The organism is uncultured Ilumatobacter sp., from assembly GCF_963980585.1.
Classification (GTDB): Bacteria; Actinomycetota; Acidimicrobiia; order Acidimicrobiales; family Ilumatobacteraceae; genus Ilumatobacter_A.
The window spans coordinates 1-54,229 of the sequence record NZ_CAXCAM010000020.1 but is presented as its reverse complement, the minus strand read 5'-3'; the positions used below and the strand labels follow the sequence as shown (position 1 = coordinate 54,229).

Below are 54,229 nucleotides of genomic sequence, written 5' to 3'. Positions count from 1 at the left end.
TGAGGACCGTGTCGACGACTTCACGTACTGGGTGCGTGCCGTCCTCGAACTCGGCCTCCAAGAGCCCGAGTTGCGCGTGAAGTACCGCGACGTGATCCGCAACTTCTTCCGCGCGACGGTCGCTGATCGCCGCGCCAATCCCGGTGGCGACGACCTCATTTCCGCGCTGCTCACCGCCACAGATCCCGATGGCAACCCGGTCGACCCCGAGATTGTGGTCGGCATGGCAAACCTTCAGCTGGTGGCCGGCATCGACACCACCTGGAGTTCGATCGGTTCCGCGCTGTTCCATCTCGGCACCAACCCTGAGGACCTCGAACGGCTGCGGGCCGAACCCGAACTATGGCCCGGCGCGATCGAAGAGTTCCTCCGTTTCTATTCACCCGTGACCATGGCTCGCGTGGTCGACTCTCCTGTGACGTACGGCGGCATCGACTTCGTGCCCGGCGACAAAGTGCTGATGAATTTCCCCGGCGCCAACCACGACCCGGACGTCTTCGAAGATCCGGACACCTTCATCATCGACCGAGCCGAGAACCGTCATGTCGCGTTCGGGGCCGGAATCCACCGGTGCGCCGGATCAAATCTGGCCCGCCTCGAGATGGATGTTGCGTTGCGTACGTTCGTCGATCGAATCGGCGATTTCAGCGTGCAGACACCAATCGAAGTGTCATGGGCCAGCGGCCAAGTGCGCGGTCCGCGCATCCTTCCCATCACGTTCTGAGCGAGGTTGCGCGCACCAGACAAGCACGCCACCCACTAATTCCGACTTATCTAGTCGGGTTTATCGGCTATCGTTGCTTCACAACGACGAGCAATTCGTTCACACACCCGCGAACACCCACGAAAGAGAGCTCATCATGGCCATCCGCCTCGGCGACACTGCACCCGACTTCACCGCCGCAACCACTCACGGCGACATCAGTTTCCACGAGTGGCTCGGTAACTCGTGGGGCGTGCTGTTCAGCCACCCGAAAGACTTCACGCCCGTCTGCACCACCGAACTCGGAACTGTCGCTGCCCTCAAACCAGAGTTCGACAAGCGCAATACCAAAGTGATCGGACTGTCCGTCGACCCCGTCGACAGCCACGTCGAGTGGGAGAAAGACATTGAGGAAGTCGTTGGCACCGCCGTGAACTTCCCGATGATCGGTGACCCTGACCGCGCCGTGGCAGATGCCTACGACATGATCCACGAAAACGCGAACGACACACTCACGGTTCGGTCCGTGTTCATCATTGGACCCGACAAGAAGGTCAAGCTCACTCTCACCTACCCGGCATCGACCGGCCGCAACTTCAACGAGATCCTGCGCGTGATCGACAGCCTGCAGCTCACGGCTGACCACAAGGTCGCCACACCCGCCAACTGGAACGACGGCGACGACGTCATCATCGTCCCCGCATTGTCTGACGACGAGGCCAGAGAACTTTTCCCCGCTGGATGGGAACCCGTGAAGCCCTACCTTCGCGTGACCAAACAGCCGAACCGCTGATCAGACCCAGTTCGCCTCGACCCAGGCGCGAACCGGTGGAGCGAGTCGGTCGAGATGATCCGCCGGCGACTCTCGAATTTGTGTCGCGCTGATCGGCACCGTGACGCGGTCGGCATCAACGACGACGGACTGAGCGTCGAACCGGCGAGCGATCTCACTGACATACGCATCAGAGGAGAACACGACGTGGGGCCCAGCTGCAAGTGGCCACTCCGCGCGGAAGAGGGCCATCCATCGAGCCCAGAGTTCCTCATCGTCCCAGTCGTTCCAGAGCTGATGACGAACCTCACGGACGTGCACGGCAGGATGCAATTCGGCGAGCCAGCCGGCGCGAAGTTCACCCGGGGCAGTGTCAGCAGATGTCGAGCTGTTCACGAACACCACCAGCTGCTCACAACGTTGTGACGCCCAATCGATCATGAACGAGTGGCCCAGGTGGGGCGGGTCAAATCGGCCCACGATCAAGCCCGTTGCATGACCGCCCGCATTCGACGTCGACACCGCGTTCGAATCACTCATCGCCGGCCCTTCAGTCAACTCACCGGGTGAGCAGTGCGACCGGCCAGGCCAGTGACGACCCGGCGCCAACCGACTCGCAATTCACTCTCGGGAAATCGATCGCTCCCGTCATCCGACGACAACAGGGCGGCACGGACTTGCGCGACCAAATTCATCGCCACCTGATCGCCCACCTCAGTGACCAGCGTCGCCGTGCGCGAGAGGCGGTGATCTGCCCCCAGCACATCGCCGGTGCGCACTTCGACCGCGGCCGCGGCCACATCAGCGATCGCTCGATCAAGATAAGACGAGCCTGTGATCGACCAGACCTCAGCCGCGTCGATCAACGGCGATACGTCGTCTCCAGAGATCGCCGCCGCCAACGCCCGGACGGCGTGGGCGTACGGGAAATCGACTTCGATCGTTTCGAACAGTGCCAGCGCTTCTTCCTCTCGGCCGACCTGACACAGTGCCAACGCATAGGTCGTGCTGATCTCGGCTGCGTTGGCACCCATCACCGACATCCGCTCAACTGCGAGTTCGCTCATCACCACGGCTCGGTCGGCAAGGCCCAGGTGTACCGCTGCACCGGCAGCGGCGCTGACCGAGAAGGCCAGGTCCCCAAACGCATCACCAAGCGACAACACTTCTTCGATGCCCCGCTCGGCTTCCTCGTCACGACCGAGCGCAACCAGGGCTCGGTTGCGGGGGGCGAGTGCTTGAACGAGGCCGAACTTGTCATCGAGTGAGCGAAACTCGACCAACGCTCGACGTGACAACCGCTCGGCTTCGACGAAGTTCCCGGTCCACAGGCGAATCGAAGCGAGCAATGAGTCCATCATCGCCGGGCTCCAGCGCTCGCCCAGCTCAAGTCCCTCACCTCGCACGGCGTGCGCCAGCGCCTCGGCTTCGTCGAAGTGCATCGTGAAGAATCGGATGTACGCGAGGAGGCCCGTGGCCCAGTTGCTCCCTGAGCGATCACCGAGCTCGGAGAACTCGCCCGAGGCGAGCAGCAAGCGCTTCTCGGCGAGCTCGAGATCGCCGGACAGGAACGCGACCCATGCCTGATGCTGACGGACCCACGCGCGCCCACGCCGATCGTTGAGTTGTTCGCTGAGGGCTTCGGCCTCGCCAAGCAACCAGTCCGCATCCGCGAGCGAACCGCCAAACACTTCGGAGAAGCCACGTTCGCGTAAAGACGCTGCAAGTTCGATGTCATCGCCGAGTTCGCGGAAGATATCGACGCTGCGGCTCAGCTCCCGACGCGCCTCGGTGAGGTTGCCCGACATCTGAGCGATCTGTCCAAGGAAGCGGCGCGCTTTGCCTTCGTGGTGTTCATCGCCGGCGGCCACCGACGCTTCGAGCGATTGTTCCGCGTCGGCGCGCCCGGCGTTGGGCTCGCGTCGACCGACTGCTGACTCAGCACGGAACAACAGCAGCTCGCGTCCGACCGCATCACTGTCGGGGCCGAGCTCAAGAGCACGCGTGGCATGTCGGCTCGCCTGGCTGAACGCTCCGACATCGAGTGACCTCCGGACTGCTTTCAGCAGCAACTGCACGGCGTGATCCTTGATGTTCGGCATCACGCCTTCGACGGGACCGATTTCACCCACAAGTTCCGCTGACGTCGCGGCGTGATGTGCCACGAGTTCGATCGGCGCCATGGGTTGGCCAATCATCACTGACGCAACCCCGGCGTGCCGCCGGGCCCGCACCAGTTTGGTCAGCATCCCGTACGCGACCTCGCGGACCACATCGCTGCGAAAATGCCAGCGATCGTCATCGAGTTCGAGCAGTCCGTCATCCTCGAGTCCGTGAAGAAATGCCGGGTCGTAGCTCTGGCCGAGTGCGTCGGCGAATTCATGCAGCGACGCGATCGGTCCGCTCGCACCCAACACCGCAGCGTTATCGAGCACGGCGCGCGGACCGTGGTCGAGACGGTCGAGGCGTGCAGCAATCAACGCACGCAACGAGCCCGGTAGTTCGGTGCTGTCCGGCTGCTCACGCGAAAGCACCGCGAGCTCCGTCAGGAACAGCGCGTTGCCGCCACTTCGTTCGTACAACTGCTCGCCCAAACCCAGTCCGAGCTCACCATCGAAGACCTCTGCCAACAGTTCATCGGCCTCAGCGCGGGTCAGCGGATCGATCGGCATCCGAATCGTGATCGGGTGGTCCGAGGTTGGTGGCCAATCGGCCGAGGCGTCGTCGCGCTGCGCGGTGATCAACAAGAACGGCCGGTCGACGAGCGATCGCGTCAACCGGTGCAACAGTTCGATCAGCAGCGGGTCAGCCCACTGCAGGTCGTCGAGCCACAGCACGACCGGGCCCTGCCGCGATCGTCGACGGAGACCTTCGACGATCAGCCGAAAGAGCGTTTCGCGCGACTCGATCGGGCTCATGTCGTCCAGCACTGACGGATAGCCAGAGAGATGCAACACCGCCTCGACAAAGTGATCGAGGGATGGGTCATCGGTGAAGAAGCCGTACCTGCTGACCGCTCGTTCGCGCGTCACTTCGCGTAGCCGCGCCTGTGACATGGTGGCGTCGAGGTCGAGGCGGCGGAACAACGCCGAGGCAATCGGCGTCCACACGTTGCTTTCGCCATACGGGGCACACACCCCAGCGAAGATCGTGACCTCGCGGCTCGGGAAGTCGTCGAGGAGTTCGCTGACCAAGCGCGTCTTGCCAGCACCTGCCTCACCGGTGACCGACACCGTTGCTGAGCGGCCATTGGCCACCATCGTCATCACCGACTGCAGCAGCTCGCGCTGCGTCGCACGGCCGACGAACGGCACCTGATGCCGGTTACCCGAACGAATCGCCGGACGGCGCCGACCGAGGACGTTCCACACTCGCTCGGTCTGCTCGCGCCCGCGCACGACCACGCCTTCGATCGCCTCGCGCACGATGTCGTCCGAGGCCAGCATTGCGGTCGCATCGCCGATGTAGATGCCGCCGGGCGGCGCAAGCGACTGCAACCGCGAGGCCACATTGACGACGTCGCCCATCGCCGTGTAGCCGTCGGTACCGACGATCGAGCCGACGAGCACTTCGCCGGTGTTGACACCGATACGCAGGTGCAATGCACCGTCGAGGTCCGCATGGGTCCGTGAGAATCGCTCGAGGGAATGGTGCATCTGCAGGGCCGTGCGGATTGCTCGGTCGGGATCGTCCTCGTGAGCGACCGGAGCACCGAACATCGCCAGGATGCCATCGCCGAGAATCTTGTCGACGCGGCCACCGAACGCGTTGATGTCAGCCTGCAGCGCCTCGAACGCACCGTCGATCATGCGTTTGACCTGCTCGGGGTCGAGCCGCTCGGTGAGGGCGGCGTAGCCGACAAGGTCGGCGAAAAGCACCGTCACCACCCGCCGCTCTTCCGTTGACGCTCCAAGCACTTCATGCCCGCAGAATGGACAGAAACGAGCGCCGTCAGGAAGCGGCCGTGAGCAAGAGATGCAGGCCATCAACATCTGATCGTACGGCAATCAACCGCGAGGGGGATGAGCGGAGCGGCACGTATCGCTAGCGTCGACGCCGTGACCCGTCCGCATCCCATCGTCTGGCTGCGCGCCAATCCACGGTCGGCGGACATGATTCTCGCGGCCTGCATCACCGCTGCCGCTGTGACTGTTCATCTGCTCGAACTCGACCAGACCGAGGACTTCCGCGAGCCATCATGGTGGACCGTCCCCTTCATCGTTGCGTCGGTCTTTCCCATCGCGTGGCGCCGATCATTCCCCATCCGTTCGGGACTCTTCGTTGCCGCGGCCCAGGTCATCACCGCACTCCTCGACATCGACGGCACCGGTTTCGTTGGCGTTCTGATTGCGGTCTATTCCCTCGGCGCACACAGTTCGGGTCCCCGCCGGACCAACGCGGTGTGGGTCATCGGCGTCGGGATCCTGTTGCTGTTCATCGCGGGACTCTCGGTGGGCGAGGTGTACATCGGCGACTTCATCAGCAGCACCGTCATGCTCGTGACCGCCTACGTCGTCGGCGACAACCTGCGGCGCCGGCGCGACAAGGCCGAAAGTTTGGCCGAGCGAGCTGAACGGACCGAACGCGAGCAGGCGCTCATCGCGCAGCAGCAGGTCCACGCCGAACGAAGTCGCATCGCACGAGAGCTGCACGATGTGGTTGCTCACTCGGTCAGCGTGATGGTCATCCAGGCCGCGGCGGCGCGACGCAACCTGGATGACGCCCCCGACGTGGCACGCACCGCACTCACCAACATCGAAGACACCGGCCGGCAGACGATGAATGAGCTGCGCGGAATTCTCGGCGTGCTTCGGAGCGACACCGACGCTGCCCCCAACGGCGGCGACAGTTCCCGACGTGGCGGGTCGCCACTTGCCCCGCAGCCGTCGATGACCGACCTCGACGCGCTGGTTCACGCAAGCGACGACCTACCGATCCAGCTCACTGTGATGGGACCGCTGGATGGACTCTCGCCTTCGATCAACCTGCACGGCTATCGCATCGTGCAGGAGGCCATTACCAACGTCCGGCGACACGCCGGCCCAGTCAGCGCAGTCACCATCGACGTCACACGCGACGCTGACTCGTTGAGGATCACCATTGCCGACGACGGTCGAGGTGCAGCTGCTGACGACATCGGTCCGGGCTACGGCGTGGTCGGCATGCGCGAGCGCGTGGCTGCCGTCAACGGGTCGCTCACTGTCGGCCCCCGCGGCGGCGGCGGCTGGCGCGTCCACATGACGTTGCCGACCAACTCTGTTCTCCCTGCATCGCCAAGCGATGACTCAGCAGCAGGCAGCGAGCCAAGCTCGGCCGGAGTCGCATCGTGATCCGCGTGATGCTGGTCGATGATCAAGGGATGGTCCGCGCCGGGTTCCGCATGATCCTCGACGCCGAACCAGGGATCACCGTCGTCGGCGAAGCCGCGGACGGCATCGAGGCCGTTGAGATGATTGATCGTGCCCGTCCCGATGTCGTGCTCATGGACGTGCGCATGCCACGCATGGACGGCATCGAAGCATGCGCGCGCATCTGTGCGTCCGACGAGGTCACGGCACGCGTGATGATGCTCACCACTTTCGATCTCGACGACTACGTCCACGCCGCGCTGCGTGCAGGGGCGAGTGGGTTCATGCTGAAAGATTCACCGGCCGAACAACTCATTGAGGGCATCAGGGTGATTGCCAACGGCGACGCATTGCTCGCGCCATCGGTCACCCAAGCCCTGATCGATGAGATCACTCGGCGACCGGTCGGCCAGCCAGATGCGTTCCCAGGCATCGACAAGTTGACCGAACGCGAACTCGACGTCGTCAAGCTGATGACCCGCGGGATGAGCAACAGCGAAATCGCGGCCGAGCTCTACCTCGGGGAGGCAACGATCAAGACGCACGTCGGCCGGATCCTTGCCAAGCTCGGCGCACGCGACCGCGTCCAAGCCGTCGTCGCTGCCTACGAGTCCGGCCTCGTCTCCCCCGGCGACCACTGACGCACCGTCTGCGGCGAAACGGACAGCGCCGGGTCATCCGAAAGGTGGAGAGGAGAACCGACTTGTGGTGGACCCGTTGGCGGACCGGAGCGAGCAGACTGGAACCCATGAATACGCCTCTGCCTTCCCCCGCGCCCACCGGCGTGGATTCCCCCACTGCTGCGTCCGGTGCCGTCGACGCCAGCAAGATCTACGGAATCGGCGATGCCCAGGTCAAAGCGCTCGACAACGTGACCGTGTCGTTCGAGGCGGGTCAGTTCACCGCAATCATGGGGCCCTCTGGATCGGGCAAATCGACCCTGCTCCACTGCCTCGCAGGTCTCGACACACTGACATCCGGTGCCACTTTCATCGGCGGCACCTACCTCGCGTCACTCAATGACAAGGAACTCACCGAACTTCGTCGCACCGACGTCGGGTTCATCTTCCAGGCGTTCAACCTCATCCCGACGCTCACCGCAGAGGAGAACATCAAGCTCCCGATGATGCTCGGTGGCGAGACCGGGGATGCGGCCTGGATCGATCAGGTGGTGTCAGCGGTGAAGCTTGATGGCCGACTCAAGCATCGCCCCAGCGAGCTGTCCGGTGGCCAACAGCAGCGCGTCGCGGTTGCTCGCGCGCTTGCCTCGCGCCCGAAGATCATCTTTGCCGACGAGCCGACCGGCAACCTCGACTCCGAGACTGGCGCAGAGATTCTTGACTTTATGCGCCGCGCAGTACGGGAATTCGGCCAGACCATCGTCATGGTCACGCATGACCCTGGCGCTGCGTCATACGCCGACCGGGTGGTGTTCGTCGGCGACGGCAAGATCGTCGGGGACCTCCCGGATCCGACCGCAGACCAGATCATCGATCACATGAAGCACGCAGACAGCTGACATGAGCTTCCGATCCACAGCGCTGCTCGCGCGCAAGAGCATCAGGGCCCGAATCGGGCGCACCATCGCCATCGCCTTCACTGTCACCGCGGGCGTGTCATTCGTCGTTGGCTCATTCGTGCTCGCCGACAGCATGCGGGCCACGTTCGGCGGACTCTTCAACGAGCTCGTCAGCGACGTCGACCTCGAGGTGCGCAGCGCCGAGGCGTTCGAAGGAGACAGTGAACGCGACCCGATCGACGCGTCGATCGCCGACGAGCTGGCCGACATCGAGGGCGTCGCGGTGGTCGAGCCCTCGTTGATTCGATTCGCCCAGATCCTTGACGAGGACGGCGAGCTCGTTGCCACCACTGGTGGCCCCGCGCTCGGCTACTCCTACATCGGCGACGCCGGCCTCCAAGGTGTCACGCTCAAGGACGGGCGCGCCCCGATGGGCGAAGACGAACTTGTCGTGGACAAGGCAACCGCCGACCGTGTCGGATACGAGGTCGGCGACATCGTCTCCTACTTGACCGACGCCGGCACCCATGAGGGCGAGTTGGTCGGCACCATCGGTGCGGTCGACTCCGACGGGTTTCTCGGTGCCTCAGTTGTGGCACTCGACATCCCGACCGCGATCGAGAAGTTCGGCTCAGACGGCAAAGTCGACGCCATCGACATTGGGTTGGCCGACGGCGCCGACGCCGTCGCTGTCCAGGCCGCGATCGAAGACATCCTTCCTGAGCGCACCGAAGTCATCACCGGCGAACAGCTCGCCGAGGAAAGTCAGAGCGATGTCGATGGCTTCATCAGCGTGTTCGGCACCGGACTGCTGATCTTCGCCTTCATCACCGCCTTCATCAGTGCCTTCATCATCAACAACATCTTCCAGATCACCATCGGTCAGCGCCTCCGCGAGCTCGCACTGTTGCGTGCCGTCGGCGCTTCCGGCAAGCAGGTCCGTCGAATGATCGTTTCCGAGGCATTCGTCCTCGGCCTCGTGGCGACCGTGCTCGGAATTTTCGGCGGCATCGGTGTGTCCCGGCTCATTCTCTTCCTCTTCAACCAAGCGGGCGCCGGCTTCCCGGACACCGAGACGATTCTCAAGCCGCGCACGTTCATCGCTGCCGCGGTGGTCGGCCTCGGTGTCACGCTGCTCTCGGTCTTCGTCCCGGCCCGTCGGGCGTCCACGATTCCACCGGTCGCAGCAATGCGCCCGGAACTCGGATTCGAAGCGCTCAAGAAGAAGCAGCTGATCATCGGCGCCATCGTCACGGCCGTCGGAGTCGTGATGCTCATCATCGGACTCTTCGTTCAGCCGGGCCCAGCCCTCTCGTGGGCAGCGCTGGCAGGCATCGGCGCACTGGCACTCTTCCTCGGTGTCGCCAGCGTGTCGTCGACCATCGCTGCACCGGTGACGAAAGCGATCGGCTGGCCGATCGCCAAGCTGTTCAAGGTGCCCGGTGTACTGGCTCGCGACAACGTCGCTCGTGCGCCGCGTCGCACATCTTCGAGCGCCTCGGCGCTGATGATTGGGGTCGCCCTCGTCAGCGCGGCAGCAGTGTTTGCATCGTCGCTGCGGGCGACGTTCACCGACATCCTCGACAATGCCATCACCGCCGACTACATCGTCACTGACCCGAACTTTTTCGGACTCTCTCCGGCGGTTGCCGAGAGCCTGGCAGCGCTTCCTGAGCTCGAAGCGGTCACTCCCGTGCGCGGTATCGGGGCCCAAGTCGAGGGCGATACAAAAGGCTTCGGGGCCATCAACCCGGACGCCTTCGAGATACTGGTCAATCCCGATCTGCAGTCCGGTGAGATCGCCGGGCTCGGACCGAACGAGGTCCTCATTCATACTGACCCGGCCGGCGACCTCGACAAGGGTGTCGGTGACACCATCGAGGTGCTCTGGCAGAACGGCATCGAGGGAACCCTCACCGTTGCGGGTGTCTATGGCGATGCCACATTCGGCAACTGGCTGATCAGCCTCGACACACTCGAGTCGGTCAGCGATGCACCCGCACGCGACTTCTTCATCATCGGCAAGCTCGCTGAGGGCGTCACGGCTGAAGCAGGCGATCTCGCGGTCGCCGCCGCCACCGCAGACTTCCCGCAGGCCGACGTGCAGACCAACGCCGAGTTCCGCAAGAGCCAGGAGGATCAGATCAACCAGCTCTTGCTCACGATCACGATCTTGCTGATGCTGTCGATCGTGATCGCCGTCCTCGGCATCGCGATCACGCTGGCGTTGGGCGTCTTCGAGCGCACACGGGAGATCGGGCTGCTCCGGGCCGTCGGCATGAACCGCCGCCAACTCCGTCGATCGGTGCGCTGGGAAGCGGTCATCGTGTCGACATTCGGCGCGCTCGTCGGGATCGTGCTCGGTACGTTCCTCGGCATCATCGCCTCGTTGGCAGTCCCCGACGACATCGTCAGCAAGCTGGCCTTCAGCCCGATGATCATCGTCGTCGTCATGGTGTTCGCAGTCCTCGCTGGGCTCGTTGCCGCCCTGTACCCGTCGTTCAAGGCAAGCAACATGGACGTGCTGAAAGCAATCGCCACGGAGTGAACCGGAGCGTGGGCGTCATCTCCCCCGAATGACGCCGACGAGCGGGCACAATTGCTCCCATGGCTCTCGACGTTCACCATCTCGACGATTCGGTCCTCACCTTCCTCCGCGAGCGACACCTTGCAACGTTGACGACGTTGCGGACCGATGGGTCGCCACACGTGGTTGCCGTGGGCTTCAGCTACGACGTCGAGGCCAAGGTCGCCAGGGTCATCACGTGGGGCGCATCCCAAAAGTCACTGAATGCGAAGCGGATGCAGGCGGCCGGGCAGCGTGGCGCAGTGTGCCAGGTCGACGGCGGACGGTGGCTCAGCCTCGAAGGCCCGGTTCGACTCGTCGCTGATCCGGCAGGTATCCAGCCCGGCATCGACGGGTACGCCGCCCGATATCAGCAGCCCAAGGACCGTGACGATCGCACCGTCATCGAGATCGACGTCGACCGGATCCTCGGCCGAGGTTGACCCTGGCCTCCATCTTCGTGTGAAGAGTCAGCTGGCGTCGCGATTCCATGGCAGGCCGGCGAGGTACGCCTGCGCCGCGGGATGCGGATCCATGGGCGTGTCATCGGTCTGCACTTCCTGATGCGGATCAAGATGCTGCTGGCAGCCGCGGCACCAATAGAGCATTCGGCCGTGCTGGCCGAGCGGCCGACAGTCGATCGTTTCGCCACACCGCCGACAACGCTGGCCATTGCGGCCGTACACGGCGAGTCCGCCTTTCTCAGCGACGCTGGCCGCGCGTTCTGCCTGCTGCATGTTGGCCCGGAGCATCGTGGCGGCAGCGTTGACCAGACGAATCGCATCGTGTTCCGTGAGGGAGTCAATGCGAGCGAACGGACTCAACTCGGTCGCCCAGAGCACTTCACATCGGTACAGATTGCCAAGACCACGGACGACCCGCTGATCGAGCAAGACTTCACCCAGCCGAGCCGCCCCGTCCTTGTGCGACAGCAGGAGGTTCACGACCACGCTCGGATCGGTGTTGGATTCACACAGGTCGGGTCCGAGTCGGCCCATGCCGGGATGGCGACGCTTGTCGGGAATGCGATAGGTCTCGGTGACCGCAGCGTTGAAGCACACCGCCACCCAGTCGGCCACTTCGATCGCCACGCGCATCTGCTGATACGGCTTGCGCCAGGGCTCGGCCTGGCGATACACGTGCCATGAGCCGTTCAGTCGAAGGTTGGTGTGCAAGACCATGTTGTCGTCCCACACGATCTCGATGTGCTTGCCGTGGTTTTCGACCCGCTCGACGACGCGGCCCGCGCGCGGTGTCGGGCCCACGAGGCAGGAAGCATCGAATCGCACCATGGGCTTTCCAGCGAGCGCAGTACGCAGCGCGCTGGCAGCCCGGTGGACTCCATCTCCATCCGACATACCAAGTTGCAGATTACGTCAGTGTGACTTGCGCGTCACTTGATTCGTGCAGAAATTGCGGAAATCGCCCGAGTTGCGCTCACGGCAGTTTGCCGGTGTGCGCGAGTGCGAGCCGAATGAGGCGGTCGTGACCGCTCATCATCTCGAGGACGACGTCATCACTGACGGCCTCTTCGGGAGTGAACCACCGCAGGTCAAGCGCCTCCTGGGTGGGTTCGCACTCACCCTCGACCGGGACAACATAGGCGAGACTGACCGCATGGTGGCGCGGATCGTGGAACCCTGACTTCGACGGGTCGGGGAAGTATTCCGCGACCGTGAAGGGCGTGGGGTTTGCCGGCACGCGCGGGAATGCCATCGGGCCGAGGTCCTTCTCACAGTGCCGCATGAGCGCCTCGCGGACGCGTTCGCCGTAGAGGACGCGGCCGGTGACGACCATCCGACTGATCGACCCGTTGGCGTTCTGACGCAGCAACATGCCGACTTCTTCGACATTGCCGTGGCCGTCGACGCGGACTGGGACGGCATCGACGTACACAATCGGCATTCGCCCGCGAACGAGTTCGAGTTCGTCGTCGGTCAACCATTTGTCGTCGGTCTGGGTCTCGATCTCACTCACACCCATGATGATCCCACGCCACGCGCGCGCACCGGAGGACCATCGCCCCAATGTCCGTGACCGTCGCTGTTTGACGGTCCGAGTGACTCCCGGCCCCGACCCCCAGGTCACTCCCGAGTCATTCGAGTGACACCTGGCCCCAACCCGGTCGTCGCTGCTCCGCGCAGCGCAACCGTGCCACGATGGGCCGATGGAAGCCGACCGAGACCGTTGGGATGAACGTTGGAGTGCGGCGGGTGTCGAACCCGACCGGGCGGTGCCCGCCGCACCCGACATCGTCGATGCCCATCCTGAGCTCCTCGAGCAGCTGCCAACCGACGGGACCGCTCTCGACCTTGCGTGTGGCATCGGCGCGCAGTCACTGTGGATGGCCACTCGGGGCCTCACCGTCAGAGCCCTCGATGTCTCGCCGGTCGCTGTCGATCTCACGGCTCGGTCTGCTGCACAACACGGATTGACCGTCAAGGCTTCAGTGTGGGACACCGACGAGGGACTCCCGCCCGATCTCCGTGGACTTGCGATGATCGTCTGCCAGCGGTACCGAGCGAGTGACCTGTACCTCGACTTCGTGCAGCGACTGCGGCCCGATGGCGTGTTGGTTCTCACGGTGCTCTCCGCCGTCGGTCTCGACGGGACAGCTGGACCATTCCACGCTCCTCCCGGCGAGTTGAGCGACGCGTATCGTTCAGCGGCTACGGCAGGAATGATCGACGTGCTCGTCGACGAAGAGGGCGACGGGCAGGCGTCAATCGTCGTGCGTCGCACTCACGACTGAACGCGACGTCGTCAGAGCGGCGTTTCAGTCGACGTTACCGAGAATCACATCGCGCAACGGCTCGGGACCGATGGGCCCCGCCGTGGTCGTGTCGAGGAAGTCCGCAAGCACTCTCGTGAACCGCTCGGGATCTTCGACATGCGGGAAGTGCCCCATGCCCTCCATGATTTCAAGCCGGCTCCCCTCGATGGCATCGTGCGCAGCATGAGCGTGAGACACCGGAATGATCGCGTCATGGTCGCCCCAGACGAGCATCGTCGGGACGCGGGCGGCGAGGTAGAGCCGATCGCTGGCGTTGACGGTTTGACCGCCGGGTTCAATAACGCCACGCATCGTGCGCACGAAGGCGGTGCGGTTCGGCGCACCTGCCAACGACGCATAGGCGCGCCACATCTCGCCGAGGCGCTCGCTCCGGATCCCTCTCCGGCCGAGCACACGACCAACGTTGGTGCCGACTTCGACCGCCGGCCTCGGAAAGCCCAACGGCATCACGTACTCGAAGCCTGGCAGCGTCAACAGGCGCAGCAGCCAGCTCACTTCTCGACCCAGCCCGCCACTGCCGACGAGCACAAGCCGATCGAGCAACTCGGGGTGTTGGTACGCCAGCTGCATCGCCACACCCCCGCCGAACGAGTGCCCGACGATCGTCACCCGCGGTACGTCGAGCACCGCCAGAAAGTCGCGGAGTCCACTGGCGAAGGCACCGAGCGAATAGTCGCCACTCGGCTTTGCCGATTCGCCATGACCGAGCAGATCGGGGGCGATGACGTCGTATCGCTCAGCAAGCAGCGGCATGACCGCATCCCAGGTCTTCGAGCTGCCCGCCAGCCCATGGATCAGCAGCACGGTCTCGATCGGCTGCGCAGATGATGTGCCCTGCGCGGCCGGACCCAGCCGTCGGTACCTCACGTCGTGGCCGTGGATCGACACATGACGGAGCGGCAAACGTTTCATCACCATCAGTATCGCCGAATCCGTTCAGAGAAACCCGGGTCGTCTGACCCAAACCTGGCCCGACGCAACCCCGACGCAACCCCGACTCGACTCCGGCTGGTCCCCTGCCGGTCCACATTGTGGAACCGTCCCACAGAGTGGAATCGGCGAGGTTGAATTTTTGTTAACTTGGCCGCCGGACATCGGGCGTGGGCCCGTCGAACACCTTGTCCGACAACGAAACAATGGGGATCGGCAATGGCGCTGGCAGCACGTTTGGACAACCTCGGCACGGAAACGGCGTTTGCCGTTTCCCAGGCAGCGGCGGAGTGGGGAGCGCAGGGCAACCGGATCTATCCGTTCCACCTCGGCGATATCAATCTGCCGACGCCAGCGAACATCGTCGAGGCGATGAACGCCGCGATCAGCGATGGCAAAACCGGCTACTGCCCGGCCGCCGGAATCGCTCCGCTCCGCGAGGCGTTGGCCGCAAACATCGGCGCCGATCGCGAGATGGAACTGACCGCGGCAAACATTGTCGTCCAACCAGGCGGCAAGCCGGTGATCACCAAGTTCATCCAAACGCTGATGAACCCCGGCGACGGCGTGTTGTACCCCAACCCGGGCTACCCCATCTACGAGAGCCAGGTCGAGTACTTCGGCGGACGTCCGCTCCCCTACCGATATCACGAGACCGCTACAGGATTCGGCATCGACCTCGATCAACTCCGTGCGCTGGCAGCGTCAGGCGCCACCGCCATCATCTACAACAACCTGCAGAACCCGCTGGGTTGTGAGAGTTCGCTCGCGGAGATGCAAGCAATCGCTGACATCGCCATTGAGCACGACCTCTGGGTCCTATCCGATGAGGCCTACTTCGAAATGCGGTACTCGGGCACATCGACGTCGATCGCCTCGTTGCCCGGCATGGCCGAGCGCACGGTCATTCTGTACACGTTCTCGAAGAAGTTCGCGATGACCGGATGGCGACTCGGCTGTGCCGTCGCACCGGTCCCCGTGGCAGAGATGATCGCCAAGTTGAATACCAACGACGAGAGCTGCACAACGCACTTCGTCCAGGCCGCCGGAGTTGAGGCCATTGCCCATCCAGAGGGTGCCGCGCCAATGCTCGCCGAACTCCAGCGCCGCCGAGACGCTGCGGTCGACGGACTCGCCGCCATTGACGGCATCACCTGCGCGACGCCCGATGCGACCTTCTATCTCTTCCCCAATGTCACTGCCGTGATGTCTCGAATGGGCTTCGCTGCTGTGGGTGACTTTGCCACGGCTGCCTTGCAGAACACGGGCGTGTCATTCTGCACCCGTCAACACTTCGGCCGCCCGCAAGCCGACGAAACTGAGCAGTACATCAGACTGGCGTACTCCGGAATCTCGGTCGACGACATCGCCGAAGGCCTCGACAGACTCGCTGCTTGGACGACCACGGGAGGCGCGGCATGAGCGGCCTCAACAACCCCAAGATCCCGCAGCCGAAGATCACGGTCACCGGACGCATCCCCGATGCTGGCCTTGATCTCTTGCGATCGATCGACGGCTCCGACGTCTGGGCATGGATGGACGACGCCGTGATCCCGACCGAGGTACGCAACGAGCAGCTCGCCGATGCCGACGCTGCCGTCACCCTCCTCACCGATCGGGTCGACGATGATTTCCTGGCCGCTGCACCAAAGCTGCAAATCGTGGCCAACGTCGCCGTTGGCTACAACAACATCGATGTCGACGCCTGCACCCGGCGCGGTGTCATCGTCACCAACACGCCGGGCGTGTTGATCGACGCCACCGCCGATCTGGCGATGGGGCTCGTTCTCATGTCCACGCGCCGACTCGGTGAGGGAGAACGGCTCATCCGGTCGGGCACCGCCTGGCAGTGGAGCATGTTCATGATGCTCGGCACGGGGCTCCAGGGCCGAACACTCGGGATCGTCGGGATGGGCGGCATTGGAGAAGCCCTCGCAACGCGGGCGAGGGCGTTTGGGATGCGCATCGTGTACCACAACCGTCGCAACGTCGACACCGAGGTCGAGCAGCGTCTCGACGCACAGCGAGTCGACTTCGACGAACTGCTTGCAACCAGCGACATCGTGTCTCTCAACTGCCCGTACAGCGAGGCCACCCACCATCTGATCGATGCCAGCGCACTCGCTGCCATGAAGTCCACAGCATTCCTCGTCAACACGGCGCGTGGACCAATCGTCGACGAGGCAGCACTGGTCGAAGCACTCGTCAATGGCGTGATTGCCGGCGCCGCGCTTGACGTGTTCGAAAACGAGCCGACCGTGCATCCGGGGCTGCTCAGTCTTGACAACGTCGTGCTGGTGCCGCACCTGGGGTCAGCAACGGTGGAAACGCGTGCCGCAATGGCCACCGCCGCAGCATCCAACGTGGTCGAGGTCCTTGCCGGACGGACGCCGCACAACCCGGTATCCGGCTGAACCAACACACCATCACGCACGCCAGCGCTGGGCTGACGGGCGCATGACGGTGCAACCGCCCGAGTCGTTGGCATGATTGGGTTGTGAGTTTGAACGGGCCGGCGGCCGCGCGCCTCTACGACGAGCATGTCGATGCGATCTACGCGTATGCGGCTCGGCGTGTCGGCCCACAAGCTGGCGTCGAGGTCGTCGAGAACGTCTTCGAGCACGCATTGCGCCAAGACGCACAACGACCAGCTCACACCGGCACGGACCTGGGCTGGCTCCTCGCAATGGCGACCGCTTTTCTGCGTCGTCACAGCGAAACCGAATGCCGACGTCTCCGTGACTGGCAACCGCCGACACGATCCACCTCACGGGCGATCCCGCGAGTCACCGATCCGCTGCTGGCCGAAACGGTCGAGGATGGCGGCACGATCACGACGGCCCGCGTGATGGCCGCCGTTGCCGAACTCGAACCCCCCGAACGCGACTTGCTCTTCCTCATTGCTTGGGAGGGCTGCTCATCGTCGCTCGCCGCCGTCGCGACCGGTATCCCACAAAGCGAAGTCCGGTCCCGCCTGAACGCCATTCGCAAGGAGATCCGTCGTCGCGTCGCGGCCAACGACAACCAGATCACCGACTCCTCCCGCGACGACGCTCCCGACGCTGGCACGCCGAGAGATGGAGCATCCTCGTGAACCCGGTGCAGATCGTCGAGGCTGCTCGCCCCGAAGTCGGAACGATGCCACCCATCGACCGACGGCACCTCCGTGAGCGGATCTTCGATGCGGCGATGCGGGCACAATCCGAGCTCTCGCCCGTGGACTTGGCCAGCCCGAACACCCGAGCGTCAAATGCGGCGCGGTTGGCAGCGTTGGCCCTGCTCGGTCTTGCCGCGGTCGGTGGGCTTGCCTACTCCGCGTCGCGCGAGACACCGGGTTCTCGAGCCACGGCGCCGTCAGCGACGGACGTCGCACCCTCGCCGACGCTTGAGCCGACGGTCAACACCGTCGCCCAGGCGCCACTCCTCACGACCGCCACCACGACGACCACACCCCCAATTCCCGGGTCCGGCGACACGCCCTTGCTCCTGCCACCGGAGCGCAATCGCCTCGATGAATTGGCGGTCGTTCGAGCACCACTCGGCGGCTCAGCACTCTTGCTCCGTGCCCCGGATCTGAGCACGATCTCGCTCATCGAAGTCGACGGCCTTGCTCCGGCCGAGGAACCCGAGCCGGATCCCAGTGCGTCAAGCACGACCACCACCGTTCCGCCCCGGCAGTATGCAGCGGTGTCGGTGATCCCTCCCGACGAAGACACCCCCGGCCAGTACAGCGTCGAAGTCGCATGCGGCTCCGTCTCCGTGCTCGACACGGCGGGCCGCCCGGCGTTCCGCCCGGAGATCGACGCGCTGTTCAACTCGATGCGGATCACCGATGGTGTGATCAACATCGACCTGCCGGATGGCTGGGCCGCCATCAGTGGCGGGCGCAGTACCGACGAGTTCGTCTTCGGGCTCCCGGTCGAGATCGGCAACCAACAGGTCACCATCATGGTCGCGCAGTACCCGGATGGGAGCCTCGCCGTCGCGGGCAACGATCAACGGCAATACGAGCCCGCCACATTCAACGGGCAACAGGCGTGGGTCAATCGTGATCCAGAAGATCCCGCTGCCTTCACGCTCCTCGCAACAGTCGGCACGACTGCGATTCGGGTCAGCGCCCGCGACATCTCCCTGGCCGAGACCGAAGAAGTGATCAACGGCCTGACGCCGGGCGACGTCGATGAGTGGATCAATCGGTTCGGATCACTCCCCGTCGATCTCGACCCTGACATCCGGAGTTGTACCGATCAGCCCGAGTTCAACATCGTCTGACGATGACCACCCGCTGCCACCTCTGCACGAATTGACCGTGCGCCGGCATCACCGTGCGCCTGAATCACCGAGCGGTCACGAATCGACGAGGCGATAATCCGTGATCTGCGTGTCGTCGGCGCCCAGGTCGGCGTAGTTGTCGTCCGTGCGAGCCTGCATGTACGAGCGCCACGTGAAGGGCCGGTAGCGCGGCGTCGACGCCAGCGCGGCGATCGGCTTGATCAGGGCATCGCGCTGCGGGTTGAGGAAGTACGGAATGCTCAAGCGATCCGTCGCAGTCATCGGAATCACGCGGTGGACTGCAGCGCGATACCGATCGTTGCTCCAGACCTGCATCGCATCAGCGAGGTTGACCACGATCGTGCCGGGCGTCGGCACGATGTCAACCCATGTGCCGTCCGCTGCTTGGGCCTGCAACCCGCCGGTCCCGTCTTGCAGCAGCAGCGTGAGCACGCCGGGGTCGGTGTGGTAGCCAAGTGCTGTTTCGCCCAGTTCGCGAAGTCCATCACGCTCGTCGACAGGGACCGGATCGCCCACCGGATAGTGGTTCAATCGCACAGAACTGTTGGTTCGGTCGCCGCGAAACTCAGCAACGTCATCGGCGCCAAGACCGAGCGCCGCGTGCACGAGCGCCGTGGTCCGCTCGGCAAGTTCGCTGAATGCATCGAAGAACTCGACCATCCCGCGCTGAAATCCCGCTGTCGCGTCGACTTCAGCCGGCCAGCGATTGTGCACCGCCGAACGTTCAGCGACCGGATCGACGAAGTCGAACACTTCCTTGCTGTCGCGCTTGCGCTTGGTCAACTCCCGGTCGTAATACCCAAGCGGATTGTCAGCGTCGCGCATCACCGCCACCTTGCGATCCCGGGGCGATTCGAAGAACGCTCGTGCTCGGTCCCATGTCGCCCCGATCAAGTCGTCGAGCCCGTGACCGCTCAGTAGGAAGAACCCGTGGTCACGACAAGCGAGGTCGAGCGCAGCGAGCATCGCATCGTCAGGCTGAGCAATATCGATCGTCGGCACCAGGTGCGAAGCATCCATTCCAAAGTCTCGCAGATGTGGGGCGAGGCAAGACGAGGCGGTGAGGCCAGGGCCAGCCGTCTCGCCGGTGTGGTCCCCCGAGCGTGAGCGAGCTCGGCCGAGAGGCCGAGGACTCTGAGGCAGCGACGGAGTCGCTGGTCGGCCGTCAGGCCGACGCCGTCGACGCAGTCGACGTCACCCCAGACATCAGCAGGCCGATGTCGTTCACGTTGAAGTCGGCACGAGCCACCTCGCCCATGATCTCGCCTTCGAGCAGGACGATGATGCGGTCGGACAGTTCCATCACTTCGTCGAGATCTTCGGAGATCAGCAGGATGGCGGCACCGTCGGCTCGTTGCTCAAGCAGCCGCTCGTGGATGTACTCCGCCGCGCCGATGTCGACACCGCGAGTCGGCTGGGCGACCACGAGCGCTGTTGCTCCGCAGCTGAACTCGCGGGCGATGACAACCTTCTGGATGTTGCCGCCTGAGAGGTTCTTGGTCGGCGTGTCGATCGTGGGCGTCTTGACCCGGTACTCAGCCGTGAGCCGCTCGCAGCGCTCGTCGATGGCCGACTGATTGAGGAGTCCGTTCTTGGTGTACGGATCGGTCTTGTAGTCGACGAGCATCAGGTTTTCGGCGACCGTGAACTCGCCGATCGCACCGTCGCGCATGCGTTCCTCGGGCACATAGGACAACCCCATGGAGCGCACCGCATCAGGTGCGGGTGATGCAACCGGGGCGCCGGCGATGGTGACTTCACCTCGGGCGACGGGACGCAGTCCAAAGATCGCTTCTGCAAGCTCGCGCTGTCCGTTGCCGGAAACGCCGGCGACGCCGACAATTTCGCCCGAACGAACCTGGATCGAAAGGTCTTTGACCGCAAGATTCCCACGGTCGCCGACGACATCAAGATCGTCGACAGCAAGTTGTATGTCCCCAGCATCTTGGGGCAGGACTGTTCGGGTGAGCTCGACAGGGCGCCCGACCATCAGCTCAGCCAGGTGCTCGCGCGACGACTCGCTTGGCCGGGTATGGCCCGACACCTTGCCGTTCCGCAACACCGTGATCTCGTCGGACAAGTCCATCACTTCGTGCAGCTTGTGCGAGATAAAGATCAAGCCCTTGCCGTCGGCCTGCATCTGGCGCAGCGTGACAAACAGATCGTCCACTTCGGGTGGCGTGAGCACCGCAGTCGGCTCATCGAGCACGAGCAGTTCGGCATCGCGATACAGCGCTTTGAGGATTTCGGCGCGCTGTCGCTCGCCAACAGCAAGCTGCCAGATGTAGGCATCAGGGTCGACATGTAGCCCGTAGTGCTCAGACACTTCCAGGATCCGCGCCTTGATGGGGCGCATGTCCGCCAGGCCACGGCGCCCTCCAAGTCCGAGCGCCACGTTCTCGGCGACGGTGAGCGTGGGCACCAACATGAAGTGCTGGTGAATCATGCCGATGCCCTGGCGAATCGCATCGGTCGGCGAGGTGATATCGACTCGCTCGCCGTTCAGTTCGATCGTTCCCTCATCGGGCAGGTACAGCCCGTAGAGGATCTTCATCAGCGTGCTCTTGCCCGCCCCATTCTCGCCGAGAAGGGTGTGCACCTGCCCAGGCAGCACCGTGAGATCCACGCTGTCGTTCGCGACAACGCCAGGGAATCGTTTGGTGATCCCCGTCATCTTCAACATCGGTGTCGTACTCATCGTCATGCTCCCTGGATGGAAACCGTGGTGTGACACCTGGTGCATGGCACCAGGTGTCACACCCAGTCGGTCACTCGCCTGCGGGGACCTCGATGGTTCCCTCTGAAATCCCGGCGACGGTGGCGTCGGCGCTCGCACGAACACTCGCGTCGAGACCGAAGCCGTCGTTGTACTCCATCTCGAGTCCCATGTTCTCGAACGAGATCACGAAGGCCTCGCCACCGAGCGTGCCAGCAGTGATCTTGTCGAGCATCTGCTCAAGCACGATCTCCCAGTGGTACACCTGCGACGACACGACAATGTCAGCACCGAGGTCGGTCTGGTTGGACTGCGTGCCAAACCACGGGATGCCCTCTTCGGCGGCGACGCCGGTGGCACCGACGACCATCTGAGCTGTACCGGTCAGCACGTCGGCACCGTTGGCCACGTGGGCCTTGGCCGCCTCCGAGGCGAGCTGCACATCACCGAAGGAATCGATGTAGTTGACGTTGACTTCAGCGTCGGGATTCTGTGCTTCCGCGCCAGCGACAAAGCCGTCGATGTAGAGCTTGGCGTCGCCTGCCGGTACCGGACCGACCACGCCGATGACGTTCGACGCTGTGAGCTGAGCGGCCATCACGCCGTTCACGTAGCCACCCTGGCCGGCATCGACGGAGTAGGCGAAGATGTTGTCCTTGCCGAAGAAGTCGGTTGACGTGCCCAGCGCGAAGGCAACCTCAGGGAAATCGTCAGCGATCTCCTGCAGAGGACCACCGAACTGAGTGCCGTGCGCGATGACGAGGTCGAAGCCGTCCTCTGCGTACCCACGAAGGGCTGCGGCGGCATCTTCGACGACGAAGAGGCCACCAGAAATGGCGACTTCGATGTCACGGCCCTCGCCAACACGATTGACCGAATCGAACATCGACTGGGACCATGCGAGGTCGTTCTCGGCGCTCGGTGCGACGATGCCGATCTTCATCGGCTCCGCAGCAGGCTCGGCAGCAGGTTCGTCGGCGGCTGCTTCAGTTTCTGCCGGCGGTTCGGCGGCAGGCTCATCAGCTGCGTCATCGCTGCCGCAGGCTGAGGTGACAAGTGCAAAGGCGGCTGCCGCTGATGCGATGGCTCTGGTCTTGCTGGCTTTCATGTTGCTCCCCTTATTGGTGTGGTGTGGTGTGTTGCAGTGATCTGTTTGTTCAGCCCGAACGGTCGAACGGACGCGTGAGGGCGGACGGTGCGGCGACACGGCGGCTGACGATGACGAGCACCACGATGGTGAGCAGCGCCGGCGCCATGGCCGTGAGACTTGCGGTGGCCCCTTCGACAATGCCGAGGGTCTTCCATTGCAGCACCGTTGCCTGGACGATGCCGAAGAGCAGTGCGCCGAGCATCACGCCATAGGAGCGCCAGGCTCCGAAGTAGACGAGGGCGATCGCGATGAATCCCTGGCCCGCTGTGAGGTTCTGCTGGAAGATGCCGACTTCGAGGGCCAGTGCCGCGCCTGCGAGGCACGCCATCGTGTTGGCGATGAGGATCGTGATGAGGCGCGTGCCGTTGACGCTCACACCGAGGGTGTCAGCAGCCTCGGGCGTTTCGCCGACAGCGCGAATATTCAGACCGAACGTCGTCTTGTTGATCATGAACCAGACGACCGGCACCAGAGCGAACGCAACGTAGACCGGCAGGCTGTGTTGGAAAAAGATCTCACCGATCTTCGGGATATCACTGAGCAGCGGGATGTGGATGTCGCCAAGTCCGGAAATTGGGATCGGCGTCCCGACGTTCTTCTGGAACAGCAGGTCGGTGAACCCGAGCCCGAAAAGGTAGATGCCAATACCGCTGATGCCTTGCTCCGCCTGCATCACCAGCGTGATGAACGCATAGACCAGCCCCATCATCAGTCCCACCATGATGGCGGCGAGAATCCCGAGCGTCGGGCTATCGGTCTCGAGCGTCACGTAGTAGGCGGTGAAAGCGCCAAGCAGCATGACGCCTTCGACGCCAAGGTTGAGCACGCCACTGCGTTGGCCAATGGTCTCCCCGAGGCCCGCCAGGAGAAAGGGCGTGGCCAATCTGATACCAGATGCGAGCGTGGCCACGAGGACCGACACGGTGAAGAAGTCGCCCATCAGGCATCACCCTCGTGGGGAGCCGACGGGGCGGAGGAGCCGGGCGGCCGAGCCGTTGATGCCAGCAAGGAGTCCTCGGTGCGCGGCACCGTTGGGTCGTGGTCGGTTTCGACCTGCGTGAACCCCGTGCCCGGCGATTCGGCCCACGCAGTCAGCCGTGAGCGCAGCTTCAGGCTGCTGACAACGAACAGCACGACGATGCCGTTCAGCGCCACGATGAGCGCAGCAGGAACTTGCAGTTCCTGCTGGAGTGCGATGCCGCCGGTGAGCATGCCTCCGAAGAAGAACGAGGCCGGAATCGTCGCCAGCGGATGCAGGCTGCCGAACAGTGCTGCGACGATGCCGTTGAAGCCTGCGCTTTGCGTGAAGCCGGACGCCCCGCCTTCGGCGATGAGTCGATGCGATTCCGATCCGAAGACGAGCACCGCGCCGGCAATGCCAGCACACGCACCCGAGAAGGCAAGCGCTTGGACGATGCTCCGCTTCACGGGCATGCCGGCGTACCGCGACGCATTGGCGTTGTGTCCGACCGCTCGAAGACGCACCCCGAGCGCACTGCGGAAGAGCAGCACGTACCCGAGCACGGCGACGAGGACGGCGATGACCACACCGAGATGCAGCCGGGTGTCCCCGGGCAGCAGCGGAAGATCCGCATTCTCGGACAGCCGTTCGGTCTGCTGAATCTTGATCGCCCCCGACGCCTTGTCGGTCAGCAGGTCTTGCAGCAGAAAGCTGAGGAACTGCGCGGCGATGATGTTCATCATGATGGTGCTGAGAATCTCGTTGACCCCCGCGTAGGCCTTCAGTGCGCCGGGAATCGCACCCCAGATGCCACCGCCGATGGCGCCACCGATCAAGACCAACGGGACCAGGAAAACCCGCGGCAGTTCAGGCAATGCGAGTGCCACCACCGTGGAGAAGATCGCGCCGACAATGATCTGTCCTTCACCGCCGATGTTGATGACCCCGGCTCTGAAGGCAATACAGATGCCCACGCCGACGAGCAGCAACGGCGCAGACTTGATCGCGGTGTCTGCCAGCTCATTCCATCCACCGAAGGCACCGTCGAGCAACGCTGCGTAGCCCGTGATCGGGTTGGCCCCAAGGGCCAACAGCATGATCGCTCCGATGGTGAACGCAACCGCCACCGCCGCGAGCGGAACAGCAAGCGCAACGAACGGACGGACGAGCGCGGAGGACCTGATGCTCCCGACATCTGCGCGCATCTTCGGCTTGGCTATCAAACGTCCCCCAGTGAACGGCTCAAATCGTTTCGGTGAGGTTAACGATTCGTAAAGGGTGCACTGAAATAGTCGGCTAGTCGAGCCGAAGCGGCAGCCCCTCGGCAGCGTTCAGCAACGCGACCAACGTCGGCACTGCTGCCTCCGCGCCACCTCCCGCGGTGGCTTCAACCTGCCCGGACGACGTCAGTAAGAAGCGTTCCCCGCTCGCCGCGTCAAAGCGTTCGGCGTCGAGGTACAGCCGTGGTTTGATGACTGCTGGATCTCCGTTTTCAGGGCAGAACGTCAGGCAGTTGCCGCATTCGTTGCACAGCTCACTGAACACGAGGTACTGCTGTCGGCCCTCGACCTCGGCGAACAGGCCAGCGGGATCCGCCTCCGGTTTCGGCGTCGGCAGCTTGAAGAATGCGTCGTTGGGACACACCGTGACACAAAAGTTGCAGGCCACACACCCCCACATCTCAAGGTCGTGGTCGACCGAGCGCGGCAACTTTTCGTTTCCGGCGAGTTCGTACTTTGCTTTCCCCTCACCGAGAACGAAGGCAAAGTGTTCGGCAGCAGTGTCACGATGGCCCGCCGCCCGAGCGGCGACGAGGCGCTCGGCGCGGAACCCGTCGAGGTCGGTTGCTCCGGCGTCGCTGACCGCTGCGGTGAGCGCCTTGAGCATCGGTGCGAGCCTGCCGTAGCCGCCAGGCTTGAGCAGATCGGAGCACACACTGGCCGGGCGCACCCCCATCGCAATTGCCGCAGCCAGGTTCTCCTTGTCGATGCCCGCCGAGAAGCTGACCATGATGTCACCGGCGCCCCCATGTGCCCCGTCATCGTGGCCGGGAATCTGCAACTGGCCCGGCAATGCGTCGGCGAGCAAGTCGAGCACCGCAGTGGCAAGGACATGCAACGGCGGACCGGACAGGTACATCGTCTGATCCGGCATCCACTGCTTGTGGTTGTCGACAACCAACGTGTTGGTCAGCTTGATACCGAAACGATGGCCGCGATCCTTGGCGTATTGATTGAGTTCTTGAATGAGCGAGATCGCGCGTTCGAGATGCAGGTCGTCCTCGAAGGCTTTCGGGACGAGTCGCACGTCGTTGTAGCCGAGGTGACCGTGCACGATTCCGGCCACGCCTGCCGGGCCAAGCAGCGTCGGGTTGAGCTTGACGATCATGTCAAGGTCGTGCGCGTCGATCAGATGCTTGGTGATCTGCTCAATTTCGTCAGGTGGGCATCCGTGGAACGTGGACAGTGTGACGGTGTCGGAGATGACCGGCGAGAACTCGATGTCGGCAAACTCGGCGAACACGCCGCTCGGGTCTGCGGCAATCTCGGGTCGCAATCGTTCGATCTCCGCGCTCGCGTTGCGCATCGCGTCGATGAAGCCCGCCACCTTCGGCGTCTGGATCCCCGCGAGGTCGTAGCCGACCGACATGTCGAACACGTGCGGCCCAGGGTCGCCGTCGGAGTCCCGGCCGACGTACTCACGCAGCGGTTCCCATTGCCGGAGGATCTCGATGATCATCCAGGCCTTGGTGTACTCCTCGACACTTTGCGCCACCAGCAATTCCTGGCTCCACTCGATGTTGTAGCCAATGGTTTCCATGTCGATGCACGGACGGGCGATCTCGAGATCATCCAGCACCTGCACCGTCTTCAGTTCAAAAAGGCGCGACCCACCGAGCCACGCCAACACGATGTTTTGGGCCATCTGACTATGTGGTCCTGCAGCGGGACCGAGCGGTGACGCTGCGCGCCGACCGAGGAACTCGAAAGAGAGATCGATGTTGTCGTCAGGCTTCCAGAACCGCGCCGTCGGCAAGTCGAAGATCCGCTTGCGGGTCTCCCACTCGTGTCCGATCCGTCCGAGCAACGTGCTCAACGACATCGGAGTGAGCGGCGGAGCCTCGTGCGTCATCCCCGCACTTTACAAACTGTAAAACAGCGAGCGCAATGATCTCAGACGGTGAATTCCGGCAACAACCACCTCACCAGCGCCCGCATTCTCAGCGATGGAGTGCGTTCAAGTAGCTGTACACGGTGATCCGGCTCATGCCCATTGCCTCGGCGACGTCTTCGACGGCGCGACGCAGCACGAACGCGCCCAGCTCGTCGAGTCGGCGGATCGCCTGTTGCTTGCCGGGTCGCGAGAGCGTCGGAAGCGGCGCTCCAAGCTCGGTTTCCACCACGGCGATGATGCGGTCGAGCGAACCGTGGATCGGAGGCAGTCGGACACCTGCCACGATGTCACCGTTCCAGATCAGGGCCACGTCTGATCCGGTCACGTCCGAGGCCCCGACGGTCTCTGCGCCGGCAGCGTCAACCAGTGGCCGCAACGCCACAGCGAGCGGATGCATTTCGGACACGCTCGAATCGTAGGCGCGATGCAGTCACTTGGTGCCAGGCACGAGTGAGTCGCTACGACTCGAGTGCACGGTGGAGGCGGACGGCTTGCTCGGCCGCCTTGGCGCGAACTTCGTCAGCGTCAACACGCGTCGCAACTCCGTCACGCAACGCCGGCTCGCCGTTGATATCGACATCAATCGCACGAATCGTGGGCGTGAACGCGACGTGCCACGGCTCAATTGTGGAATACGACCAGGTGACGCTGTCCGCCAATGCCTCGGGAAACAGTTCCCACCCGCTTGCCATCCACGACCAAGCAGCGTCGGGCGTCGCACTCACATCCTGGTCACGCTGTTTGACGTAGGCGAGCTGGAACTCAGCGAGCATGTCAGCGCCAATGCCATCGGTGCCGAGCGCAACGCGATTCGAAAAGCGCGCGGGATCGGCGTACCCGACCGAGTTGTTCATGTTCGACCGCGGGTTGTGCACGATGGTCCCGCGCAGACCGTGATCGGTCGGCAGGTGGACGCCATGGATCAGGAGCCACTCATCGCGAGTGAGATCGCGGATCCGATCTTCGACACCGATGTCGTCCGGTCCCTCGGCCACGTGGATGTGCACGCCGACCCCGTGCCGTGCAGCGAGGTCAGCGGCAGCTGCAAGCGAGTCATCGCTGCACGTGAACGCCGCATGCACACCGACCATGCCGGTGCGCAGTCCCGATTGAGAGGCACCGGCGGCGGCGAGCTCAGTCAGGTATCGATCGTTCTCGGCCAGTCCCCGCGCCGCGCCATCGACGCCATGACGGTCGGTGATCCCATAGTTCGTGTTGATTCTCACGCCGACCTCGTTGACCGCGTCGGCGATGACCGACAGCGACCCCTCGATCGCACGGGGCGACTCGTGGTGATCGATGATCGCGGTCGTTCCCGCTTCGAGCGCGTCGAGCGCACCAAGCTTTGCCGACCACTCGATCATGTCGAGGTCGAGCGCTGTGTCGAGCCGCCACCACACGTTCTCGAGGATCTCAAGAAAGTTGGCCGGAACCTTCGGCGGCGGCGGCATGCCACGAGCGAGCGACGAGTACAGGTGGTGATGTGCACACACCAATCCCGCGGTCACCGCGGTCACGTCTTCGTCCATTTCACCACGGGATGAAGACGGACCGGTTCGGCCGCAGAGCGATGGCTCTCAGGTCCAAGCAGTAGCGCGTTCACGGTTGCTCTCGTTGATCATGGGGAGTTCGTTGTGCCAATCGCCGGAGTGCTGGCGAAGAGCCGCAGCAACGGCACCGGCCGTGGGCACCAGGCCGATTTCGCCGACGCCCTTGATGCCGTACGGCGAGTCAGGCTGAGGCGACTCGACCAAGATCACGTCCACCGACGGCATGTCCTTCGGTCGGATGATGTCGAGACTCTTCAGCGTGGCATTCGTCGGTCGTCCGCTCTCGTCGCACGGGAACCCTTCGCTCAACGCATAGCCCAACCCCATGTGCACCGCCCCTTCGATCTGGCCTTCGCACAACATCGGGTTGACCGCTCTACCGACGTCGTGCGCAGCAACCACGTTCTCCACAGTGCCGTCCTCAGCGAGCACGACCACCTGCGCCGCGTAGCCGAACGTCGAGTGAATGATCGGGTTCTCGATGGCTTCGCCGGCCGCCTTCGCAGCCTCGATTTCGCCAAGCGAATTGGTCCAGTCGACGCGATATTCACCTTCGTAATCGATGCCGATTTCGCGACCTCCCGCAATGGCCGCCTCACAGGCGGCCTTCACCGATCCGGCACCCATCAGGGTGCCGCGACTTCCGGTGGTCTGCCCGGCCCCGAGTTCACGCGTCGAGTCAACGATGACTTCGATCCGCTCAGCGTCGATACCGAGCTCTTCGACTGCAACTTGGAGCGCCACGGTATGCACCCCCTGGCCCATTTCGGTCCAGCAGTGCCGCACCTCAACCTTGCCCGGCTCGCCGTCAACGGGCGCACGGAAGTGCACGACCGCCTTGGCAATCTCCTTGAAGCCATTGCCCAAGCCCGAGTTCTTCAATCCGAGACCGAGACCCACGGACTTGCCTGCCGCCATCGCAGCGTCGTAGGCCGGCTTGACGGCATCAAGGCATTCGCGGGCGCCCTTGCAACCGTCGTCCATGACCTGTCCGGGGCCCCACGTGACGCCGGGCGTGACCACGTTGCGGTCGCGGATCTCCCAACCAGTGATCCCGAGTTGCTCGGCGAGCCGATCGAGCACGCCTTCCATAGCGAACTGCGCCTGGTTGGCTCCGAAGCCCCGAAAGGCACCGCACACGGAGTTGTTCGTCCGTGCAGCAATGGCCTCGACGGCCACGTTGCCCACGACGTAGGGCCCCGTCGCGTGGCCGGCCGCCCGTTCGAGCACCTTCATGCCGACCGATGCGTACGGTCCCGAGTCACCGATCATCCGCGCCTTGATTGCCGTGAGCTTGCCATCAGCGTCACAGCCGGCTTGGTACTCCATCCGAATCGGATGACGCTTCGGATGCATCAGCAGCGATTCTTCGCGTGACAGCGTGATCTTCACCGGACTCCCGGTGTGCCATGCCGCCAGAGCAGTGTGGGCCTGATTCGACATGTCCTCTTTACCGCCGAACGCCCCTCCGTTCGACACCAGTTCAGTCGTGATGCGTTGTTCGGAGATCCCCAGCATCGCCGCGATGTCGTTGCGGTCATCCCAGATGCCCTGGCCGCCGGAATACACGTACAACGACCGGTCGTCACCGTCGCCCGACGGGACGGCGAGCGTCGATTCGGGCTCCAGGAACGCGTGCTCGATGCGTTGGGTCTGGAACGTCTCGGTCACCGTGAATGCGGACTCGGCGAGCGCTGCATCGACGTCGCCACGGCTGTACGCGGACGTGGACAGCACGTTGCCATCGAGTTCCCACACGGCCGGCTCGTCGGAGTGAATCACGCGCACCGGATCAACCATCGGCTCGTGAATCTCGTACTCGATCACAACGAGTTCGGCGGCAGCCCGCGCGATTTGGCGCGTCTCGGCAACGACCACGGCGAGCACGTCACCGAGATACGAGGTACGTCCACCCTCGGGGATCATGACGGGCCAGTCCTTGTGGATGATCCCGACGCGGCGCGCCGCTGGAATATCAGCAGCAGTGAACACACCGCGCACACCATCGACAGCGTTGGCAGCTGTCGCATCGATCGACCGAATGTCAGCACGCGCATGATCAGTCAACCGCAGGGCGCCATGCAGGCAGCCCTCGGGGTTCATGTCATCGATGAAGTCCCGGATACCGATCGACAGTTCGCGACCCTCGTACTTTGCGCCGCGCGTGCCGACGCCCTTCGGCTGCACGACGACGGGCACGTTGTCCTGAGCGAGCGCCTCGACGGCATCGAGCACCTTGATGTAGCCGGTGCAACGACACAGGTGTGCACCGAGGTGGCGCGACGCCTGTTCGCGGGTCAGGTTGGTCCCGTTCTTGTCGATCAATGCCTTGGTCCGCACGACAATGCCGGGCGTGCAGAACCCGCACTGCAACGCACCGCACGCCGCGAATGCGTCGGCCATACGGTCGACCTCGGCTGGATCCATTCCCTCGAGGCTGACGACCTCGGAACCGGCGACCTTCTCCATCGATGTCTGGCACGACACACGTGCCTTGCCGTCAATGAGCACGGTGCAACAACCGCACTGACCCGTCGGTGAACAGCCATCTTTGGCCGACGTGATGCCAAGCTCCTCGCGTAGCGCGGCGAGTAGATGCGGATGATCGTCGCGAGCCGTGACCGTCTCGCCGTTCAGAATGAATTCGCTCATGTTGCTCCCGGAGTGGGGTTCAAGTTGGTGATCAGGCTGTACGTCTCGGGCCGCCGATAACGGTCGAAGTCAAACAAGGTCTTCTTGTAGCGCTCGCACATGTCAAGGTCGCAGCGCGCCGTGACCAACTCGTCGCCGATCGTCGTCGCCTGCGCCACAACTTGGCCGGATGGCGCGATGATCGCGGTCTGGGCCAAGGACTCGACGCCTTCTTCGATCCCGCCTTTGGCGACGCCGACGACCCATGTGCCGTTCTGGTATGCACCCGCCTGCATGACGAGGTGGTTGTGGAACGCCTGCAATGGATTCTGCGACGGGTCCGGCGCGTAGTTGAGCGGCGTGTTGTATCCGATCAACACCATCTCGACGCCTTGCAGCCCCATGACGCGATACGTCTCGGGCCAGCGACGGTCGTTGCAGATCGCCATGCCGAAGACGCCGCCGAACGCCTCATGCACGTCGAAGCCCTCCGGTGACTCTTCGAAGTAGCGCCGCTCGAGGTGCTGGAAATTCCGCCACGGCTCGTGGTTCTCGTGGCCCGGGATGTGGACCTTGCGATACCGGCCGACGATCTCGCCCTCCCGGTCGACGAGGATGGCCGTGTTGTAGCGGTGCTGCGTGCCATCGCCCTGCGGGTCGTTCGGGTCAGTGAGCTCGGCGTACCCGAGATGGAAACCGACCTTCAGGCGCTTCGCCTCATCGAAGAGCGGTTGCACCACAGGGTTGGGCATCGCCGTTTCGTAGTAGCTGTCGAGTTCGGTGGTGTCGCCAGCAATGCCCGCCTCATCGCCCTCGTCGAGGAACCAACGGGGGAAGAATGTGGTGAGTGCGAGTTCGGGAAACACGACGAGTTCGCAGCCATGCTCCGCACCTCGACGGAGCAACGTCAACAGTCGCTCCACAACTTCGGCGCGCGTGTCATCGCGAGAGATGGGGCCCAGTTGGGCCGCACCAACGACAATTTCTCGGGTCATCCGAACTCTGTTTCTGCAAGTGTGAGCATGGTCTGGAGCAGCACGTTGGTGCCTGCCTCAAGATCTTCCGGCTCGGTGTACTCGGTCACGTTGTGGCTGATGCCGTTGACGCTCTTGGTGAAAATCATTGCCGTTGGGCAGACACGAGCGAACATCTGAGCGTCGTGACCAGCCCCCGATGGCATACGACGCGAAGACATGCCGAGTGCCCCCGCCGAACGCTCGACGATGTCGATGACCTGCTCGTCGAATTCGACCGGCTCGAATCGCGCCAGCATTCGCGTCTCGACGCCAACACCTTCGGCTTCAGCCGTCGTGGCGACGAAACCTCGAAACTTGGTTTCAGCTCGCTGCAGCGTGTCTTCATCGGTATTGCGCAAGTCCACGGTCAGCGTGGCAATGGACGGCACCACGTTGACCAGGTTCGGCACCAACGTGATGGCACCCACGGTGCCGACCTGAGGTTCACCGAACTCGCTGGTGAGCTCGCGCACCTGAGCTGAGATGCGGGCCGCGACGTACCCGGGGTCATGACGGAGACGCATCGGAGTGGTCCCCGCGTGGCATGACTCTCCGTTGAGCGTCAGTTCAGTCCATGAGATGCCCTGGACACCTTCAACGACCCCGATCGTGACGTCTTCATCTTCCAACACCGGACCCTGCTCGATATGCAGCTCAACGAAAGCGTGCGGTGCGGGACCCGGCAGGGGTGCCGGGCCGGCGTAGCCAATCCGTTCGAGCTCGGTGCCGAACACAGCGCCGTTGGCATCTTCGATCAGGAGTGCGTCCTCGACGGCCATACCGCCGACGTAGACCAAGCTGCCGAGCATGTCGGGCGGAAAACGAGCCCCTTCTTCATCACTGAAGAAGCCAACAGCGAGTGGCCGGGTGAGCTCAAGTTCGCCGCGTTCACGGGCAGCAATGACGGTCTCGATCACTTCAAGCCCGCCGAGCACACCCAGATTTCCGTCATATCGGCCGCCGGTACCGACCGTGTCGATGTGCGAACCGGTCATGACCGGCGCGACCCCATCGAAGCCCGGCATGGTGGCAATGACGTTGCCGATGCCGTCGATCGAGATCTCGAGGCCTAGGTCGCGCATCCAGGTAACAACGAGATCGCGACCCGCACGATCTTCGTCCGTGAGCGCGAGCCGAGCACAGCCGGTCGTGCCGTCGATCGCTCCGATCTCGCCGAGCGCCATCAATCGCGAGACCAGCCGGTCACTGTCAATCCGCAGACCGGTGGTCGCGCCAGCCGCACTGGGTTCGGGGTCAGCATCGATCACGGTGCCGACAGTACCAAACGAGCTTTACAAAACGTCAAGCACCGGACTCTCGGGCGCTGCCATGTACGGCGGTGTCACACCCGCTCGGACACCGTGGGTACCCTGCGTCCATGGCCGACGCACATCTCGAAATCCTGGTGGAGCCGTTCCGCGAGAACGACCCGGGCCCGCACGTCGCTGCAGTCCTCGACGCTGCGGCCGCAGCCGGTCTCACCGCCGACATGGGGCCGTTCGCAACGACAATCGATGGCGACGTCGATCAACTCGCCGGCGCCATCGCCGACATGATCCGGGCCGGTTTTCGCAACGGTGCCACGGCGCTGCAGATGCGCATCGACGCCACCTGAAAATCCCTGTCAGTTGACGCGGGTGAGGATGCGGAGCGAGCCGGTCGCGGCGCGCTCGACAAATCGACCGGACTCAAGAGCCGGTAGGTAGATCTGCTCGTACGGCGGCCGCCCACCATCGGCAGGGTCGGGGAACACGTCATGAATGGCCAGCGTGCCGCCGACAGCGACATGCGGAGTCCATCGTTCGTAATCGCGGCGAGCCGGTTCTTCACCGTGACCGCCATCGATGAAAAGAAAACACAGCGGCGTGGCCCACGATGCGCCGATGCGCGGCGCCCGGCCAATGAGGCCGATCACCGCGTCTTCGAGACCAGCGTCGTGGATCGTTGCGCGAAAGAAGGGCAGGGTGTCCATCTTGCCGACGCGCTCGTCCACCACTTCGGCATCGTGATGTTCCCATCCGGACTGGTTCTCTTCTGACCCACGGTGATGATCGAGGGCGTACAGCACCGTTCCCGCCCGCTCGGCGACGTCGCCCAGCCACACGGTTGAGCGCCCGCAATACGAACCGAGTTCGAGCATTGCCAGATCGGGGACAGCCGTTACGGCCTCCATCGCGGCAACCCACAACGCGTCACCCTCATCTTCCGGCATGAATCCTTTGGTCGACAGCGCAAGCGAACGACGTGGCTCGGTCAACTTCACCAAGTGTCCCAATGAATGATCGTGTCAGGGTCAGCGCGGCCAGCGGGCTTGAAATCGGTGCCCTTCGTGTAGGCGATCGGCGTCAGGCATGCCTGCTGCACTTCGTCGTACGGAATGCCGACCACGTCAGCAATCTGTTGCTCCATCATCAGACCGACCGTCGTCCAACACGTCCCGAGGCCACGGGCCCGCGCTGCGAGCATGAAGCTCCACATGGCGGGCAGCACATTGCCCATCGACGAAGCTGCCCGCATCGCGGGCACGTTGTCGAGTCGGCCAGCTTTCGAGCACGCAATCACCAGCACCGGCGCATCACCCATGTGTTCAGCGAGGTACTCCGCTGAGTCGGTGACGCGCATCTGCTGCGCCTGTGCCTCCTCCGTCTCTTTCTTGATCGAGCCGGCGTACACGCCATCCATCGATCGGTAGACGTCGAAACACTGCCGGTAGATGTCGCCGATCGCCTGCCGCTTCGCTTCATCGCGCACCACGACGAACTGCATGGTCATGTTGTTCGAACCCGACGGGCTCTGCATCGCCATCGCGACACATTCACGGATGGCGTCATCGGGCACGGGCCGATCCATGTCGAGCCGCTTGCGGACGGCACGCGTGGTCGACAGCAGTTGGTCGGAAGTGAGATCGAGTTGCTCCATTGACCAAATGTAGGCCCGCCACTCCCCCTCCAGCTTGGTCGGCCATTTGATCCCGCGAATGGCCAACGGGTGGGCGAGCGAACCGACTGTAGGAACAACGTCCGCTTCTGGGCCGCGGCATGGCAACCTGGGAGCGCAATGAGCGACGACGCGGCGACTGACCCACATCCTGACGACCACCAGGCAGCGCTTGACGACCTGGTGAGGTTGCTTGATCTCGAAGTGATTGAGGTCAACATGTTCCGCGGGGTGTCAACCGATGAGAATCGGCAGCGCGTCTTCGGCGGCCAGGTCGCTGGCCAAGCCCTGGTTGCCGCTGCTCGCACGATCGAGGAACCGGGGCGGATGGTGCACTCGCTCCACGCCTACTTTTTGCGTCCCGGCGATCCGAAGACGCCGATTCTGTACGAGGTTGATCGCATTCGGGACGGGCGCAGCTTCACCACACGCCGCGTCGTGGCGATCCAACATGGCAAGGCGATCTTCAACCTGCAGGCCAGCTTCCACAACGAAGAGCCCGGGCCCGACCACCAGGTCGACATGCCGACGGGCCTCGCCAGTCCTGATTCGCTCCCCGACTTCAGGACACGCATGGCTCCGTACGCCGACCAAATCGGCGACTGGTACGACCAGCCGCGTCCAATCGATGTCCGTTACGTCAACGGCGACCCGATGTCGCGAAAAGGGAATCCTTCCTCGACGCAGCAAGTCTGGCTCCGCGCCAACGGTGAGCTTCCCAACGACCCGGTGCTGCATGCCTGCATCGTGACCTACGCGAGCGACATGACGTTGCTCGACACCACGGTGCTGCCATTCGGATTGGCGTGGGACAGCCCCGGGATGCAGATGGCGAGCCTCGACCACGCGATGTGGTTCCACCGGCCGTTCCGCGCCGACGAGTGGATGCTGTACGACCAGGTCGCACAGAGCACCACCTCAGCGCGCGGCTTGGCGCGCGGCTCGATCTTCACCTCCGACGGTCAACTCGCCATCAGTGTCGTCCAGGAGGGACTCACGCGAGTAGGTCGATCGTGAGCCGACGGACTGTCGCCGGCGCCGCACTCGGCGTCGCGCTGCTCCTCGCTGGATGCGGAGACGGCAGTGGCGATGGCGATGGCGAAAACTCCGGAGCGAACCCTCCGAACGACCCGGCGGCAACCTTTGCCACGGTGCCCGACACTGTGCTTGACACGACGACCCAGACAGCCTCGACCGACGCTGGGCCGGTGCCGACCACGACGATTCCGCTCGAGCCCGCAGCGAACGTCGACCTTCCCACCGCGTCACCCGAGGAATTAGCAAACGGTCCCTCGACCACGGTGGCGACCGGGCCACTGCCGGTTCCATCCGTCGAGCTCGTCGAGGTCGCCGAATTCGACACGCCCGTTGAACTCACGACTCGTCCCGGCGATGTCCGGAGTTTTGTTGTCGAACAGGGAGGCCGGGTGTTGGCCTTTGACGATCTGTCGACCGAGGTCGTACTCGACATCACCGACCGGACGGCTGCGAACGGAGAACGAGGGTTGCTCGGTGCGGCATTCGATCCTGCTGCAGATCGCGCCTACGTCCACTACAGCAACGAATCCGGCAACACCGTGGTGGCCGAGTACGCAATCGACCCGGTCACTGCCATCTTCGATGTCGAGTCCCGCCGGGAGGTCTTGACCGTCGAGCAGCCATTCGGCAATCACAACGGTGGCGAGTTGGCGTTCGGACCTGACGGCTATCTCTACCTCGCACTGGGCGACGGCGGGTCTGCCGACGACCCGGAGCGCAACTCGTTGGCGCTGTCGAGCCGTCTCGGCAAGATCCTCCGCATCGATCCGCAGCCGACGGCCGACGCGCCATTTGCCACGCCGCCCGACAATCCGTTCGTCGACGCCGAGGGCGCCGACCCCACGATCTGGTCGCTTGGCCTCCGCAATCCGTGGAAGTTCTCCTTTGACTCGCTCACCGGCGACTTGTGGATTGCTGATGTTGGCCAAGGCGACATCGAAGAGATCAACCTCGCGCCGGCAATCAGCGGCCAGGGAGCTGGCAAGGGACTGTCGTTCGGATGGAGCGCCTTCGAGGGGTCAGAACGATTCAACACCGACCAGGACGATGCTGGACACACTGGGCCGGTCGTTGAATACCGCCACGACGATGGCAACTGTTCCGTCAGCGGCGGCGCGGTCTACCGCGGCGACGTCATCGAGGATCTCTTCGGCTGGTACGTCTATGGCGACTTCTGCTCGGGACGAATTTGGGGGTACGACCCCACGTCTGAACCGGGCGCACCGATCGTTGTTGACCTCGCTGAACTCGCCAACCTCACAGCCATTGCCGTTGGCGGCGAAGGTGACCTGTTCGCCGTGAGCAATACCGGCACCGTCAGCCGCTTCTCCCCGGCCTGATCCCATTTCCAGCCCGCTCCCAGCCGTTTGTGTGCGAATTTTCGCGGAACGGTCCGCAAAAATCCCCACGCAAACGGGAAAATGAGAAAGGGAAAAGGGAGTGCGAGGGAAGGGAGCTTCAGCCGACGCGTTCGAAGTCGACGCGGCGCTCGGCGGGGTCGGCGCTGACCAACTTCACCTTGATGTCGTCACCGGGGTCGACGCGGCGGGCAGCGACCCGCGTCACGATTGCGGGGTCGCGGACTTGGATCCGAGCACCGCGATCATCTTCGTCGGTGACGACAGCTTCGAACACTTCGCCTTCGCGCCCGTGGAGCACAACGGCCTCGGCAAGATCGATCGCAGCGCGGTCAACGCGATTCGCGCGACTGTCGCCTTGGCGCATCGCCTGCGGCAAGTCGATGAACGCCTGCTCGGTCTCCGCTGACACTCGGTCGCCGTTCGCGACGGCAAGTGCCGCATCGATGACGTACCGGTCAGCCAGTCGACGCAGAGGCGCCGTCACGTGACTGTAGGTCGCAGCAACAGCGGCATGCCAGGGCTTCACGTTGGGATCGAACGGCTCGTACGCGGCACCACCGCTTGCTCGCCGAACCGCCAACTGGAAGGCCGAGGTCTTCGGGTCGCCCGCAGGAAGCGACTGCTCGAAGTCGGATAGCGCCTGGGCTTTCGGCCACTCGAGTCCGAATGCCCGAGCGGTGTGGCGGAGCCGACCAACCCTGCGTTCGTCGACCGCTGGCATCGTCCGAAAGAGGCCGGTACCAGCCGCATGCAGAGCGTCGGCGACCGCCATGTTGGTGGCAAGCGACATGGCGGCGTTCTGATTCTCGGCATCGTTGCGCGGCCGAAATCTCAAGTCGAATCCCCCGTCGTCGCGTCGAACGACCTCTTGTTCGGGCATCTGGATCCGATCGGCCCCGCGATTTCGCTCGCCAATCTCGAAGCGGCGCGCCAGTTCGGGAAAGGCAGGAGGAAGGTCTCCGGGAGAAACCGTCGAGTACGCGAGCTTTGCACGGTTGCGGATCATCGCTCGTTCGACGCCGTCAAGGGTGACCGACCCGTCTGGCGCAATGCGAACAACGAACACGACTGCCGGCTTGGGTGCACCGGGGAGCAGCGACCCAGCGTCTTCGGCAAGGCGCGGAGGATGCAGTCCGACTCGATCATGCGGCATGTACACGGTGACTCCACGCTTCCATGCCTCACGGTCGATCAGGTCGCCGTGTCGAACAAACCAACCGACATCGGCGATGGCATAGCGGAGGATGACGTCGGCATCGCTGTGGCTCCCCGCCAGTTCGATCGCGAAGGCCTGATCAAGGTCAGTGCTGCTTGCCGGGTCGAGCGTTAGGAACTCGACGCCGGTCCGATCGACGTGCGGCGAGTCCGACCCACCGAGCGGTCGCCGCGCTGCGACTTCCGCAGCATCCAACACCTCGGGTGGGAAGCTCTTCGGTACGTCGAACTCATCGATGAGCTGCGCAAACCCGTCGCGATAATCATCGAGCATCTCCGAAGCCAACCGCATCGCCAGACCATACGCCCATGTTCACGTGGGCGACATGGCGCGCGCCTGGAGCCTCTGCCATTGCTCGGCGAGGAGTTCACGCCACACCGCGAGCAGCGAAGCTGCCTCGCGTCAGCGCCGAGCGCCCATGAACATGCCCTTGAGCGCTTCGTAGTGCTCGATGACATGTCCAGCGCCGAGCACAACTGCCTCCAGCGGCACGTTTGACATCTTCACGGGCACCTTCGTCTCGCGCTCAATGCGCTCGGCGAGGCCGCGCAGCAGCCCACCGCCACCCACGAGATACATGCCGCGCACCAGGAAGTCTTGCGACAGCTCGGGCGGCGCCTTCGACAGACACCGGATGACCGACGCCACGATCGAAGAGATGACGTCTTCGATCGCGAAACGCACCTCTTCAGGAGTGAGTAGGACGGTCTTCGGTAGCCCGGTCATCAGGTCGCGACCGCGCACCTCGGCCTGATTCTCATCGAGCGTCGGATGGGCCGAGCCGATCGCGACCTTGATTTCTTCCGCTGTCCGTTCACCGATCGCGATGCCGTGCTCGCGTCGCACGTAGTTCTGGATCGCCGCGTCGATGTCGAACGAGCCGACGCGAACAGCTTCGAGGGCCACGATGCCGCCCAGGCTGATGACTGCGGTCTCACTCGTCCCCCCGCCGATGTCGATGACCATGTTGCCGACCGGTTCGTCGATGGGCAGATCGGCACCGATCGCGGCGGCCATCGGCTGCTCGATCAAGTTGGCATCTGCAGCACCTGCTCGGCGAGCGGCGTCGGTCACGGCGCGTCGCTCGACCTCGGTAATGGCCGAGGGGACACAGATGACCACTTTGGGGCGGGTGAAGCGGCTGACTCCGACACGCTGCAACAAGAGTCGAATCATCCGTTCGGTGATCTCAAAGTCGGTGATGGCACCGCCCCTCAGGGGCCGAACCGCCACGATGTAGCCGGGAGTTCTCCCGATCATCTGCCAGGCTTCGCGACCCGTGGCGAGCACTTCACCGGTTTGCCGGTTGAGCGCGATGACCGACGGCTCGTTCAAGACAATGCCGCGGCCCTTCATGTAGACCAGCGTGTTGGCGGTGCCAAGGTCAATGGCGAGGTCGCGTGCCATCAGTTGCTCACGTTGACAATCGAATGACTGTTCATTTCAGCGACAGTCTGGCGCAGATCGGTCACCCGAACGAGCACCCTGCGCCAGGCTGTTGCAACAAACGCCGTCACGCGACGTCGCCGTCGTCGGCGCGCTCGTCGCCGTCCGAGCGTTCGGCCGACTTCACCTGATCAACGGTGGGTTTGCGTGCCTCGGGTGACAGGGCATTGATCTGCCGACGAAAGGAGTCAACGCCGTCGTTGGCGGCGCGACTGCGGAGTCTGAGACCAAGCGCCACCGCAACGACCACAATGATCGCGACGATCAGAATGATGATGCCCGTGCTCATGTGGTTGCTCCGACCGACGCAGGGTCGATGATGTCGTGTGCGCCGGTACCCCAGTCGGAGCCGTCGGCCCAGACTTCGTGTTTCCAGATCGGCGCCGTCTCTTTCAGCGCGTCGATCGCAAAGCGGGCTGCTTCGAACGCGTTCGGGCGATGGGGCGCCGAGACAACCGCAATCACCGACGACTCCCCGATCTGCAATTGACCCGTCCGGTGGATCAACACGACGCGACCGACGTCAGGCCAGCGCGTGCGCAACTCGTCGCCGATTGCCGCAAACCGCTGTGCCGCCTGCTCTTCGTAGGCCTCATACGTGAGGTACTCAACGCCGTCTCGCCCCTCGGCATGGTTGCGGATCGTGCCGCTGAACAACACAACGGCGCCGCAATCCGGTCGAACAGACCACGAATACGCGTCGCCAATCGGCAGTTCCTGATCAGTCAGGCCGTACCAGTTGTCACCGTTTGCCGGGGCCTTCACGGCGATCATCGTAGTCGTCGTGCTCGGACCGTCAGGTCGCTGCAACACATTTGACGCCACTTCGTTACCTGGTCAGCGAGCCGACGCCGCACGCCTGGGTCAACCTTGCGACCGGCTGCCCCCACCAGTGCCCGCGATCAGCCAGCGAAAACTGGGCACTACAGTCTCATTCCCGTGGACAGTGCACCGCTTCCCCCACACGAACGTACGTGGCGACATCCCTCAGAAATGGGCGCGCCCGTCGCCGTGCCCGAGGCCACTCGCAGCACGCGAGCGATGGCAGCCATGGGCGCCACGGTTGCCGTTGCCCTGGTCGCTGCCTTGGCCATCACGTTGACCCCTCGGCAGACCACAACCACCACCGCCATCTCAGCAACGACGGTGCCCGCGGCGTCAGCGCTGCGCGATGCGGCCGGCACGGCAGTTCCGACGGCGGAAACGATTCGGACGATCATGCTCTCCGGCGCGATGGCGGTTCCGAATGCCATTGCCGACGTTCCGTCGGCAGCGTTTCGCTCGACGCCCGGCGACGGGAACACTGAGGTTCAGGCCGTCCTCCCGGACCTTCACGACCGAGTCATCGTGTTGACCGAGCAGTTCGCGTACTCAGTTGCCTGGCGCGACGTCAGCCGGCTCAACCTGACCGAGACCGCCATCGTTGTCGATCATGAGGGCACGATCGTCGGTCACCTCGACGCCGGGCGACTGATCGTCAGCCACGACCTGCTCGTCGGCGCGTCGATCAGCCTCGACTAACCCACCAGAGCACAAACCACGACCTCACCGCTGGCGGCGTCGCCACCAGCGCCGGCCGACAACAATGCCGATGATGGCAATGAGCGACAGGAGCCCCACCCCGGCACCAAGCGCGAGCTCTTGACGACGCTTCGGCGAAATCATCGTCCACCAGCGCGCTTCTGTGCCCTCGACGTAGGCCTGCTCGTTCGTCACCGTCGGACGCCAACCTTCGGCGACCAAACGACCGTTCGACACGACCCACGCCTCATGCGTATACGAGCGCAGACCCGGAGGAATTGGGCCCCGCTGAAATCGCCAGCGCAGGCTGCCAAGCACCTCAGAGGCTCGCTCTGGGAGCGGCAACCGCGGACCTTCGCCGGACAACGCACGCACGCGCTCGCCCGCAATCCAGCCGTCAGGCGCCACATTGAAGACGCCGTCGAGTCGCTGCTGGACCGCAATGACGATTGCCGCCGCGAGGTCATCAAGGTGCACGTACTGCGATGGCGGGTCGTCTTCGGCGAACCGCTTACCGAGTCCCGAGACCAGCGCGCCGGCAAGGCGCGAGTTGCCGTCGCCTGCGAGGGAGATCGCGGGACGAAGCACGCAGGTGCGACGGCCGCTTCGGCTGCGTCGCCACTGTTCAACGAGTTCCTCAGCCGATGCGAGTTGCCGTGCGAACACAAACTCATTGTCGGGCCGAAGCACCGTCTCTTCGGTGAGTGGAAACGAATTGTTGGCGTTTGCCCCGTACACCATGGCCGACGAGACAAACACCACTTGGTCGGCCACCAATTCGTCGGCAATCGACAGGGTGGTTGTTGCGAACTGTGTTGCACTTGCGCGATTGATGGCCAGCCAGTCGTGATCACTGCTCGCCATGTCAAGCACGACGTCGGCAGTGTCGCCCTCCAGCCCAGTGATATCGCCGGTTGTCTCGAACACCGTGACATCGCCCAGCGACTCGAGGCCGGCAACGACGCGCCGCTGGAGTGGGCCAGTCGTGCCGGTCAGGACAACGGTCAGCGAGCCCGAAAACGGCTTGGTGGCGCGTGGGCTCCTGTGCGCGGCTCCAGCACCAGCCGCGGCAGCTTCAGCGTCGATCAGTGCACTCACGTCGATGACGATAGTGCGCGCCTCGGGTGGCGGTTGTGGTGTGGCGACTGACGGCCGCGGCGGCGAACCACCCGGGCGGCCGTATCCTCGTCGCATGGACGACGGCAACGACGACTCCATCACTCCGAGCGATGGCAGCGGTGAGGGTGACTTCAATCCCTTTGCAGGCATGCCGCTCTTCGGCGACTTGTCGAGAGCCCTGTCTGGGCAGGGCCCCCTCAACTGGGACGCTGCCCGCCAGTTCGCGCTGCTCGCGGCCAGCGGTGGCGACATGGCCGGAATGATGACCGGCGGGGGTGCTCCGACCGCCACGGCCAACATCGACCCGTCCGTCCGGATCAAGTATGCGGAACTCGCGAACATTGCGCGCCTGCACGTTGCCGATGTGATGCAACTCCCGGTCGCAAACGCCGACCCCGAGGTTGCGACTGCTGAGCAGTGGGCCGCACAGACCCTCGATGCCTATCGCCCGTTGTTCAATGACCTCGCAACGTCGCTCGGACAGACCGACGATGTTGCCACCGATGCCTCCGCTGACCCGATGGCGCAGATGATGGCCGGGCTCAGCAAGATGATGGCGCCGGCCATGATGGGCATGAGCGTCGGATCCATGGTCGGCGGACTCGCGCGCCGGGCGTTCGGCGTGTATGACCTCCCGATCCCGCGTGCGACGCCCGCGCTCGTCGTCGTACCACCGACGATCGACGCCTTCGCGGCCGAATGGGAGATTCCGCTCGACGAGATGCGGTTGTGGGTCATCGCACACGAACTGGCCGGACACACCCTGTTGTCAATCCCGCACATCGCTGAACACCTGCGCTCGCTCGTCCAGCGCCACGTCGGCGCATTCCAACCTGACGCGTCGGCAATCTCCGACAAACTCACCGGTCTCGACATGGATCAATCCGACCCAATGGCCGCCATGCAAGCCGCCTTCGGCGACCCCGAGGTACTCCTTGGCGCTGTCCGGTCCGACGAGCAGTTGGCAATGGAGCCACAACTCGATGCCGCAGTCGCTGTGACCATCGGCGTGATCGACTGGGTTGTCGATGCCGTGGCCGTCCGGATCATTGGTGGCAATGCACTCCAGATCGCCGAGGCAGTTCGCCGTCGTCGCGCCGACGCGTCACCTGACGATCTCTTTGTCGAGCGATTGCTCGGCATCCGACTTGGAGCGGATCAAACGGCTCGAGGCAAGGCGTTCGTGCAAGGCGTGGTCGACCGGGCCGGCGAGAACGGGCTCGCGCCGTTGTTCACTTCGGTCGACGCGATGCCGACCCCGAACGAGATCGAGGCGCCTGGCCTCTGGCTGGCCCGCGTCGCCGAGACCGACCTCGGTTAAGGCGCTGGCGACGTCGGGCATCGACCCGATTCGTGCCCACAACCAAGTTGACCAGTGTTCCCAGCGCCACGATGCCGACGATGAGGAAACCGATCGGGCCGGACACCTGAATCGCCACAGCGACGAACGCTGCAGCCGCCCAGGCGAACTGGAATTGTGTTTCGAACTTCGCAAAGGCCCGTCCCTGGTTGGCTCCAGGGGCATCGCGCTGCACGATGCTCTCAAAGCTGAGCCGTCCGATTGCTGCGACAAGATTCAACGCCCCGGCAAGCATGACGCCACCCATCGGGCCCCCGAGCAGCGCGGCGCCGATGCCAGCCGTGCCCACAATGGCCAACGCGCTCACCAACATCGTTTCTTCGCGCATCCGGTTCCGCAGGCGGGGTGCGATGGCATTGCCGACCATCGCGACGAGCGCCGAGACGCCGACAACAGCGGCAAACCACAGGGCGCCTTGATCCTGCTCTCGCAGCCAGAACGCCAGGTGGAAGAAGGTGAAGCCCACACAGGCGCGCAACACCGTCATCGTGATCGCGCCATTGTGGAGGCTGCCTGACCTCAGTTGCACCGACTCCTCACTGTCGACGGCGTGGGCAGCAATCACCTCTCGTGGCAAGCGGGTGGCGCTGAGGAACGCGCCGACGAAGATGAGTGCACCGTAGACCAGCGTCGCTGGCGCACCGATCGCCTTGAGAAACACCGCCGCTGGGACCACTGCGACCATGCCGGTGAGCCCGGCGATGAGACCGAGTTTCGAGTTGGCCTCAACGAGTTCGTCTTCTGACCGCACCGTCGACGGCACCAGTGCAGACTTCGAGATCACATAGCCCTTCTGGAGTACCAGGCTGGCGAACACGAGCGGGAAGAGGGCGAGCGCATCGATGTACTTCGCCATCAGGAGCAGCAGGACGACACGAATCACTGCGATGATCTGGATCACGAGCCGTCGCCCGCCTGCAGCCCGGTCGATCAGTGGGCCGATCAACGGTGCGACGAACAGGAACGGGGCAAAACCGATTGCAAGGAACAGCATCACGCGGGTGCGCGCTGCGGTGAGATCAATATCGAAGAACAGGGAGTCAGCGAGAGCGATGACCATCGCCGCGTCGCCGCCCATCATCAACGCGTGAGTGATCGCGAGGCGTCGGAACTTCGACGTCGCCGGCGCAGCGGCAGGTGTCCTTCGTTCCACTGGACACATAGTACGCGTCCAGTGGCCGCCCCTGGCGACGACGCAGGCGGCGACCGACTTGTGTTCTTTACGGGATGAGTCGCAACATCGGCTAGGTTCCTCGATTCGTATGGCCATTGCCGCTCAAGAACAGCCGACTCGCTTCGACATGCCGACATGGCTGCGCTCAGCGTTGGTCTTTGGTCTGATTTACACCTTTCTTGTCGGCGTGTCCGCCCTGGAAAAGGGCATCAAGATCATGGGCGAGGACACCCAGGAGAAGCTCTTCTCAAGTGTCGACAACCCGATCGCTGGCCTCTGCGTCGGCATCCTTGGAACCGTCCTGGTGCAGTCTTCATCGGCATCGACATCGATCATCGTCGGTCTGGTCGCAACCGGAGGCATCAGTGTCGAGGCTGCGATTCCCATGATCATGGGCGCCAACATCGGCACCACCGTGACCAACACGTTGGTGTCGCTCGGTCACGTCCGGCAGTCGAGTGAGTTCAAGCGGGCCTTCGCTGCAGCCACGGTGCACGACTTCTTCAACGTCATGGCGGTCGCATTACTTCTCCCGCTTGAGTTGCTGACCGGCGTCGTATCGAAGACGGCGACGTGGATGAGCGACCGGCTCGTCGGTACCGCCGGCTCGGAGTGGAAGAGTCCAGTCAAGACATGGGTCAAGAAACCCGTCGAGTGGATCGTCGACATCTGGGAGGCGGTCGGTCTGAATGGCAACGTCCTAGGAACCACGGTCGTCCTGACGGGCCTCGTCATTGTCCTTCTCTCGCTCACGTTCATCACCAAGAACATGCGCGAACTCGTCGCGGATCGTGTCGAGAGATCGGTCAACAATGTGCTCGGCAAGGGCTCCGGTTCGATTGCAATGTTGCTCGGTCTCGCCATCACCGTCGCCGTCCAGTCATCCAGCATCACGACATCAATTCTGATTCCACTCGCCGCCGCAGGGGTCCTTTCGCTGCGAAACGCGTACCCGGTCACGCTGGGAGCCAACGTCGGCACCACCATCACGGCCTTACTCGCCGCGCTGGCAGCATCGGTACCGGAGGCGCTCACGGTCGGGTTGGCGCATACGACGTTCAATGTCATGGGCATCGCCTTGCTCTACGTTCCGCGGTTCATTCGCTACGTCCCCGTCCAGCTCGCGGAGGGCCTCGCCGAAGTGGCGTTCCGACGTCCCGCGTGGGCCGTCGTGTACGTCATGACGGCCTTCATCGTCCTCCCCCTCATCGGCGTGGGCATATTCGGATGAGTCGCGATCTTCAAACCATTCGTTCCAACAATCGCGAAGGAGTCTTTCGATCATGGTGATGTCATTTTTCAGCAAGCGTGAGAGTGGTCTCGACCACATCGTTTCTCAATCGGTCGGCATGCTGGGTGACGCGCGCCACTCGTTTGACCTCGCGACGCTCGCATTGCTCACCAACACCGATACTTCGGCGGTCGATGCCGACATTCGCGAGACCGACGAACGCATCAATCACATGGAGCAACAGCTGCGTGCCGAATTGGTCGTGCACGTCACCGTGCAGGGCTCGTCAGACATCGGTTCCGTCCTCGGCATGATCCTCTTGCTCAAGAAGATTGAACGCATCGGGGACCAGGCGACCAACGTGCTCGACCTGGCCGAGAGCGGTGTCCGGCTGTCCGGCGAGCCTGACACTGAGGCAATGTTGGCAGAGCGCGGCCTCATCTCGACCATGTTCGGCGAGGCGGCCGACTTGCTCGGCGAACCCAATGCGGAACGCACCGAAGATTTCGCGACGCGCGTGCTCGCGCTGGTCGCTGAACACCAGGCAAAGATCGATGGCTACCTCCATTCAGATCGACCAGGCCGCGAAGTCGTGCCACGTGCCATCTATTACCGGTACTTGAAGCGCATCGTCGCCAATCTGCTGGGCATCGTCAAAACGGCCGCCGACCCGCTCCCCGCCTTCAGCGAAACCGACGACAAGGAAGACTGACCGCCCGCCCGGCAACTCTCAGACACTCTCGAACTCGCTGAGGATCAGACTGCCGAAGGTCGAGCAAACATCGGCCCGAGTTACTCACCGACATCAAGCGATCCGGGCTGACGCAGAGGTCCCCGACCTGACCGTCAGCGAGCGAATTTGTAGCCGAGGCCACGGATGGTGGTGATCAGGACAGGCTGGCTCGGGTCGGCTTCGAGCTTGCTGCGGAGCCGCTTAATGTGCACGTCGAGGGTCTTGGTGTCACCAACGTAATCATGGCCCCAAATCCGGTCGATGAGTGTTTCGCGTGGCAAGACCCGGCCGGCATTGACCAAGAGCAGGTGGAGCAGCTCGAACTCCTTCAGTGGAAGCGACAGATCGGCGCCATCGACGGTGACACGGTGTGCGTCGGGGTCGAGGACCACGGAGCCAACTTCGATGCTTTGGTTGCCCAGCCCGACAGTCGAGTCAGGCGTCGCGGGCGATCGCCGCAGCACCGCTCGCATCCGCGCAGCCAACTCTCGGATGCGATATGGCTTGGTGACGTAGTCGTCGGCACCCACCTCGAGCCCGACGACGGTGTCAATCTCGGCGCTCTTGGCAGTGACCATGATGATGGGGACCCGGCTCTTCTTGCGGATCTGCCGGCACACCTCGATCCCCGAGAGCCTCGGCAGCATCACATCGAGCAGCACCAGATCGGGCCCGACCGCGTCAAACTGTTCGAGCGCCTCGACGCCGTCGACGGCGACGTGCACCGTGAATCCCTCGCGCACGAGGCCGATATTGAGCGCTTCGACGAACGAAGGCTCGTCCTCGACAACCAGGATCACAGCCTCACTCATCGGGCATGCTCACTTTCTTTGAGATCGGCGCCGACGGTGGCTCACCGCCCGAGCCGGTCGGCACGTCGTCGCTCGTCACGAAGGCCGCTGGCTGCGCCGGTGGCGCAACGATCAAGCGCGAGGGAAGACGGAACGCAAATGTGGTGCCTTCCCCTTCTTGGGACTGGACCGACACCACCCCGCCGTGATTGTTCGCAACGTGGCGCACAATTGCCAGCCCCAAACCAGTTCCGCCGGTCTGTCGCGCCCGAGCTTTATCCACTCGATAGAAACGTTCGAACACGCGGTCGAGGTCGGCGGCAGGGATCCCGACGCCCTGGTCGACAACCATGACTTCGACCCAGCGTTCGTTCTGGCGAACACAAATCTGGACCAGCCCGCCAAAGTCGCTGTACTTGACCCCGTTCTCGACCAGATTGCCGATCGCGGTACTGAGCTGCGCCCGGTCCGCCCGGATCCACACCTTGTCCGGAGCTTCCATCGACTCAACCTCGACACCGCGTCCGTCAGCAACCATTCGGCCACGAGACACAGATTCTGCAACGACGGCGGCCAGATCGACAGCGTCATCAAGACGGTGACTCGATTCGATCTGCGAGAGCTCGAGAAGGTCATCGATGGTCCGTGCTGCACGGTGCGACTCGTCGACGACGCGACTCGACAACGTGTTGATGACGGTCGGGTCAGACTCGTCGGCGAGCATCTCGGCGAGCACGGCAATGGCACCGACGGGTGTTTTGAGTTCGTGCGAGATGTTGGCGACGAAGTCGGTGCGCATCGAGTCGATTCGCACGCGTTCGCTGATGTCTTCAATCGTTGCGACGGCTCCACCCTCAGGAATCGGCATGGCCTCGATGCTGAACGTCGTCTTCGGCGGGCCCTGTAGTTCGACGATGGCACCGGCGGGCTCACCGGACTGTGTTTGGGCGAAGAGCTGTTGCAGATGTGCATCGACGATTACGCCGCCGTGGGTACCGGTGAGGGCATCAGCCGAGGCGTTGCGATATGTGGGTTTCAGTGTTGTGTCGCACATGACGACGCCCATCTGCAATCGATCCACCGCGCTGCGCAAGCCCTGCGCGAGTTCCGCATCGGTTTCACGTTCGGCGTCGATCGGCCCCGTGATCGAGTGCGCAATCGAGCCGGTCCGTCGGCGACCATCGCGCGCTTCGCGAACGGCACGTTGCGCGACGATGATCCCTGCCACCACCCCGACCACAACACCGAGCAACAACGCGAGCAGGGGCGACACGTCAGCGTCTCAGCCACCGTCGGCCACGACGACGCCGTCGACCATCTCCGGCGGATCATTGTCACTCTCGGGATACGGGTGTTCCGGCACCCAGCCGTCGACGATGTACCGAACGCGGTCGCCGACATTGACCGCATGGTCACCGATCCGCTCGAAGAACCGTGCGACCACGGCGAGCTGCACGGCCACCTGCAGGTCGATGTTGCCTGCGGCGTGACTCTCGAAGATCACCTGGATGAACTGACGCTGCAGGTCATCGAGGTAGGAGTCCATGTCGTGCAAGGCCCCAGCCCGCGGACCGTCGAGGTTGAGGTACGTCTCGGTCGCCTCTTTGAACAGCACGGTGGCCTGATCGCCCATCTTCTGAATGACGCCCCGCAGGTTGGGATCGAGCTCGTGGCCGTAGATCCGGCGAGCTGCTTTGCAGATGTTGACGCACAGGTCTGCGGAGCGTTCCACGTCCGCGATGATCTTGATGGCCGACACGAGCGATCGGAGATCGGACGCGACGGGGGCCTGGAGTGCGATGCTCGTAAAACAGCGCTCTTCGAGTTCCACTGACTTCGCGTCGTACTCGTCGTCGCCGAGGATGATGTATTCGGCCGCCTCGAGGTCACCATCGAGCAGGATCTGCGTGGCCCGGGGCACCAACTCGGTGACACCTGCACTCATCTGCGCGATGCCTTGCCTGATCTCGGCGAGTTGATCGTGGAAGTTCGACCGCAGCTCGTTCATCAGCCGAACCTCCCGGTGACGTAGTCCTGGGTCTCCTGTTGCGCGGGATTCGAGAAGATCTTCTCGGTCGAATCCATCTCGATCAAGTTGCCCGGCTTTCCCGTTCCCGCGATCGAGAAGAAGCCGGTGCGGTTTGAGACGCGGGCCGCCTGCTGCATGTTGTGCGTGACGATGACGATCGTGTAATCGTTCTTCAGTTCGAGCATCAGTTCCTCGATCGCCAGGGTGGAGATCGGATCGAGCGCCGAGCACGGCTCGTCCATCAACAGCACGTCGGGCGACGTCGCGATCGCGCGAGCGATGCACAACCGCTGCTGCTGACCGCCAGACAGGCCCGATCCCGGCTTGTCGAGCCGATCCTTCACCTCTTCCCACAGGTTCGCGCCCTTGAGTGACTTCTCGACGAGGTCTTCACTCTCGGCGCGCTTCATCCGCTTCGAGTTCAGCTTGTGTCCTGCGATCACGTTGTCAAAGATCGACATCGTCGGGAATGGATTGGGTCGTTGGAAGACCATGCCGATCTTGCGGCGCACAGCGACCGGATCGACACCGGGACCGTAGAGGTCGTTGCCGTTGATCACGACGCTGCCGCGAACGTATGCACCCTCGATCACTTCGTGCATGCGGTTGAGCGAACGCAGGAACGTCGACTTGCCACACCCTGACGGGCCAATGAGCGCGGTGATCGATCGCGGGTTGATCGTCATGCTCACGCCTTCCACGGCGAGAAAGTCGCTGTAGTAGATGTCGAGGTCAGTGACCTCGATTCCGTTGCGAGTGTCGACGGCGACGCCGCCGGCAGCGGTCTCGGTCGGTGCCGGAGCAGGGATGTCGACGGACTCGGTCATGGACGCCTCAGTACGGGGTGCGGTGGACTCTTCCAGCGTAGAGGCCGTTGCGGCCAGATGGTTGTTGGAGCTCACTTGAGACCCTTCGGTTTCAGGATGGTCGAGAGGACACGGGCGATCGTGAAGAGAATGCCGACGATGATCACCAGCGACAGCGCTGCGGCCCACGCTCTGTCCTGGCCGACCTGCGGAGGGACGCCTGGCTGCACGTATTGGTAGTAGGTGTAGACCGACAGTGTGGTCATGCGCCCTTCGAACGGGTTCCAGTTGGTGTCCTGTGCGAGCCCGACCGTGACCAGCAATGGTGCCGTTTCGCCGATGACGCGGGCGACGGCAAGCACGACGCCGGTCAAGATGCCGGCGATTGCGGTCGGTAGCACGACCTTCACGATCGTCTTCCACTTCGGTACGCCGAGCGCATAGGAAGCTTCGCGGAGTTCGTTTGGTACCAGTCTGAGCATCTCCTCGCTCGCCCGGATCACGACGGGGGTCATCAACAGTGTGAGCGCGACTGCGCCGGCGAGGCCGGACCGGTGTCCGACGCCGGTCGACAGGGCCGTGAGCACGGGGATGCCGTCGAGGAAGACGAAGAATGCGTAGGCAAAGAGACCAGCGACGATAGAGGGAATTCCGGTCATCACGTCGACCAGTGCCTGGACGGCGCGCGAGAACCGGCTCGACTTCGAGCTGTATTCGACGAGATAGATCGCCGTGAACAACCCGAACGGTACCGACATCAGCGCGGTGAGCGCTGTCACGACGAGCGTGCCGACCACTGCGTGGTAGCCGCCGCCCTCGATCTCACCGAACACGCCACGCATCGTCTCGGTGTAGAACGTCGAGTCGAAGCGGTTCGACCCGCGCTCGACGACGGTCCAGACGACGGACACCAGTGGGAGCAGGACGACCAGAAACGCGCTCGTGACCATGGCGGTCGCGAGCCGGTCGGTCGCTTGTCGTTTCGACTCGACGCGGCGCGCCACCACGTAGGTCAAGAGCATGTACGCCAACAGCGAAACAACGATCCAGCGTGCCCAGTTCACGCTGCCGCCAGGCAACCACGTGAGAGCACCCAGCCCGATTGCTCCGAGCCGGACTGCGACGCTGACGGCACGCGTGTACACCCCACCGCGCATCGCGTCGTCGTCATCGGAATCGAACCGGGTCGGCTCGAGGGCGTCGGTCATGAGCGTCATCAGTCTGCTCCTGAGAAACCGGTACTCGAGATCTTGCGAGCCATCGCATTGACGCCGAACGTGATGGCGAACAGCACGAGGCCGGTGGCGATCAGCCGGTTGACCTCGAGGCCCGACGACTCGGGAAACGAGAGCGCGATGTTCGAGGCGATCGTGTTCGAGTTCTGGTTGGTGATCACGTTCCAGAAGTAGCCGTTGGCAGGGGCGAGGATGATCGCGACGGCCATCGTCTCGCCGAGCGCTCGCCCGAGACCGAGCATCGCACCCGAGATCACGCCGGACCGGCCAAAGGGCAGAACGGCCTGGCGGATCATCTCCCAGCGAGTCGCGCCGAGCGCGAGTGATGCTTCCTCGTGTAGTCGGGGCGTTTGGAGGAACACTTCTCGGGAGATCGCCGTGATGATCGGCAACACCATCACCGCGAGAACGATGCCGGCGGTCATCATCGTTCGGCCGCTCGTCGATGCCGTCGGCCCGAAGAACGGCAGGAAGGCCGCGTTGTCCTCGAGCCACGGATAGAGCGAATCGGAGAGAATCGGTGCCAGCACCGCAATGCCCCAGATGCCGTAGACGACGCTGGGAATCGCAGCGAGCAGGTCGACGAAGTAGCCGAGCGTTTTCGCGAGTCGCCTTGGCGCGTAGTGGGAGATGTACAGCGCGACGGCGACGGCGACCGGCGTGGCGAGCAACAGGGCGATCGCCGCTGCGTAGGTCGTCCCGAACACGAGTGGGCCGACGTAGGCGAGGAACGAGCGGTCGAACTCGCCCTCGTCCGCGGTGAACGTCGGCAGGCCTTCGGTGATCAGGAAGATCGCGACCGCGGCGAGCGTCACCAGAATCAAGGCGGCCGCGCCGAAGGACAGACCGCCGAACACCCGATCACCGAGACGGCTGATCGGTTGGGTGAACGAGGAATCGGCTTCGGCAGCCTGCGGAGGTGGGTTCTCGGTGATCGTCACGTGGTCAGGACTCCGGCGGAGAGGTGGCGGAATGAGCGGCCGGTGACTGCACCGACGCCGGTGGCGCCGCAGCCTGCTGCGGTGCCAACCGGCGTCGGTTCAGTGCACATTGGTCGGATGAGTCAGCCGGCGACGCTGATCTGATCGATCGACTCGAGGATCTCGGCACGGACCTCTGCCGAGATCGGTGCCGAACCTGCCGCGGCTGCGCCGTCGGCCTGTCCCTGCTCGGAGCCGACATAGGTCATGAACGCCTTGACGAGGTCGACCGTCTCCTGGTCCTCGTATTCGAGGCAGACGATGTGGTACGAGACCAGCGCGATCGGGTATGAGTCGGCCGTGTCAGGGTTGCGGTTCACTTCGATGGCGAAGTCGTATTCGCTGCGTCCGCCCGTGCGCTCGGAAGCATCGACGATTCGTCCCGCAGCCTCGGGGCTGAACTCGACGAACTCGCCAGCGACACCGACTGCGGCGGCCGGAAGGTCACCGATCTGGCTGGCATCGGCATACCCGATCGATCCCTCGCCGGCTGCGACTGCGGCGACGACACCACTGGTCTGCGGGGCGCCTTCGCCACCGCCCGGGCCGTAGACGTCCCATGGCTCGATGGGGCCGTAGGTCCAGATGTCGGGAGCCGTCTGCGCCATGTAGTCGGTGAAGTTCTCGGTGGTTCCCGAGTCGTCCGAGCGGTGCACCGGGTTGACCGCGAGGTCGGGGAACTCGATGTCGGGGTTGATCTCGGCGATTGCTGGGTCAGTCCAGTTCGTGATCTCATTGGCGAAGATGCCAGCAACGAGCTCCGGAGTCAGATTGACCGTGCTGCCCTCGATCGACGGGAGGTTGTACGGGATGGCGATCGGCGAGATGTAGTGCGGCAGGTTGATCGCGCCCTGGTCACCAGCGCAGCGGTCCTTGGACTGCTCGAACTCGTCGTCCTTCAGCGCGGCGTCGGAGCCGGCGAAGTCGGAGCCTCCCGAGAGGAAGGTTTCGCGGCCGCCGCCCGATCCGATGGGGTCGTACTCGACCGTGGCATCCGGGTTGGCAGCTTGGAATCCGGCCTGCCAGCCCTGCATGCCCGCGGCCTGCGACGAGGCGCCTGCGCCGATGAGGGTGCCGCTGGCCGAGCCGGTCTCCTCGGTGGGGGCCGACGTATCGCCGGTCTCCTCGG

The 54,229-nt window shown here is 63.7% G+C and carries 50 protein-coding genes; 19 read left to right on the top strand and 31 right to left on the bottom strand.

What is annotated here, in order from left to right; genetic code table 11:
- On the top strand, positions 1-724 hold a 724-nt coding region (locus ACH2DW_RS08460; protein WP_394929298.1), incomplete at its 5' end, for a cytochrome P450.
- Positions 725-860: 136 nt separating this feature from the next.
- On the top strand, positions 861-1,496 hold the full coding sequence (locus ACH2DW_RS08455) for a peroxiredoxin (RefSeq protein WP_394929297.1): 636 nt from the start codon (positions 861-863) through the stop codon (positions 1,494-1,496).
- On the opposite strand, the gene ACH2DW_RS08450 is transcribed toward ACH2DW_RS08455, so the two are convergent.
- Positions 1,497-2,015 carry an adenylyltransferase/cytidyltransferase family protein gene (locus ACH2DW_RS08450; RefSeq protein WP_394929296.1) on the bottom strand — a complete coding sequence of 173 codons (519 nt, stop codon included), beginning with the start codon at positions 2,013-2,015 and terminating at the stop codon, positions 1,497-1,499. It abuts the gene before it with no gap.
- Between the two features lie 14 nt (positions 2,016-2,029).
- A complete protein-coding gene (locus ACH2DW_RS08445; RefSeq protein ID WP_394929295.1) occupies positions 2,030-5,359 on the bottom strand; it encodes an ATP-binding protein in 3,330 nt (1,109 codons plus the stop codon).
- 174 nt (positions 5,360-5,533) lie between these two features.
- On the opposite strand from ACH2DW_RS08445, the gene ACH2DW_RS08440 reads away from it, so the two are divergent.
- The 5 genes from ACH2DW_RS08440 (at position 5,534) to ACH2DW_RS08420 (ending at position 11,351) form a co-directional block, all read left to right on the top strand.
- Complete coding sequence (locus ACH2DW_RS08440) at positions 5,534-6,805, top strand: sensor histidine kinase (RefSeq protein WP_394929294.1); 1,272 nt, start codon at positions 5,534-5,536, stop codon at positions 6,803-6,805.
- Positions 6,799-7,464, top strand: a complete 666-nt coding sequence (locus ACH2DW_RS08435; RefSeq protein ID WP_394929302.1) for a response regulator — start codon at positions 6,799-6,801, stop codon at positions 7,462-7,464. The genes ACH2DW_RS08440 and ACH2DW_RS08435 overlap by 7 nt, the downstream gene beginning before the upstream one ends.
- 107 nt (positions 7,465-7,571) lie before the next feature.
- Positions 7,572-8,342 carry an ABC transporter ATP-binding protein gene (locus ACH2DW_RS08430; protein ID WP_394929293.1) on the top strand — a complete coding sequence of 257 codons (771 nt, stop codon included), beginning with the start codon at positions 7,572-7,574 and terminating at the stop codon, positions 8,340-8,342.
- A gap of 1 nt (position 8,343) precedes the next feature.
- A complete protein-coding gene (locus ACH2DW_RS08425) occupies positions 8,344-10,890 on the top strand; it encodes an ABC transporter permease (RefSeq protein ID WP_394929292.1) in 2,547 nt (848 codons plus the stop codon).
- Between the two features lie 59 nt (positions 10,891-10,949).
- Positions 10,950-11,351, top strand: a complete 402-nt coding sequence (locus ACH2DW_RS08420; RefSeq protein ID WP_394929291.1) for a pyridoxamine 5'-phosphate oxidase family protein — start codon at positions 10,950-10,952, stop codon at positions 11,349-11,351.
- 27 nt (positions 11,352-11,378) lie between these two features.
- Here the strand turns inward: ACH2DW_RS08420 and ACH2DW_RS08415 are convergent, their stop codons facing one another.
- Together ACH2DW_RS08415 and ACH2DW_RS08410 are read right to left on the bottom strand one after the other, a co-directional pair.
- A complete protein-coding gene (locus ACH2DW_RS08415; RefSeq protein ID WP_394929290.1) occupies positions 11,379-12,266 on the bottom strand; it encodes a DNA-formamidopyrimidine glycosylase family protein in 888 nt (295 codons plus the stop codon).
- Between the two features lie 79 nt (positions 12,267-12,345).
- Positions 12,346-12,891 carry an NUDIX hydrolase family protein gene (locus ACH2DW_RS08410; protein WP_394929289.1) on the bottom strand — a complete coding sequence of 182 codons (546 nt, stop codon included), beginning with the start codon at positions 12,889-12,891 and terminating at the stop codon, positions 12,346-12,348.
- A 184-nt stretch (positions 12,892-13,075) separates the two neighbouring features.
- Between ACH2DW_RS08410 and ACH2DW_RS08405 the strand changes: the two genes are divergently transcribed.
- Positions 13,076-13,660 (top strand): methyltransferase domain-containing protein, encoded by a 585-nt coding sequence (locus ACH2DW_RS08405; RefSeq protein WP_394929288.1) that lies wholly within the window; start codon positions 13,076-13,078, stop codon positions 13,658-13,660.
- 24 nt (positions 13,661-13,684) lie between these two features.
- On the opposite strand, the gene ACH2DW_RS08400 is transcribed toward ACH2DW_RS08405, so the two are convergent.
- Positions 13,685-14,614, bottom strand: a complete 930-nt coding sequence (locus tag ACH2DW_RS08400; protein WP_394929287.1) for an alpha/beta fold hydrolase — start codon at positions 14,612-14,614, stop codon at positions 13,685-13,687.
- 237 nt (positions 14,615-14,851) lie between these two features.
- On the opposite strand from ACH2DW_RS08400, the gene ACH2DW_RS08395 reads away from it, so the two are divergent.
- The 4 genes from ACH2DW_RS08395 to ACH2DW_RS08380 all read left to right on the top strand — a co-directional run bounded on the left by ACH2DW_RS08395 (position 14,852) and on the right by ACH2DW_RS08380 (position 18,904).
- Positions 14,852-16,054 (top strand): pyridoxal phosphate-dependent aminotransferase, encoded by a 1,203-nt coding sequence (locus ACH2DW_RS08395; protein ID WP_394929286.1) that lies wholly within the window; start codon positions 14,852-14,854, stop codon positions 16,052-16,054.
- Positions 16,051-17,046 carry a 2-hydroxyacid dehydrogenase gene (locus tag ACH2DW_RS08390; RefSeq protein ID WP_394929285.1) on the top strand — a complete coding sequence of 332 codons (996 nt, stop codon included), beginning with the start codon at positions 16,051-16,053 and terminating at the stop codon, positions 17,044-17,046. Before ACH2DW_RS08395 ends, ACH2DW_RS08390 begins: the two co-directional genes overlap by 4 nt.
- A gap of 83 nt (positions 17,047-17,129) precedes the next feature.
- The gene (locus ACH2DW_RS08385) at positions 17,130-17,726 is read left to right on the top strand and encodes an RNA polymerase sigma factor (RefSeq protein WP_394929284.1); all 597 of its coding nucleotides are present in this window, start codon (positions 17,130-17,132) and stop codon (positions 17,724-17,726) included.
- Entirely contained in the window at positions 17,723-18,904 is a 1,182-nt protein-coding gene (locus tag ACH2DW_RS08380) for a hypothetical protein (RefSeq protein WP_394929283.1), read from the top strand. The genes ACH2DW_RS08385 and ACH2DW_RS08380 overlap by 4 nt, the downstream gene beginning before the upstream one ends.
- A gap of 75 nt (positions 18,905-18,979) precedes the next feature.
- On the opposite strand, the gene ACH2DW_RS08375 is transcribed toward ACH2DW_RS08380, so the two are convergent.
- The 11 genes from ACH2DW_RS08375 to ACH2DW_RS08325 all read right to left on the bottom strand — a co-directional run bounded on the left by ACH2DW_RS08375 (position 18,980) and on the right by ACH2DW_RS08325 (position 33,391).
- Entirely contained in the window at positions 18,980-19,945 is a 966-nt protein-coding gene (locus tag ACH2DW_RS08375) for an isopenicillin N synthase family dioxygenase (protein WP_394929282.1), read from the bottom strand.
- Between the two features lie 145 nt (positions 19,946-20,090).
- Positions 20,091-21,623, bottom strand: a complete 1,533-nt coding sequence (locus ACH2DW_RS08370) for an ABC transporter ATP-binding protein (protein ID WP_394929281.1) — start codon at positions 21,621-21,623, stop codon at positions 20,091-20,093.
- A gap of 70 nt (positions 21,624-21,693) precedes the next feature.
- The gene (locus ACH2DW_RS08365; RefSeq protein ID WP_394929280.1) at positions 21,694-22,749 is read right to left on the bottom strand and encodes a BMP family protein; all 1,056 of its coding nucleotides are present in this window, start codon (positions 22,747-22,749) and stop codon (positions 21,694-21,696) included.
- A gap of 49 nt (positions 22,750-22,798) precedes the next feature.
- Complete coding sequence (locus ACH2DW_RS08360) at positions 22,799-23,731, bottom strand: ABC transporter permease (RefSeq protein ID WP_394929279.1); 933 nt, start codon at positions 23,729-23,731, stop codon at positions 22,799-22,801.
- Complete coding sequence (locus tag ACH2DW_RS08355; protein ID WP_394929278.1) at positions 23,731-24,957, bottom strand: ABC transporter permease; 1,227 nt, start codon at positions 24,955-24,957, stop codon at positions 23,731-23,733. Before ACH2DW_RS08355 ends, ACH2DW_RS08360 begins: the two co-directional genes overlap by 1 nt.
- A 91-nt stretch (positions 24,958-25,048) precedes the next feature.
- Positions 25,049-26,884: a 4Fe-4S dicluster domain-containing protein gene (locus ACH2DW_RS08350; RefSeq protein ID WP_394929277.1), complete on the bottom strand. Its 1,836-nt coding sequence runs from the start codon at positions 26,882-26,884 to the stop codon at positions 25,049-25,051.
- Positions 26,885-26,972: 88 nt separating this feature from the next.
- The gene (locus ACH2DW_RS08345) at positions 26,973-27,323 is read right to left on the bottom strand and encodes a helix-turn-helix domain-containing protein (RefSeq protein ID WP_394929301.1); all 351 of its coding nucleotides are present in this window, start codon (positions 27,321-27,323) and stop codon (positions 26,973-26,975) included.
- Positions 27,324-27,384: 61 nt separating this feature from the next.
- Entirely contained in the window at positions 27,385-28,455 is a 1,071-nt protein-coding gene (locus tag ACH2DW_RS08340; RefSeq protein ID WP_394929276.1) for an amidohydrolase family protein, read from the bottom strand.
- A 48-nt stretch (positions 28,456-28,503) separates the two neighbouring features.
- Positions 28,504-31,128, bottom strand: coding sequence for a molybdopterin-dependent oxidoreductase (locus ACH2DW_RS08335; RefSeq protein WP_394929275.1), 2,625 nt, complete (start codon positions 31,126-31,128; stop codon positions 28,504-28,506).
- Positions 31,125-32,102, bottom strand: a complete 978-nt coding sequence (locus ACH2DW_RS08330) for an N-carbamoyl-D-amino-acid hydrolase (protein WP_394929274.1) — start codon at positions 32,100-32,102, stop codon at positions 31,125-31,127. Before ACH2DW_RS08330 ends, ACH2DW_RS08335 begins: the two co-directional genes overlap by 4 nt.
- Positions 32,099-33,391, bottom strand: a complete 1,293-nt coding sequence (locus tag ACH2DW_RS08325) for a Zn-dependent hydrolase (protein ID WP_394929273.1) — start codon at positions 33,389-33,391, stop codon at positions 32,099-32,101. Before ACH2DW_RS08325 ends, ACH2DW_RS08330 begins: the two co-directional genes overlap by 4 nt.
- Positions 33,392-33,501: 110 nt before the next feature.
- On the opposite strand from ACH2DW_RS08325, the gene ACH2DW_RS08320 reads away from it, so the two are divergent.
- Positions 33,502-33,738 (top strand): thiamine-binding protein, encoded by a 237-nt coding sequence (locus ACH2DW_RS08320; RefSeq protein WP_394929272.1) that lies wholly within the window; start codon positions 33,502-33,504, stop codon positions 33,736-33,738.
- 9 nt (positions 33,739-33,747) lie between these two features.
- Here the strand turns inward: ACH2DW_RS08320 and ACH2DW_RS08315 are convergent, their stop codons facing one another.
- Together ACH2DW_RS08315 and ACH2DW_RS08310 are read right to left on the bottom strand one after the other, a co-directional pair.
- Complete coding sequence (locus tag ACH2DW_RS08315; protein WP_394929300.1) at positions 33,748-34,335, bottom strand: class I SAM-dependent methyltransferase; 588 nt, start codon at positions 34,333-34,335, stop codon at positions 33,748-33,750.
- Between the two features lie 47 nt (positions 34,336-34,382).
- Entirely contained in the window at positions 34,383-35,042 is a 660-nt protein-coding gene (locus ACH2DW_RS08310) for a nitroreductase family protein (RefSeq protein WP_394929271.1), read from the bottom strand.
- A gap of 138 nt (positions 35,043-35,180) precedes the next feature.
- On the opposite strand from ACH2DW_RS08310, the gene ACH2DW_RS08305 reads away from it, so the two are divergent.
- Positions 35,181-36,077 carry an acyl-CoA thioesterase gene (locus tag ACH2DW_RS08305; protein ID WP_394929270.1) on the top strand — a complete coding sequence of 299 codons (897 nt, stop codon included), beginning with the start codon at positions 35,181-35,183 and terminating at the stop codon, positions 36,075-36,077.
- A complete protein-coding gene (locus tag ACH2DW_RS08300; protein WP_394929269.1) occupies positions 36,074-37,438 on the top strand; it encodes a PQQ-dependent sugar dehydrogenase in 1,365 nt (454 codons plus the stop codon). Before ACH2DW_RS08305 ends, ACH2DW_RS08300 begins: the two co-directional genes overlap by 4 nt.
- Positions 37,439-37,556: 118 nt before the next feature.
- Here the strand turns inward: ACH2DW_RS08300 and ACH2DW_RS08295 are convergent, their stop codons facing one another.
- From ACH2DW_RS08295 to ACH2DW_RS08280, 4 genes are all read right to left on the bottom strand, one after another.
- On the bottom strand, positions 37,557-38,966 hold the full coding sequence (locus ACH2DW_RS08295) for an RNB domain-containing ribonuclease (protein WP_394929268.1): 1,410 nt from the start codon (positions 38,964-38,966) through the stop codon (positions 37,557-37,559).
- A 111-nt stretch (positions 38,967-39,077) separates the two neighbouring features.
- Complete coding sequence (locus ACH2DW_RS08290; RefSeq protein WP_394929267.1) at positions 39,078-40,082, bottom strand: rod shape-determining protein; 1,005 nt, start codon at positions 40,080-40,082, stop codon at positions 39,078-39,080.
- Between the two features lie 106 nt (positions 40,083-40,188).
- Positions 40,189-40,410 carry a hypothetical protein gene (locus ACH2DW_RS08285; protein WP_394929266.1) on the bottom strand — a complete coding sequence of 74 codons (222 nt, stop codon included), beginning with the start codon at positions 40,408-40,410 and terminating at the stop codon, positions 40,189-40,191.
- Positions 40,407-40,895 carry a molybdenum cofactor biosynthesis protein MoaE gene (locus ACH2DW_RS08280; RefSeq protein ID WP_394929265.1) on the bottom strand — a complete coding sequence of 163 codons (489 nt, stop codon included), beginning with the start codon at positions 40,893-40,895 and terminating at the stop codon, positions 40,407-40,409. The genes ACH2DW_RS08285 and ACH2DW_RS08280 overlap by 4 nt, the downstream gene beginning before the upstream one ends.
- A gap of 165 nt (positions 40,896-41,060) precedes the next feature.
- Here ACH2DW_RS08280 and ACH2DW_RS08275 point away from each other — a divergent pair, with 165 nt between their 5' ends.
- Positions 41,061-41,642 (top strand): hypothetical protein, encoded by a 582-nt coding sequence (locus tag ACH2DW_RS08275; RefSeq protein ID WP_394929264.1) that lies wholly within the window; start codon positions 41,061-41,063, stop codon positions 41,640-41,642.
- Positions 41,643-41,666: 24 nt separating this feature from the next.
- On the opposite strand, the gene ACH2DW_RS08270 is transcribed toward ACH2DW_RS08275, so the two are convergent.
- On the bottom strand, positions 41,667-42,740 hold the full coding sequence (locus ACH2DW_RS08270; protein ID WP_394929263.1) for an NAD-dependent epimerase/dehydratase family protein: 1,074 nt from the start codon (positions 42,738-42,740) through the stop codon (positions 41,667-41,669).
- A gap of 94 nt (positions 42,741-42,834) precedes the next feature.
- On the opposite strand from ACH2DW_RS08270, the gene ACH2DW_RS08265 reads away from it, so the two are divergent.
- The gene (locus tag ACH2DW_RS08265) at positions 42,835-44,082 is read left to right on the top strand and encodes a zinc-dependent metalloprotease (protein ID WP_394929262.1); all 1,248 of its coding nucleotides are present in this window, start codon (positions 42,835-42,837) and stop codon (positions 44,080-44,082) included.
- Here ACH2DW_RS08265 and ACH2DW_RS08260 read toward each other — a convergent pair.
- On the bottom strand, positions 43,994-45,274 hold the full coding sequence (locus ACH2DW_RS08260; protein ID WP_394929261.1) for an MFS transporter: 1,281 nt from the start codon (positions 45,272-45,274) through the stop codon (positions 43,994-43,996). The genes ACH2DW_RS08265 and ACH2DW_RS08260 overlap by 89 nt on opposite strands.
- 109 nt (positions 45,275-45,383) lie before the next feature.
- Between ACH2DW_RS08260 and ACH2DW_RS08255 the strand changes: the two genes are divergently transcribed.
- Positions 45,384-46,526, top strand: coding sequence for a Na/Pi symporter (locus ACH2DW_RS08255; protein WP_394929260.1), 1,143 nt, complete (start codon positions 45,384-45,386; stop codon positions 46,524-46,526).
- 58 nt (positions 46,527-46,584) lie between these two features.
- Positions 46,585-47,238 (top strand): PhoU domain-containing protein, encoded by a 654-nt coding sequence (locus tag ACH2DW_RS08250; RefSeq protein ID WP_394929259.1) that lies wholly within the window; start codon positions 46,585-46,587, stop codon positions 47,236-47,238.
- A 134-nt stretch (positions 47,239-47,372) separates the two neighbouring features.
- On the opposite strand, the gene ACH2DW_RS08245 is transcribed toward ACH2DW_RS08250, so the two are convergent.
- The 7 genes from ACH2DW_RS08245 to ACH2DW_RS08215 form a co-directional block, all read right to left on the bottom strand.
- On the bottom strand, positions 47,373-48,071 hold the full coding sequence (locus ACH2DW_RS08245; protein ID WP_394929258.1) for a response regulator: 699 nt from the start codon (positions 48,069-48,071) through the stop codon (positions 47,373-47,375).
- Positions 48,064-49,323 carry an ATP-binding protein gene (locus ACH2DW_RS08240; RefSeq protein ID WP_394929257.1) on the bottom strand — a complete coding sequence of 420 codons (1,260 nt, stop codon included), beginning with the start codon at positions 49,321-49,323 and terminating at the stop codon, positions 48,064-48,066. The genes ACH2DW_RS08245 and ACH2DW_RS08240 overlap by 8 nt, the downstream gene beginning before the upstream one ends.
- A gap of 9 nt (positions 49,324-49,332) precedes the next feature.
- Positions 49,333-50,058 (bottom strand): phosphate signaling complex protein PhoU, encoded by a 726-nt coding sequence (phoU, locus tag ACH2DW_RS08235; RefSeq protein ID WP_394929256.1) that lies wholly within the window; start codon positions 50,056-50,058, stop codon positions 49,333-49,335.
- Positions 50,058-50,906: a phosphate ABC transporter ATP-binding protein PstB gene (pstB, locus tag ACH2DW_RS08230; protein ID WP_394929255.1), complete on the bottom strand. Its 849-nt coding sequence runs from the start codon at positions 50,904-50,906 to the stop codon at positions 50,058-50,060. The genes phoU and pstB overlap by 1 nt, the downstream gene beginning before the upstream one ends.
- A 71-nt stretch (positions 50,907-50,977) precedes the next feature.
- Positions 50,978-52,042 (bottom strand): phosphate ABC transporter permease PstA, encoded by a 1,065-nt coding sequence (gene pstA, locus ACH2DW_RS08225; RefSeq protein WP_394929299.1) that lies wholly within the window; start codon positions 52,040-52,042, stop codon positions 50,978-50,980.
- Between the two features lie 59 nt (positions 52,043-52,101).
- Positions 52,102-53,061 (bottom strand): phosphate ABC transporter permease subunit PstC, encoded by a 960-nt coding sequence (gene pstC, locus ACH2DW_RS08220; RefSeq protein WP_394929254.1) that lies wholly within the window; start codon positions 53,059-53,061, stop codon positions 52,102-52,104.
- Between the two features lie 122 nt (positions 53,062-53,183).
- A partial coding sequence (locus ACH2DW_RS08215; protein ID WP_394929253.1) for a phosphate ABC transporter substrate-binding protein PstS occupies positions 53,184-54,229 on the bottom strand: 1,046 nt, incomplete at its 5' end.

Coding starts and splice junctions, on each gene's coding strand:
- ACH2DW_RS08250 (WP_394929259.1), top strand. CDS start 46,585: ATGTCATTTTTCAGCAAGCGTGAGAGTGGTCTCGACCACATCGTTTCT.
- ACH2DW_RS08410 (WP_394929289.1), bottom strand. CDS start 12,891: ATGGGTGTGAGTGAGATCGAGACCCAGACCGACGACAAATGGTTGACC.
- ACH2DW_RS08305 (WP_394929270.1), top strand. CDS start 35,181: ATGAGCGACGACGCGGCGACTGACCCACATCCTGACGACCACCAGGCA.
- ACH2DW_RS08420 (WP_394929291.1), top strand. CDS start 10,950: ATGGCTCTCGACGTTCACCATCTCGACGATTCGGTCCTCACCTTCCTC.
- ACH2DW_RS08375 (WP_394929282.1), bottom strand. CDS start 19,945: ATGGATGCTTCGCACCTGGTGCCGACGATCGATATTGCTCAGCCTGAC.
- ACH2DW_RS08425 (WP_394929292.1), top strand. CDS start 8,344: ATGAGCTTCCGATCCACAGCGCTGCTCGCGCGCAAGAGCATCAGGGCC.
- ACH2DW_RS08340 (WP_394929276.1), bottom strand. CDS start 28,455: ATGGACGAAGACGTGACCGCGGTGACCGCGGGATTGGTGTGTGCACAT.
- ACH2DW_RS08455 (WP_394929297.1), top strand. CDS start 861: ATGGCCATCCGCCTCGGCGACACTGCACCCGACTTCACCGCCGCAACC.
- ACH2DW_RS08280 (WP_394929265.1), bottom strand. CDS start 40,895: ATGATCGCCGTGAAGGCCCCGGCAAACGGTGACAACTGGTACGGCCTG.
- ACH2DW_RS08330 (WP_394929274.1), bottom strand. CDS start 32,102: ATGACCCGAGAAATTGTCGTTGGTGCGGCCCAACTGGGCCCCATCTCT.
- ACH2DW_RS08255 (WP_394929260.1), top strand. CDS start 45,384: ATGGCCATTGCCGCTCAAGAACAGCCGACTCGCTTCGACATGCCGACA.
- ACH2DW_RS08335 (WP_394929275.1), bottom strand. CDS start 31,128: ATGAGCGAATTCATTCTGAACGGCGAGACGGTCACGGCTCGCGACGAT.
- ACH2DW_RS08355 (WP_394929278.1), bottom strand. CDS start 24,957: ATGCGCGCAGATGTCGGGAGCATCAGGTCCTCCGCGCTCGTCCGTCCG.
- phoU (WP_394929256.1), bottom strand. CDS start 50,058: ATGAACGAGCTGCGGTCGAACTTCCACGATCAACTCGCCGAGATCAGG.
- ACH2DW_RS08450 (WP_394929296.1), bottom strand. CDS start 2,015: ATGAGTGATTCGAACGCGGTGTCGACGTCGAATGCGGGCGGTCATGCA.
- ACH2DW_RS08390 (WP_394929285.1), top strand. CDS start 16,051: ATGAGCGGCCTCAACAACCCCAAGATCCCGCAGCCGAAGATCACGGTC.
- ACH2DW_RS08350 (WP_394929277.1), bottom strand. CDS start 26,884: ATGACGCACGAGGCTCCGCCGCTCACTCCGATGTCGTTGAGCACGTTG.
- ACH2DW_RS08290 (WP_394929267.1), bottom strand. CDS start 40,082: ATGGCACGCGACCTCGCCATTGACCTTGGCACCGCCAACACGCTGGTC.
- ACH2DW_RS08400 (WP_394929287.1), bottom strand. CDS start 14,614: ATGAAACGTTTGCCGCTCCGTCATGTGTCGATCCACGGCCACGACGTG.
- ACH2DW_RS08310 (WP_394929271.1), bottom strand. CDS start 35,042: ATGGAGCAACTCGATCTCACTTCCGACCAACTGCTGTCGACCACGCGT.
- ACH2DW_RS08370 (WP_394929281.1), bottom strand. CDS start 21,623: ATGAGTACGACACCGATGTTGAAGATGACGGGGATCACCAAACGATTC.
- ACH2DW_RS08405 (WP_394929288.1), top strand. CDS start 13,076: ATGGAAGCCGACCGAGACCGTTGGGATGAACGTTGGAGTGCGGCGGGT.
- ACH2DW_RS08395 (WP_394929286.1), top strand. CDS start 14,852: ATGGCGCTGGCAGCACGTTTGGACAACCTCGGCACGGAAACGGCGTTT.
- ACH2DW_RS08415 (WP_394929290.1), bottom strand. CDS start 12,266: ATGTCGGATGGAGATGGAGTCCACCGGGCTGCCAGCGCGCTGCGTACT.
- ACH2DW_RS08365 (WP_394929280.1), bottom strand. CDS start 22,749: ATGAAAGCCAGCAAGACCAGAGCCATCGCATCAGCGGCAGCCGCCTTT.
- ACH2DW_RS08430 (WP_394929293.1), top strand. CDS start 7,572: ATGAATACGCCTCTGCCTTCCCCCGCGCCCACCGGCGTGGATTCCCCC.
- ACH2DW_RS08245 (WP_394929258.1), bottom strand. CDS start 48,071: ATGAGTGAGGCTGTGATCCTGGTTGTCGAGGACGAGCCTTCGTTCGTC.
- ACH2DW_RS08320 (WP_394929272.1), top strand. CDS start 33,502: ATGGCCGACGCACATCTCGAAATCCTGGTGGAGCCGTTCCGCGAGAAC.
- ACH2DW_RS08265 (WP_394929262.1), top strand. CDS start 42,835: ATGGACGACGGCAACGACGACTCCATCACTCCGAGCGATGGCAGCGGT.
- ACH2DW_RS08345 (WP_394929301.1), bottom strand. CDS start 27,323: ATGCATCCGCTCGCTGTGGCGTTGCGGCCACTGGTTGACGCTGCCGGC.
- ACH2DW_RS08360 (WP_394929279.1), bottom strand. CDS start 23,731: ATGGGCGACTTCTTCACCGTGTCGGTCCTCGTGGCCACGCTCGCATCT.
- ACH2DW_RS08315 (WP_394929300.1), bottom strand. CDS start 34,335: ATGCCGGAAGATGAGGGTGACGCGTTGTGGGTTGCCGCGATGGAGGCC.
- pstB (WP_394929255.1), bottom strand. CDS start 50,906: ATGACCGAGTCCGTCGACATCCCTGCTCCGGCACCGACCGAGACCGCT.
- pstA (WP_394929299.1), bottom strand. CDS start 52,042: ATGCGCGGTGGGGTGTACACGCGTGCCGTCAGCGTCGCAGTCCGGCTC.
- ACH2DW_RS08285 (WP_394929266.1), bottom strand. CDS start 40,410: ATGAGCACGGGCATCATCATTCTGATCGTCGCGATCATTGTGGTCGTT.
- ACH2DW_RS08295 (WP_394929268.1), bottom strand. CDS start 38,966: ATGCGGTTGGCTTCGGAGATGCTCGATGATTATCGCGACGGGTTTGCG.